Annotated in this window: 40 protein-coding genes and 1 pseudogene; 17 read left to right on the top strand and 24 right to left on the bottom strand. The window is 67.1% G+C overall.

The window, feature by feature from the left end; genetic code table 11:
* Positions 1 to 178: 178 nt before the first annotated feature.
* From C7402_RS44500 to C7402_RS44415, 18 genes and pseudogenes are all read right to left on the bottom strand, one after another.
* Positions 179 to 1,108 carry an electron transfer flavoprotein subunit alpha/FixB family protein gene (locus C7402_RS44500; RefSeq protein WP_116615081.1) on the bottom strand — a complete coding sequence of 310 codons (930 nt, stop codon included), beginning with the start codon at positions 1,106 to 1,108 and terminating at the stop codon, positions 179 to 181.
* The gene (locus tag C7402_RS44495) at positions 1,109 to 1,858 is read right to left on the bottom strand and encodes an electron transfer flavoprotein subunit beta/FixA family protein (RefSeq protein WP_116615080.1); all 750 of its coding nucleotides are present in this window, start codon (positions 1,856 to 1,858) and stop codon (positions 1,109 to 1,111) included.
* An 81-nt stretch (positions 1,859 to 1,939) separates the two neighbouring features.
* Positions 1,940 to 2,338, bottom strand: a pseudogene (locus tag C7402_RS44490) (NAD(P)/FAD-dependent oxidoreductase); the annotation flags it as partial.
* Positions 2,339 to 2,460: 122 nt separating this feature from the next.
* Entirely contained in the window at positions 2,461 to 3,936 is a 1,476-nt protein-coding gene (locus C7402_RS44485) for a TolC family protein (RefSeq protein ID WP_208949100.1), read from the bottom strand.
* 6 nt (positions 3,937 to 3,942) lie between these two features.
* Complete coding sequence (locus C7402_RS44480) at positions 3,943 to 5,070, bottom strand: ABC transporter permease (protein WP_116615078.1); 1,128 nt, start codon at positions 5,068 to 5,070, stop codon at positions 3,943 to 3,945.
* Positions 5,071 to 5,073: 3 nt separating this feature from the next.
* On the bottom strand, positions 5,074 to 7,872 hold the full coding sequence (gene rbbA, locus C7402_RS44475) for a ribosome-associated ATPase/putative transporter RbbA (RefSeq protein ID WP_116615077.1): 2,799 nt from the start codon (positions 7,870 to 7,872) through the stop codon (positions 5,074 to 5,076).
* Positions 7,873 to 7,875: 3 nt separating this feature from the next.
* Positions 7,876 to 8,856: an HlyD family secretion protein gene (locus tag C7402_RS44470; RefSeq protein WP_116615076.1), complete on the bottom strand. Its 981-nt coding sequence runs from the start codon at positions 8,854 to 8,856 to the stop codon at positions 7,876 to 7,878.
* A 172-nt stretch (positions 8,857 to 9,028) separates the two neighbouring features.
* Entirely contained in the window at positions 9,029 to 9,796 is a 768-nt protein-coding gene (locus C7402_RS44465; protein ID WP_112178063.1) for a Crp/Fnr family transcriptional regulator, read from the bottom strand.
* Between the two features lie 28 nt (positions 9,797 to 9,824).
* Complete coding sequence (locus C7402_RS44460; RefSeq protein ID WP_112178064.1) at positions 9,825 to 10,778, bottom strand: carbamate kinase; 954 nt, start codon at positions 10,776 to 10,778, stop codon at positions 9,825 to 9,827.
* A gap of 10 nt (positions 10,779 to 10,788) precedes the next feature.
* Positions 10,789 to 11,790 carry an ornithine carbamoyltransferase gene (locus C7402_RS44455; protein WP_112178065.1) on the bottom strand — a complete coding sequence of 334 codons (1,002 nt, stop codon included), beginning with the start codon at positions 11,788 to 11,790 and terminating at the stop codon, positions 10,789 to 10,791.
* A 31-nt stretch (positions 11,791 to 11,821) separates the two neighbouring features.
* On the bottom strand, positions 11,822 to 13,045 hold the full coding sequence (locus C7402_RS44450; RefSeq protein WP_208949099.1) for an arginine deiminase: 1,224 nt from the start codon (positions 13,043 to 13,045) through the stop codon (positions 11,822 to 11,824).
* Positions 13,046 to 13,066: 21 nt separating this feature from the next.
* Positions 13,067 to 15,427: an Orn/Lys/Arg family decarboxylase gene (locus C7402_RS44445; RefSeq protein ID WP_116615074.1), complete on the bottom strand. Its 2,361-nt coding sequence runs from the start codon at positions 15,425 to 15,427 to the stop codon at positions 13,067 to 13,069.
* Between the two features lie 30 nt (positions 15,428 to 15,457).
* Positions 15,458 to 16,960 carry a basic amino acid/polyamine antiporter gene (locus tag C7402_RS44440; RefSeq protein ID WP_116615073.1) on the bottom strand — a complete coding sequence of 501 codons (1,503 nt, stop codon included), beginning with the start codon at positions 16,958 to 16,960 and terminating at the stop codon, positions 15,458 to 15,460.
* A 104-nt stretch (positions 16,961 to 17,064) separates the two neighbouring features.
* Positions 17,065 to 19,380, bottom strand: coding sequence for an Orn/Lys/Arg family decarboxylase (locus C7402_RS44435; RefSeq protein WP_224038725.1), 2,316 nt, complete (start codon positions 19,378 to 19,380; stop codon positions 17,065 to 17,067).
* Positions 19,381 to 20,228: 848 nt separating this feature from the next.
* Complete coding sequence (locus C7402_RS44430; RefSeq protein WP_224038726.1) at positions 20,229 to 21,662, bottom strand: MFS transporter; 1,434 nt, start codon at positions 21,660 to 21,662, stop codon at positions 20,229 to 20,231.
* A gap of 114 nt (positions 21,663 to 21,776) precedes the next feature.
* Positions 21,777 to 22,592: a shikimate dehydrogenase gene (gene aroE / locus C7402_RS44425; protein ID WP_116615072.1), complete on the bottom strand. Its 816-nt coding sequence runs from the start codon at positions 22,590 to 22,592 to the stop codon at positions 21,777 to 21,779.
* Between the two features lie 48 nt (positions 22,593 to 22,640).
* Positions 22,641 to 23,831 (bottom strand): YncE family protein, encoded by a 1,191-nt coding sequence (locus C7402_RS44420; protein ID WP_116615071.1) that lies wholly within the window; start codon positions 23,829 to 23,831, stop codon positions 22,641 to 22,643.
* Between the two features lie 73 nt (positions 23,832 to 23,904).
* Positions 23,905 to 24,678 carry a glucose 1-dehydrogenase gene (locus C7402_RS44415; protein ID WP_116615070.1) on the bottom strand — a complete coding sequence of 258 codons (774 nt, stop codon included), beginning with the start codon at positions 24,676 to 24,678 and terminating at the stop codon, positions 23,905 to 23,907.
* A gap of 171 nt (positions 24,679 to 24,849) precedes the next feature.
* Here C7402_RS44415 and C7402_RS44410 point away from each other — a divergent pair, with 171 nt between their 5' ends.
* The 8 genes from C7402_RS44410 to C7402_RS44375 all read left to right on the top strand — a co-directional run bounded on the left by C7402_RS44410 (position 24,850) and on the right by C7402_RS44375 (position 38,711).
* Positions 24,850 to 25,743 (top strand): LysR family transcriptional regulator, encoded by an 894-nt coding sequence (locus C7402_RS44410; RefSeq protein WP_112178073.1) that lies wholly within the window; start codon positions 24,850 to 24,852, stop codon positions 25,741 to 25,743.
* A gap of 248 nt (positions 25,744 to 25,991) precedes the next feature.
* The gene (gene bcsD / locus C7402_RS44405; RefSeq protein WP_112178074.1) at positions 25,992 to 26,447 is read left to right on the top strand and encodes a cellulose biosynthesis protein BcsD; all 456 of its coding nucleotides are present in this window, start codon (positions 25,992 to 25,994) and stop codon (positions 26,445 to 26,447) included.
* A 78-nt stretch (positions 26,448 to 26,525) separates the two neighbouring features.
* Entirely contained in the window at positions 26,526 to 27,359 is an 834-nt protein-coding gene (gene bcsP, locus C7402_RS44400; RefSeq protein ID WP_133254670.1) for a cellulose biosynthesis protein BcsP, read from the top strand.
* Positions 27,356 to 28,144 carry a cellulose biosynthesis protein BcsQ gene (bcsQ, locus tag C7402_RS44395; RefSeq protein WP_116615068.1) on the top strand — a complete coding sequence of 263 codons (789 nt, stop codon included), beginning with the start codon at positions 27,356 to 27,358 and terminating at the stop codon, positions 28,142 to 28,144. Before bcsP ends, bcsQ begins: the two co-directional genes overlap by 4 nt.
* A complete protein-coding gene (gene bcsA, locus C7402_RS44390; protein WP_116615067.1) occupies positions 28,141 to 30,366 on the top strand; it encodes a UDP-forming cellulose synthase catalytic subunit in 2,226 nt (741 codons plus the stop codon). The genes bcsQ and bcsA overlap by 4 nt, the downstream gene beginning before the upstream one ends.
* Positions 30,367 to 30,371: 5 nt before the next feature.
* Positions 30,372 to 32,894: a cellulose biosynthesis cyclic di-GMP-binding regulatory protein BcsB gene (gene bcsB, locus C7402_RS44385; RefSeq protein WP_244315099.1), complete on the top strand. Its 2,523-nt coding sequence runs from the start codon at positions 30,372 to 30,374 to the stop codon at positions 32,892 to 32,894.
* 1 nt (position 32,895) lies between these two features.
* The gene (gene bcsZ, locus C7402_RS44380) at positions 32,896 to 34,092 is read left to right on the top strand and encodes a cellulose synthase complex periplasmic endoglucanase BcsZ (RefSeq protein WP_116615065.1); all 1,197 of its coding nucleotides are present in this window, start codon (positions 32,896 to 32,898) and stop codon (positions 34,090 to 34,092) included.
* Positions 34,083 to 38,711: a cellulose synthase subunit BcsC-related outer membrane protein gene (locus tag C7402_RS44375; protein ID WP_116615064.1), complete on the top strand. Its 4,629-nt coding sequence runs from the start codon at positions 34,083 to 34,085 to the stop codon at positions 38,709 to 38,711. Before bcsZ ends, C7402_RS44375 begins: the two co-directional genes overlap by 10 nt.
* A 7-nt stretch (positions 38,712 to 38,718) precedes the next feature.
* On the opposite strand, the gene C7402_RS44370 is transcribed toward C7402_RS44375, so the two are convergent.
* The gene (locus tag C7402_RS44370; protein WP_112178081.1) at positions 38,719 to 39,288 is read right to left on the bottom strand and encodes a DUF1003 domain-containing protein; all 570 of its coding nucleotides are present in this window, start codon (positions 39,286 to 39,288) and stop codon (positions 38,719 to 38,721) included.
* 325 nt (positions 39,289 to 39,613) lie between these two features.
* Here C7402_RS44370 and C7402_RS44365 point away from each other — a divergent pair, with 325 nt between their 5' ends.
* The 5 genes from C7402_RS44365 to C7402_RS44345 all read left to right on the top strand — a co-directional run bounded on the left by C7402_RS44365 (position 39,614) and on the right by C7402_RS44345 (position 45,363).
* A complete protein-coding gene (locus C7402_RS44365) occupies positions 39,614 to 40,054 on the top strand; it encodes a PRC-barrel domain-containing protein (RefSeq protein WP_112178094.1) in 441 nt (146 codons plus the stop codon).
* Positions 40,055 to 40,449: 395 nt separating this feature from the next.
* On the top strand, positions 40,450 to 41,634 hold the full coding sequence (locus tag C7402_RS44360; RefSeq protein ID WP_116615063.1) for an FUSC family protein: 1,185 nt from the start codon (positions 40,450 to 40,452) through the stop codon (positions 41,632 to 41,634).
* A 281-nt stretch (positions 41,635 to 41,915) separates the two neighbouring features.
* Complete coding sequence (locus C7402_RS44355; RefSeq protein ID WP_116615062.1) at positions 41,916 to 43,235, top strand: NAD(P)/FAD-dependent oxidoreductase; 1,320 nt, start codon at positions 41,916 to 41,918, stop codon at positions 43,233 to 43,235.
* Positions 43,236 to 43,244: 9 nt separating this feature from the next.
* Complete coding sequence (locus tag C7402_RS44350; protein WP_116615061.1) at positions 43,245 to 44,084, top strand: VOC family protein; 840 nt, start codon at positions 43,245 to 43,247, stop codon at positions 44,082 to 44,084.
* Positions 44,085 to 44,211: 127 nt separating this feature from the next.
* Positions 44,212 to 45,363 (top strand): branched-chain amino acid ABC transporter substrate-binding protein, encoded by a 1,152-nt coding sequence (locus C7402_RS44345; RefSeq protein ID WP_116615060.1) that lies wholly within the window; start codon positions 44,212 to 44,214, stop codon positions 45,361 to 45,363.
* 178 nt (positions 45,364 to 45,541) lie between these two features.
* On the opposite strand, the gene C7402_RS44340 is transcribed toward C7402_RS44345, so the two are convergent.
* Complete coding sequence (locus C7402_RS44340) at positions 45,542 to 45,853, bottom strand: DUF4148 domain-containing protein (protein WP_112178086.1); 312 nt, start codon at positions 45,851 to 45,853, stop codon at positions 45,542 to 45,544.
* A 184-nt stretch (positions 45,854 to 46,037) separates the two neighbouring features.
* A complete protein-coding gene (locus C7402_RS44335) occupies positions 46,038 to 46,742 on the bottom strand; it encodes an SDR family NAD(P)-dependent oxidoreductase (RefSeq protein WP_112178087.1) in 705 nt (234 codons plus the stop codon).
* Between the two features lie 181 nt (positions 46,743 to 46,923).
* Here C7402_RS44335 and C7402_RS44330 point away from each other — a divergent pair, with 181 nt between their 5' ends.
* Positions 46,924 to 47,853 (top strand): LysR family transcriptional regulator, encoded by a 930-nt coding sequence (locus C7402_RS44330; RefSeq protein ID WP_116615059.1) that lies wholly within the window; start codon positions 46,924 to 46,926, stop codon positions 47,851 to 47,853.
* A gap of 52 nt (positions 47,854 to 47,905) precedes the next feature.
* Here the strand turns inward: C7402_RS44330 and C7402_RS44325 are convergent, their stop codons facing one another.
* Positions 47,906 to 48,868 (bottom strand): LysR family transcriptional regulator, encoded by a 963-nt coding sequence (locus tag C7402_RS44325; RefSeq protein ID WP_116615058.1) that lies wholly within the window; start codon positions 48,866 to 48,868, stop codon positions 47,906 to 47,908.
* A gap of 206 nt (positions 48,869 to 49,074) precedes the next feature.
* Here C7402_RS44325 and C7402_RS44320 point away from each other — a divergent pair, with 206 nt between their 5' ends.
* The 3 genes from C7402_RS44320 to C7402_RS44310 all read left to right on the top strand — a co-directional run bounded on the left by C7402_RS44320 (position 49,075) and on the right by C7402_RS44310 (position 52,524).
* Positions 49,075 to 51,288, top strand: a complete 2,214-nt coding sequence (locus C7402_RS44320; protein ID WP_116615082.1) for an FUSC family protein — start codon at positions 49,075 to 49,077, stop codon at positions 51,286 to 51,288.
* A gap of 130 nt (positions 51,289 to 51,418) precedes the next feature.
* Positions 51,419 to 51,640, top strand: coding sequence for a hypothetical protein (locus C7402_RS44315; protein WP_112178090.1), 222 nt, complete (start codon positions 51,419 to 51,421; stop codon positions 51,638 to 51,640).
* A gap of 410 nt (positions 51,641 to 52,050) precedes the next feature.
* Entirely contained in the window at positions 52,051 to 52,524 is a 474-nt protein-coding gene (locus C7402_RS44310) for a hypothetical protein (RefSeq protein ID WP_116615057.1), read from the top strand.
* A 181-nt stretch (positions 52,525 to 52,705) separates the two neighbouring features.
* On the opposite strand, the gene C7402_RS44305 is transcribed toward C7402_RS44310, so the two are convergent.
* Positions 52,706 to 53,407, bottom strand: a complete 702-nt coding sequence (locus tag C7402_RS44305) for a succinate dehydrogenase iron-sulfur subunit (protein WP_112178092.1) — start codon at positions 53,405 to 53,407, stop codon at positions 52,706 to 52,708.
* 28 nt (positions 53,408 to 53,435) lie between these two features.
* Positions 53,436 to 54,411 (bottom strand): FAD-binding protein (locus C7402_RS44300; protein ID WP_116615056.1); only part of this gene is annotated, 976 nt, incomplete at its 5' end.

Raw genomic sequence — 54,411 nt, 5'->3', positions numbered from 1 at the left:
CGTTCGATCGCGCGGTGCGGCTTGCGGCGCGCACGTGGCTTGATATTCCGCGTGCGCCGCTCACATTGCGCCGCCGTCGCAAGCGCGCGGTGAAGGCGGCAGTGGCGTTGTTTCCGCAGATTATTTAGTACGTCTGCGACGGCTTGATCCGTCACGCCGCGGCACTCTGCGCCAGCGCTTACAGCGCCTTCACAAGTTCCGGCACCGCCTCGAACAGATCGCCCACGAGGCCATAATCAGCCACGCCGAAGATCGGTGCATCGGCATCCTTATTAATGGTAACGATGACCTTCGAGTCCTTCATGCCCGCAAGGTGCTGAATCGCGCCGGAGATGCCCACGGCCACATAAAGTTCGGGCGCAACGATCTTGCCGGTCTGACCGACCTGCAAATCGTTGGCAGCGAAGCCGGAATCGACGGCCGCACGCGAAGCGCCGATCGCCGCGCCGAGCTTTTCCGCGAGCGGGTCGAGCAGCGTGAAGTTGTCCGCGCTGCCGAGCCCGCGTCCACCGGACACCACCACGCGCGCGGCGGTCAGATCGGGGCGATGGTTCGGCGCGATCTCGCGGCGAATGAACTTCGAGAGACCCGTATCGGCAACGGCGGGCGCGGACACGATCTCGCCGCTGCCACCCGTTGCCGCCGCGGCGTCGAACGCGGTGGTGCGCACGGTTGCGACTATGATGGCATCGGCGCTTTGCACGGTGGCGATCGCGTTGCCCGCGTAGATCGGGCGCTGGAACGTGTCGGCGCTGTCGATCGCGACGATGTCCGAGATCTGCGCCGAGTCGAGTTTCGCGGCCACGCGCGGCGCGGCATTCTTGCCGGCGGCGGTCGCGGGGAACAGCACGTGTGAATAGTCGCGCGCGAGCGCCACGACTTGAGCGGAGACGTTTTCCGCGAGCGCGTCGGCGAGGTGCGCGGCGTCCACATGAATCACCTTGTCCACTCCCGCGACCTTGCTCGCGGCTTGTGCAACCGCCTGCGCGCCGTTGCCCGCGACCAGCACGTGCACGCCGTTGGCGAGTTGTCGGGCCGCGCCGATCGTGTGCAGCGTGCTGATCTTCAGTTGGACGTTGTCGTGTTCGGCAATAACGAGAGTCGTCATTCAAATCACCTTCGCTTCGTTCTTGAGTTTGTCGACGAGCGCCGCTACGTCCGGCACGATCACACCGGACTTGCGCGCGGCGGGCTCGACCACCTTGAGCGTCTTGAGCCGTGGTGCCGGGTCCACGCCCAGCGCGTCGGGCGTGACGGTGTCGATGGGTTTCTTCTTTGCCTTCATGATGTTCGGCAGCGTGACGTAGCGCGGCTCGTTCAGGCGCAGATCGGTCGTGACGATGGCGGGCAGTGAGAGCTCGATCACTTCGAGGCCGCCGTCCACTTCGCGCGTAACGGTGGCTGTCGAACCCTCGATCTCGATGTGGCTCGCGAACGTGGCCTGGGGCCAGTCGAGCAGGGCGGCGAGCAACTGGCCGGTCTGGCCTGCGTCGTCGTCGATGGCCTGCTTGCCGAGAATCACGAGTTGCGGCTGTTCCTTTTCGACGACGGCCTTGAGCAGCTTCGCGACGGCAAGCGGCTGGAGTTCGGCGTCGGTCTCGACCAGAATGCCTCGGTCCGCACCGATGGCGAGCGCGGTGCGCAGGGTTTCCTGGCTTTGCGCGACGCCGCACGAAACGGCCACGACCTCGGTGGCCTTGCCCGCTTCTTTCAGGCGCGTGGCGGCTTCGGTAGCGATTTCGTCGAACGGATTCATCGACATCTTCACATTGCCGATATCGACGCCCGACTGATCGGATTTCACGCGCACCTTCACGTTGTAATCGACGACACGCTTGACGGCGGTAATCACTTTCATTTAATCAGTTCCTCTAATTCAAACATTCGGTTGCGCACTTGCGGTGCTCACGGGCTCGGTCGGCCGGTCGGAGTCGCGTCCTCAGGACACCGCGCCGAGACCATATTTGCCGGTCAGCAATGCGCCGGTTTCGAAGCGCTCGATCGAATAGGGCTTGAGCGAGACGTCCGTGGGCAGGCCGGGCGCCGCTTGCGCGAGCACGCGCCCCACCGTCGGCGAGAGCTTGAAGCCGTGGCCCGAGAAGCCGTAGCCGACCACGAGTCCTTCGATGCCCGGCGAGGTGCCGAGCACGGGGTTCCAGTCGGGCGTGACGTCGTACACGCCGGTCCATGACGAAGCGATGCCCGCGGTTTCGTATGCGGGGAAACGCTCGGCGACCTGCGCGCCGACTTCGACGACATAATCCATCGGAATATCGCCTTGCTCGGTCTCGGCGGTAGAGAGCTTTTCGCCGACAATGCCTTCGCTCACGAGCATCTGGAACGTGTATTTGGCCGCGTTGCCTTCCTTCGTTGAACAAGTCGTGAACACAGTCTGAACGCTACATCGATCGCGCTGCGCAATATAAGCAAGAGCGATGATTAGCAAAAGCGGATCTGCGATCAATCAGCCACATTGGCCCCGCCCGTCGCGGTGGCGGTGGCATCGTCGCCTGCCTTCCAGCCGCCGCCCAGCGCGAGATACAGCTTCACCGTGGCGAGCGCAGCGTCCGTTTGCGCCTGCGCCAGCGCGTCCTCGCGCTGCAACGCGTCGATACGCGCATTGAGCACGTCGTCGAGCGTGCGCTGTCCGCCTTCGTACAACTGCCGCGCGCTCTGCGCATTGCGCCGCGCGAGGTCGAGCGACGCGTCGAGCCGCGCGCTGCGCGCGTCGAAGCCGTGGCGCAGCCCGTACGCGTCATCCACTTCTTCGAGCGTTTGAAGCAGCGCCTTGTCATGCTGCGCGAGCGCCGCCTGCAAGCGCGCATCGTTCGCGGCGACGTTGGCGCGCAGGCGTCCCGCATTGAAGATCGGCAGATCCGCGCCCACGCCGATGAGTCCCCCGGCGCCCGACAAGCCCGGCAGGCCGTCGAGATGGATATGGCCGTCGAGCCCGATGAACGTGAGGTAGAAGCGCGGAAAGAGATCGGCCTTCGCGCTGCCGAGCCGCGCCGCCTGCGCGCGCACGAGCGCCGCGCTCGCCCGCACGTCGGGACGGCGTTCGAGCACGGAAGACGGCACCTCGCCCGCGGGCACGGGCGGGACTTCCAGCGCACCGGGCGTGCCGAGCGGCGTGGCGTCCTGCGCGGCGCGTCCCGTGAGCACCGCAAGACGCCGTTCGCGCACGGCGATCTCGCTCACGAGGAGCGGCCGCTGTGCCTCCTGGCGGGCGATCTGGTCGTCCACGCGGCCCAGGTCGTAGCGCGTCGCCTGCCCGGCCGCGAAGCGCGCACCGGCGTAGTTTCGCAATGCGCGCAGCGTGTCGAGACTGCGATCGAGCACCGCGAGCCGCCGTTGCAGCCCGCGCGCGGCGAGATAATTTTGCGCGACTTCCCCGGCGATCGCGATGCGCGCCCCGCGCAACTGCTCCTGCGCCGCGTCGGCCATCGCTAAAGCGGCTTCGGCGTCGCTCGCACGGCGGCCGAACACGTCCACCTCCCAGATCGCGCTCACGCCGCCCGCCCAGGCATCGAGGTCCGGCGTATCGTCGGGAGCGCTGGACGGATCGCGCAGATTGCCGAATCCGTGCGCGGCCCCCGCCTGCGCGGCGAGCGACGGGTAGCGCGCCGAATCGGCCATCGCCGCGATCGCGCGCGCCTCGCGCACACGCGCCTGCGCCGTGCGCAGGTCGTCGTTCGCGTGCAGGGCGGCTTCGACATACGCGCTCAACTCGGGGTCTTGCCACGTTCGCCACCAGCTCGTGAGATCGGCGCAGGCGTCATGCGCGGCAGGCACTTGCGTGAAAGCGGCGGGAACGTCGCGCTGCGGCGGCACGTCTACCTTGACGAGCGAGGTGCAGCCCGCAAGCGCGGCCGCGAGGCACAGGGCGCCGGCGCGCAGCGTCATGGAAGGGGGCGAGGGATAACGTGGACGGATCATCGCGGGTCAGCCTTGTTGCGCGAGCATGGAGCGAAAGCGCGCGAGCGCGAGCAGCAGAAAAAGGGCGCCCGCAGCGCTCACGCCCGCGAGCTGCGGCCACACGATGTCGAGGCCCGCGCCCCGAAACAGGATGGCCTGGGTCAACGACACGAACTGGGTGGTCGGCAGCAGCTTCACGAACGGTTGCATCGCGACCGGCATGCTTTGCACCGGCGTGGCCGCGCCCGAGAGCAGATACGCGACCGCGTAGGTCGGCACCGCGAGCAGGCCGAACTGGGGCATGGCGGGCGCGAGCGTGGCGAGCCACATGCCGAGCGCCGTGACGGAAAAGAGGTAGAGCGCGGTGCTGAGCGCGAACAGCCCGAGCGAGCCCTGTAGCGGCACGCGCAGCCACAGATTGACGACGAGCACGAGCGAGAGCAGCGACACGACAAAAATGACGAGTCCATTCGCGAGAATCTTCGCCACTGCAATTTCGCTCGCGCGCACGGGCATCACGAGCAGATGCTCGATCGTGCCGTGCTCGCGCTCGCGGATCACGGCCGCGCCCACGAGAATGATCGAGAGCACCGTGATGTTCACGACGATCTGCATGCTGGAGGTGAACCAGTACGATTCGGTGTTCGGGTTGAACAGCACATGCACCACCGCGTGCGCGGGCAATTGCGCCTGCGCGTTGCGCGCGCGCAGGAACGCGAGCGTTTCGGCGACGAAGATCTGCTGGAGATACGCGGTGCCGAGCCCCGCCTGGGTCATCGCCGTGGCGTCGACGAGCACCTGCACGCTCGGCGCGCGGCCCGCGAGCACGTCGGCTTCGAAGCGCGGCGGAATCTCGATCGCGAAGATATAGGTGCCGCGATCGAGTGCCGCGTCGATGTCGCGCCGCTCGACGTCCACGGGGGGCTTGAAGTAGGGCGGCTGGATCGCTGCGCGCAGTTGCCGCGAAAGCTCCGAATGGTCGGCATCGACAATGGCCACCGACGCGTTCGAGACTTCGGCCTTGATGCCTTTGGCCACCGAGTACACGGCGAACGTGAAGGCGAACACGATCAACGCCATCAGCGTGGCGTCGCCGAACAGGCTGAAGATTTCCTTGTGCGCGAGCCGGGCGACGTTTCTGAACCATTGCAGCATCGCCTATGCCTCCTGCTTCGGCAGCAGGCACCACGCGCCGAACAGGTAGGCGAGCGCGAAGCCGAGCAGCGCGACATACATCGTGCCGAAGCTCGCCATGCCCAGCCCTTTCGTGAAGCTGCCGAGGCTCACGAGCTGGAACCACGACGAGGGAAAGCCAACGCCGGCCCAGTAGCTGGTGCCGGTGAGCGTGGATACCGGGTAGAGCAGACCCGAGAAGTTCACGGACGGAATGAGGCAGAGAATCGCCGTGCCGAAGATCGCCGCGACCTGCGAGCGCACGAACGTCGAAACGAGCAGGCCGAGCCCCGTGGCCGCCAGAACGAACAGCAGCGCGCCGATGGACAGCGCGACGAAGGAGCCCTTGAGCGGCACGCGCAGCACCGTCACGGTCAGCGCGACGAGCAGCAGATAGCTCAGCATCGCGAGCGCCGCATACGGTATTTGCTTGCCGAGCAGATACTCCCCTACGCTCGCAGGCGAAGCATAGAGGTTCGTGATCGAGCCCATTTCCTTTTCCCGCACGACGCCGAGCGCGGTCAGCATGGTGGGAATCAGGATCAGCGCGAGCATGATGATGCCCGGCGTGATGGCGTAGATGCTGCGGAACGTTTCGTTGTAGACGAAACGGGTTTCCACGCTCATCGGCAGCGCGGGCTGCGCGACGGGCGCGCGCGCCATCTGCGTGCTCACGTAGCGCAGCAGCACGGCGTTCACATAAGTGTCGATCGTCGCGCCCGGAAACGGGCTCGATCCGTCCACGTAGAAGGCGAGTTCCGGGCGGCGGCCGGCCAGCAGGTCGCGGCCGAAACCAGGTGGAATTTCCACCACCAGTTGCGCGTCGGCGGCTTGCAAGAGTCGTCTCGCGTCGTCGTCGCTGCGCGCCTCGCCGGACGGCACGAAATAGTGCGAGCCCGCGAACTGCTCGATCAGTTCGCGGCTCGCCACGGTGCGGTCGCGGTCTAGCGTGGCGAAGCGCACGTTGTCCACGTCGAACGAGACGCTCCATGCGGCGGCGAGCAGCAGCACGATCGGGCCGAGCAGCGCGAACGCGAGCCGCAGCCGGTCGCGCGCGAGTTCGAGCGTTTCGCGGCGCGCGAATGCCCAGATGCGCGCGAGCGGCGGCACGGCGGCAAGCGCGCCGGCCATCCTGGACGCGCGGCGGGGCGCTTTGGCCGCCTTCACTGCATCGGGAGCTGCCGCAGCGGCGCCCTTCGCCGTGCCGGCGGATTGCGCCTCATCGCGCTGCGCGTCTTCGAGCCAGGCGACGAACGCGTCTTCCAGCGTCGCCGCGTGGCGCGCTTCGCGCAGCGCCTCGGGCGTGCCGACCGCGAGCACGCGCCCGCGATGCATGAACGAGATGCGGTCGCAGCGCGCGGCTTCGTTCATGAAGTGCGTGGAGATGAAAATGGTCACGTGCGCGTCGCGCGACAGCCTGGCCAGATGCCGCCAGAACATGTCGCGCGCGCCGGGATCGACGCCCGAAGTGGGCTCGTCGAGAATCAGCACTTCCGGCCCGTGCAGGCAGGCGGCGGCCAGTTGCAGCCGCTGGCGGATGCCGAGCGAAAGGCTGGCCGGCCGGTCGTCCGCATACGGCGCGAGTTCGAAATCCTCAAGCGAGCGTGCAACCGCGCTGCTCGCGCGCTCGCCCTCCATGCGGTAGAGCTTCGCGTGCAGTTCGAGGTTCTGGCGCACGCTCAATTCCTCGTACAGCGAGAACGACTGCGACATGTAGCCCACTTTCATGCGCGTGCTCATGTCGGTGGCCTTCACGGGCTTGCCGAGCAAGGTGGCCGTGCCTTCGGTCGCGTCCAGCAGGCCGGTCAGCATTTTCATCGTGGTCGTCTTGCCGCAGCCATTCGAGCCGAGAAAGCCGAAGATTTCGGCGCGCTCGATGCGAAAGCTCACGTGATCGACGGCGACGAACGAGCCGAAGCGCCGCGTGAGCCCGACGGCCTCGATCGCGGGCGGCCCCGCGACCGGCTCGCGCGGCGCAATCACCAGCTTGCCCGCGTCCCCGCGTTTTTGTTCCGGCAGGAGCGCGACATAGGCGGCTTCGAGGTTCGGCGTCCCCGCGCGGCGCAGCACCGCTTCGGTGCTGTCGCTCACCAGCACACGGCCGTCGTCCATGGCGACCAGATGCTCGAAGCGCTGGGCCTCTTCCATATAGGCCGTCGCCACGATCACGCTCATGCCCGCGTGCTCGCGCCGCAGGTCGTCGACGAGGGTCCAGAACTGCCGGCGCGACAGCGGGTCGACGCCCGTGGTCGGTTCGTCGAGAATCAGCAGGTCGGGGTTGTGCACGAGCGCGCAGCACAGCCCCAGCTTCTGCTTCATGCCGCCGGACAGCTTGCCCGCGGGCCGGTCGGGGAAGGGCGCGAGGCCCGTCGCGTCGAGCAGCCGGGCGATGCGCCGGGCGCGTTCGGCCTCGGCGAGTCCGAACAGCCGCGCGAAGAAGTCGACGTTTTCGTAGACCGACAACGTTGGATAGAGATTGCGCCCGAGCCCCTGCGGCATGAACGCAATGCGCGGCAGCACGCGCTCGCGCGCATCGCGCACGCGCAGGTCCGCGCCGAGCACGCTCACTTCGCCGTGCTGCACGCGCTTGACTCCGGCGATGAGACCGAGCAGCGTCGATTTGCCCACGCCGTCCGGGCCGATCAGGCCGATCGTCGTGCGCGCGGGCAGGACCAGCGAGACGCCGTCGAGCGCGCGCGTCGCACCGTACTGGTGCGAGACGCCGGCAATGCGAATCGCTTCGCCATCCTTACGAAGCCCCGTGGCTTCGTCCGCAAGCGCCATCGCCTAGCTCCCGCGTACGGCGAGCGCCTCGGGCCACGGGCGCGACGGATCGACGCGCACGTAGCCTTCGCCCGTCATGCCGCCTTTCAGGCGCGAGGCCAGCTTGCGCGCGACGTCGAGCGGCAACTGGAGCTTCACGCGGTACATGAGCTTCGCTCGCTCACTATCGGTCTCGACATACTTGGGCGTGAACTGCGCGTCGTCCGACACATAGCCGATGCGCGCGGCAATGGGCTCGCGAGGGAACGCGTCGAGCACGATGCGGGCGTCCGCGCCGATGGCGAGCTTGCCCGCCTGCGGGCCGGGCAGAAAAATCGTGAAGTAGATGTCGTCGGGGTTGAGCATCGACACCACGCGGCCGCCGGCCGGGAGCACCGTGCCGACCTCGACCACGCGATATTCGACGCGCCCCGCGAGCGGCGCGCGCACGGTCGTGTCGTTGAGCACGGCTTGCAGCCGCGCGATCTGGGCATCGGCTTCCGCAATGGCCGACTGCGCTTCGGCGCGCGCCGCGCGCGCGGCGCTTTCGCCCGCCTGCGCGCCTTCCAGCGCGAGGCGGCGTCGATCGCGTTCGACCGGCGAAATCTGCGCGGCGTCGAACAGTTTGCTTGCCTGCGAAGATTCGAGCTGCGCGAGGCGCACCTGCGCGCCGCTTGCGTCGAGCTGGGCGGCGGCGCGGGTGGCCGCGCCCGCCGCGCGTTCGCGGGCGGCCTTCGCCGCGTCGAGCTGGGCGCGCAACTCGTCGTTGTCCTGACGAGCGACGACGTCACCCGCTGCGAGCATATCGCCCTCGTGCACCGGCAGATCGACGATACGGCCGCCGTACTTCACCGCCACATCGACGCGCGCGAGTTCGAGCCGACCGTTTGCGTGCGCAACGTTATCCGGAAGACCCCGCCCCTGGTTGCGCTGCCAGACGACGGCCGCGCCGATCGCCGCAACGATCGCGACTGCCGCGAGCGTCCAGCCAAGCTTCTTGTTCATCAACTACCCTGCGTAGCGTGTTGAATGTGCCCCATGACATTCGCGCCATGAATATACGCTGGCCACCGATTTGATGGCGCGCGAATGGCCGGCGAGAGGGCACAGAAGGGCACAAGAGGGCGCGAGAGGCATGGCCGGCCATTCGGTGTGCGGTCGATCGCCCGCCGCCTTGCTAAACCAGCCCCGCCGCCTCGCGCAGCTTGCCGCCGTCGAGGAGTTCGATGGCGCGCGGACCTCTGCGCAGAATCGCGCCTTCGGCTTCGAGCGCGTTGAGCGCACGGCTCACCGTTTCGATGGTCAACCCGAGATAGTCGGCCATGTCGCGACGGCCCATCGGCAGCGTGAATTCGCTCGTGCCGCCGCCGGATTGCGCGCTCACGTGCTCGACCCACAACAGGAAGCCCGCGAGCCGCGCGCTGGCATGCTGCTTCGAGACGGTGATGGCATGACTCTGCGACGAGCGCAGCTCATGACATAGTTTGCACAACAAGCCGATGTTCAGGCGCGGATCGCGTTCGAGTATCGCCTCTAATGCCTTGACGGGAATCTGGTACGCAAGCAGGGGCGTGAGCGCCTGCGCGGTCGCGACATACTGGCCGTCGACGCTGAGCCCGAGCAGATCGCGCGGAAACAGAAACGCCGTGACGTGGCGGTCGCCGTTCGGCTGCAACTGAAACGTCTTGGCGACGCCGCTGATCACGTTGTAGACGAACTTTGCCTCGCCGCCCTCGGCGTACAGCATCGCGTTGCGGCGCACGCTCACGAGTTGCGAAATGGCCATCAGCGCGTCCTGGTCCGCGGCGGAGAGCAACTCGACCGCCGCGCCGTCCCCGCCCTTCTGGAACGGCGCCGCATAAATGGACGGCCGGTAGCGAGACGGGGGCGCCACCGGCGTCTGGGCATCGTTTTGCTCCGCGATTTTCTTGTCGAACACATTCATGACCTGCCTCTTTCTCTTTTCCTTGTTCTCATCCGGCGCGCGGCACGCCGGTTGCGTCGTCCACGATACCAGGCTCGCCTGTCTGCACCGATGTTCCCGCCGTGCCCGCGGCGAGGCGTGCGATGTCCGCAAGCGCGCCGATCGACGCGCGCCGGCCGGTGCTGCGCGCGAAATCGCTGGCGGCTTCGACCTTCGGTCCCATGGACCCGGCCGCGAAGTCGTACGCCGCGAGCGCGTCCGGATGCGCGCGGCGCACGCGGCGCACGTGCGGCGTGCCCCAGTCCAGATAAACGCCGTCCACGTCCGTCGCGATCACGAACAGATCCGCTTCGATCGCGCGGGCCAGCAGCGCCGCGCTGCGATCCTTGTCGACGACGGCTTCCACGCCATCATATTGTCCGCCCGGCGCGCGGACCACGGGCACCCCGCCGCCGCCCGCGCAGATCACGATCGAACCTTGCGCGAGCAACGCCCGCACCGCATCGAGCTGGAGAAACCGCTGCGGCGCGGGGCTCGGCACCACGCGCCGAAAGCCGTTGCCGTCCGCGGCGACGCTCCAGCCGTGCGCCTGTGCGGCGGCGCTCGCCTCGTCACGCGTGAGTATCGCGCCAACGGGCTTGTCCGGCCGCGCGAACGCGGCGTCGGCGCGGTCCACTTCGACCATCGTCAGCAGGGTCGCGCACGCGCGCGACTCGTGCATCTGGTTGCGCAGTTCGAGTTCGATCAGATAGCCGATCATGCCTTCGGTCTGCGCGTCGAGCACGTCGAGCGAAAACCGCTGCGCCGGCGGCGCGCTTGCGCCGAGCGCGGCCAGCAGCCCGACCTGCGGGCCGTTGCCGTGCACGATCACGAGTTCGTTGCCCGGCGCGACGCGAGCGAGCTGCGCCGCCGCGTCGCGCACGTTGCGGCGCTGCGTCTGCGGCGTCATCGCCTCGCCGCGCCTGAGCAGCGCATTGCCCCCGAGGGCGACCACGATGCGCATGCCGTTCCCCTCAGAGCGCAAGCGTCGCGACCAGCACGGCCTTGATCGTATGCAGACGGTTCTCGGCCTGTTCGAACACGATCGATGCCTCCGACTCGAACACCTCGTCGGTCACTTCCACGCCATCATGCAGTCCGTAGCGCTCGGCGAGTTCTTTGCCGACTTCGGTATGCGAGTCGTGAAACGCGGGCAGGCAGTGCATGAACTTCGTGCGCGGATTGCCGGTTTTCGCGAGCAGCGCGGCGTTCACCTGGTAAGGCAGCAGCGCGTCGATGCGCTCGCCCCACTTTTCCGGCGGCTCGCCCATCGACACCCACACGTCGGTATAGACGAAGTCCGCGCCCTTGACCGCCTCGCCGGGCTCGTCGGTGAGCGTCAGGCGCGCGCCCGTTTTCGCGGCGATCTCGCGGCATTGTGCGATCAGGTCGTCGCGCGGCCAGAGGTTGCGCGGCGCGCACAGCCGCACGTCCATGCCGAGCTTCGCGCCCACGGTCAGCAGCGAATTGCCCGTGTTGTTGCGCGCGTCGCCGATATAGCAGTACGCGATGTCGTGGAGCGGCTTGTCGCTGTGCTCGCTCATCGTCAGCATGTCGGCGAGCATTTGCGTCGGGTGGAACTCGTCGGTGAGGCCGTTGTAGACGGGCACGCCCGCATACTTTGCCAGTTCCTCGACGACTTCCTGAGCGTAGCCGCGATACTCGATCGCGTCGTACATGCGGCCCAGCACGCGCGCGGTGTCCTTCATCGACTCCTTGTGGCCGATCTGCGAGCCGGTCGGGTCGATGTAGGTGACGTGCGCGCCCTGGTCGTGTGCCGCCACTTCGAAGGCGCAACGCGTGCGCGTCGAGGTCTTTTCGAAGATCAGCGCGATGTTCTTGCCCGTGAGGCGCGGCGTTTCGGTGCCCGCATAGCGGGCGCGCTTGAGGTCGCGGGAGAGATCGAGCAGATAGCGGATCTGGCGCGGCGTGTAGTCGATGAGCGTCAGGTAGCTGCGATTGTGTACGTTGAACATGGTGACGGTTTTTCGTGAAGGAGTGCGCGGCTCAGAGGGCGATGGGGTCGCGCTCGATCGGGCAGCTGAGGCAATGGCTGCCGCCGCGCCCGCGCCCGAGTTCGCCGCCCGGGATCTCGATGACTTCGATGCCGGCCTGGCGCATCTTGCGGTTTGTCCACGTGTTGCGGTCGTAGGCGAGCACCACGCGGCGATCGAGCGCCAGCACGTTGTTGCCGTCGTCCCATTGCTCGCGCTCGCTTTCATAGCTGTCGCCGCCCGTGGTCAGCACGCGCAGCGAACCCACGCCGAGCGCATTCGCCACGACTTCGAGGAACTTGCCGTCGTGGCGCTCGTAGCGGATCTGGCCGAGCGCGTCGCCGGCGTAGAGGCTCGTGCAGCGGATTTCGTCGGCAATGCCCGGATAGATGCTCACGAAATCGGCGTCGAGGAACGAGAACACCGTGTCGAGATGCATGTTCGCCCGCGCCTTGGGCATCTGGCAGGCGATCACGCGCTTCGCGCCATGGCCCGCGAACAGTGCGCGCGCGACCTGGGTGACCGCCTGCGGGCTGGAGCGCTCGCCCATGCCGATCAGCACGACGCCGTTGCCGATCGGCATGACGTCGCCGCCTTCGAGCGTTTGCGCGCCGTGATCGCGCTCGGGGTCGCCCCACCACGTGCGCACCTTGCCCGCGAAGCGCGGATGGAACCCGTAGACCGCCGCGAGCAGCAGCGTTTCCTTGCGGCGCGCGGGCCAGAACATCGGGTTCAGCGTGACGCCGCCGTAGATCCACGCGCTCGTGTCGCGCTGGAAGATCAGGTTGACGAGCGGCGGGATCACGAAGTCGGAGCGTTCGAGATAGCCGCCGAACAGCCCCCGCGCGTCGAACGGCAGCTCGGATTTCGCCACGCCGCCGATCAGCGCGTCGGCAAGACGTTGTGCGGGCAACGACTCCAGCCAGAGCCGCAGTTCGCGCAGCATGCCCGTGCCGACTTCCTCCTCGGTGATGCGGCGGTCGAGAATCCAGTCGCGCGCGTTCGGGTCGAGGCAGACCTCGGCGAGCAGATGATGGAATTCGAGCACTTCGACGTCGCGTTCGCGCAGTACGCGCACGAACGCATGATGATCTTCGATGGCCCGGTCGACCCAGATCACGTCGTCGAACAGCAGCGCGCCGCAGTTGCCGGGCGTGAGCCGGCGATGCGCGAGGCCGGGCGCGCACACCATCACGGTGCGCAGCTTGCCGGCTTCCGAATGAACGCCGAAAGGCATGATCAGTTCTCCTGTGCGAGGTTATTCGATGACGACATAGGTATGGAGGCGCGTGCGCCCGTCGTTGCCGGTTTGACGGTAGATGCCCTGGATTTCGTTCTCGAAGCCCGGAAAGCGGTTGCCGCCTTCCTCGAACACGCGGAAATAGTCGAGCATCGGCTGGGCGCGCGCGTCGTAGCGCTCGCCGGGCACGACCACGCCAATGCCGGGCGGGTAGACGAGCGCGAGCGTCGCCGCGATGCGCCCGCCAATGCGCTCGATGGGCAGCAGTTCAACGTCGTTGCGCACGAGCGCGTGCATGGCATCCTGCGGCGACATGGCGGGCTGCGGAAAATGCTCGGCGCGAAATTGCTCGCGCTGGAGCGCGCTCACGTTGCATTCGCGATAGAACGCATGCATCTGCGCGCACAGGTCGCGCAGGCCGACACCCGCATAGCGCTCGCGATGCGCGGCCACGAACGCGGGCATCGCCACGTCGAGCGGTGCGTTGTCGTCGTGGAGCTGTTTGAAGCGCACGAGCGCCGAGAGCAGCGTGCCCGCTTTCGACGATTCGAGGCCGGGCGTGAGCAGAAAGAGGATGCTGTTCAGATCGTTCTTCTCGGGCACGATGCGCTGGCCGCGCAGGAACTCGGCCAGAACTGGCGCGGGAATGCCGTGCTCCGCGTATTGCCCGCTCGCGCGGTCGAAGCCGGGCGTGAGCAGGGTCAGCTTGTTGGGATCGGTCATCGCGTAGCCGGGCGCGAGCGGGCCGAAGCCGTGCCACGCGGCGTGCGGCGCGAGCTCCCAGCAGCGCGGGTTCGAGGCCAGTTCGTCGGTCGGCAGGTCCTCCCAGCGGCGCGGCGCGTCGCTTGCGTTCACGGCGTCCGGCGAGCACCCCGGCACGAATTCGGGCACGAACGGATCGAAAAACCAGCGCCGCGCCGGGTCGGTTTCCGTGGCCGCGTACTCGTCGCGCAGCGCGCGAATCTTCTTGCGCAGTTCGATGCCGAGCCGGATCGTGTCGTCCCACAGCACTTCGCCGGAACGCCCGCGCATCATCTGTGCGCCCACGTCGAGCGAAGCAAAGAGCGGATAGAACGGCGACGTCGACGAATGCTGCATGAACATTTCGTTGAAGCGCCAGTGATTGACCTGGCGGCGCTGGCCGTTCAGGTGCGAATCCTTGATGTGGATTTGCGAGGCTTGCGAGAAACCGGCGAGCTGCTTGTGCGTCGATTGCGTCGCGATGATGCCGGGCGCGTTCCCGTCGAGCCCTTCCACGCCCATCGCGAAGCGGCCGCGAAAGAGCGGATGAAATTTCATGAAGCCCGCCCACGCTTCGTCGAACACGATGTAGTCGCAAAGCGGCCCAAGCTTTTCGACGATCAGGCGCGCGTCGTAGATCGTGCCGTCGTACGTGCATTGCTCGATCACGGCGACGCGGAAGGGTCGCGCCCGCGAGGCTGCCTGCGTGTCGCTCACGAGCGGATGGCGGCGGATCGACTCGCGAATCGCGGCTTCGTCGAGCGCGGCGAAGTCGATCGGTCCGATCAGGCCGTGCGCGTTGCGCGTGGTCGGCAGATAAACGGGAATGCCGCCGGCTAGCAGCAGCGCGCCGTGGTGCGCGGCCTTGTGGTTGTTGCGATCGAACAGCACGAGGTCGCCAGGCGCGACGAGGGCGCTCAACGCGATCTTGTTCGAAGTGGATGTGCCGTTGAGCACGAAGTAGGTGCGCTCGGCGCCGAAGATGCGTGCGGCCGCCTTCTGCGCGGCGAGCGCCGGGCCCTCGTGCACGAGCAGGTCGCCGAGACCCACCACGGAGTTGTCCAGGTCGTTGCGGAACACGGCTTCGCCCAGATGCTTGACGAACGCGCGGCCGATCGGACTCTTCTGGTAGAACACACCGCCGTTGTGGCCGGGGCAGGTCCACATCTGGTTGGCCTCGCCCGCGTAGTCGACCATCGCGCCGAAAAACGGCGTTTTGAGCGACTGGGCATAGTTGTGCAGATGCCCCACGAGATTGCGCGCGACGAACTCGGGCGTGTCCTCCTCGACGAACACGTAGCCGCTCACGAGGCTGAGCACGCGCACCGGAATCTCTTCGAGCCGATGGCGCTCGGCGAGGATGAACACCGGCACGTCCAGGCCGCGCTCGCGCACGAACTGCACGAACGCCTCGACCTCGTTTTCGGGCTCGGCTACCGACCATTCGATGACGATGCAACCGATCGCCGCGTCGCCGCGCACGGCGCCGCGGGCGTCGGCCGTCGTCGCCATCTGCGCGACCTCGTAGCCTTGCCGCGTCAGTTCGGCAACGATGCGGCCGATGCGCGACTGCGCAAACGTATTGGGCTGCGGCGCGGCGCAGCAGAACAGGAAGCCGAATAATCTATCGTACGACATGAAGATACCTCGTCAGGATGCCGATCGAATTCAGCCGATGGAAACGATGCCTTTGGCAAACAGCACGAACGCGACGATCGCCGCGACGACCAGCACGACCACGGCCACGCGCTCGCGCGCGGTGAACACGGGCGCGTGCGGGTCCTTTTCGCGCTGCGCATACCAGAACACGGGAATGCCGATCACGAAGAAGATCGTCGACATCAGCAGATAGGTGGGGCCGGCGGCATACAGGAGCCAGGCGGAATACGCCGTGCCGAGCACGCCGGTCCATAGCGACGCGCGCTTGCCTTCGCCTGCGTGAATCTGGAAGTTCTTTTGCGTCGCGCATTTCCAGAGGAAGCCGGTGCTCGCGAGATAGGGCGGCAGGATCATCACGCCCGCGACGCTGATGAGCCACATCCACGCGTCGTGCGCGAACAGCACAACGAACATCATCGCCTGCATGACGGCGCTGGAGAGCCACAACGACGGCGCGGCCGCGTGATGGCGGTTCTCATGCGAGAGCACGCGCGGGAAGATGTTGTCCTTCGCGGCCGCGAACGGCAGCTCCGCGACGAGCACGGTCCACGCGAGCCAGCAGCTCAGCACCGAGAACAGCAGCGCGACGACCACGAAAATCGCACCCCAGTGCCCGACCAGTTGTTGCAGCACGTACGCCGACGAAGGGTTCTGCAATCCGGCGAGCGTTTTCTGCGGCATGACGCTGAAGGGCAGCGCCGAAAGCAGGAAATACAGCGTCGTGCACACCGCAAGGCCGATGAAGGTCGCCGTGCCCACCTGATGCTGATTACGCGCGCGATCCGAAACGACCACGGCGCCCTCGATGCCGATGAACACCCACAGCGTGACCATCATCGTGCTCTTGACCTGCGCGAGCGTGCCGCCCAGGTGCTGCTGCTGGCCCCACACGTCGAACGTAAACTGGCCTTTCTGGAAGAACAGCGCGATCACGACGATCGCCACCGAAAGCGTGACGATGTTCACCACGCTCGCCATCGAATTGAGAATGGCGGTGCGCTTCACGCCCGAGAGCACCATGAAGTGCATGGCCCAGATCAGCAGGGAGCCGCCCAGTATCGACTGCCAGTTCTTGCCGTCGAGCGAGGGGAAAAAATAGCCGAGCGTCTGCATGATGAGCACCGCGAACGCGACGTTGCCGAACGCGGAACTCAGCCAGTAGCCCCATGCCATTTCGAAGCCCGCGAACTTGCCGAAGCCTTCGCGCGCATACGAATAGATGCCGGCGGTCAGGTCCGGCCGTTGGTCGGCGAGCGTGCGAAACGAGTTCGCGAGGAAGAACATGCCGACGAGCGTGATGATCCACGCGATGGCGATCGCGCCGAGGCCCGCGCCCGCCGCCATGTTCTGCGGCAGATTGAAGGCGCCGCCGCCGATCATCGAGCCCACAACGATGCCGCTGAGCAGCACGACGCCGAGCTTGCGCGAGTCCGGGCCGCCGCCCCCGGCGGCGGGGCCGGGCGGTTGCGAGGGCGTGGTCAGGCCAGTTTTTTCCGCGATGGGTTGGTTCATTATCGTTCTCCGGGAAAGGGGGCCGGCGGCTTGGCGCCGGCGGCCGGCTACAACGCGTGCGAGAAGGGTGCGGGAAACGGATGAGAAGGGCGCGTTCCGTCGAATCAGTTGCGGTTGGGCGAAGCGCCGGACGTCACGACGCTCAACCGGTACGCGCCGTTTTCGACTTCGACGCCGTGAATGTCGTGCGTGAAGCCCGGAAAGGCGCGATCGAACGCTTCGAGCGCCTTGAGGTACGCAAGCGCGGAGCCGTTGTCCGCACCCGCGTTCTCGCCCGGCATGAGCAGCGGAATGCCGGGCGGATAGGGCACCACGCCCGTGGCGAGCGTGCGGCCCGCGAGCGCGTCGAGCGCGACGGTTTCGATGCAGCCCTTGACCAGTTGCTCATACGCCTCGGCCGGGCTCATGTCGGGCACGGGCAAATCCGAGAATGCCTGCGCGAGCCGGTCCGTCGAGCGCAGATCGCGCATCGTTTCGAACATCGAGGCGGCGAGATCGCGCAGGCCGAGCCCGGCGTAACGCGCGGGATGCTCGCGTACGAGCGCGGGCAATGCTTGTTCGAGCGGCGCGTTGCTTGCGTAGTCGCGGTGGAATTCGAGCAGGGCATTGACGAGCGTGCCCCACTTGCCCTTGGTCACGCCAATCGAGAACAGGAACAGGATCGTGAAGTCGGTCGTCTTTTCGACGACGATGCCGCGCGCGTCCAGATAGCTCGTGACGATGGACGCGGGAATGCCGGTTTCGGCCGGCGCGCCGCACGCCTGCACGCCCGGCGTGACGATCGACACCTTGATCGGATCGAGCATGCAATAGCCGGGTTCGAGCCCGTCGAAGCCGTGCCACGCGTCGCCCGGCTCCAGCGTCCAGCACGACGCGTCGGCGGCGAGCCGCTCCGGGTCCGCCAGATGAAACGGCACGCTGCCGCCTTCGGCATCCCTGATCGCTTCGGGCTGCCAGGCATCGAAGAACCAGTCGCCGCGCGCGGTGAATTCCGCGTGCAGGCGCGACATCATCTGCCGGAATGCGATCGCCTCGTGAATCGACTCCGAGGTCAATGCGTGGCCGCCGGGGCCGTCCATCATCGCGGCGCTCACGTCGTTCGAGGCGATGATCGCGTACTGCGGCGAGGTCGAGGCGTGCATCATGAACGCCTCGTTAAAGCGCGCATGCTCGATCGGGCGGCGGCCGTCGCGCACGTGGATCATTGAAGCCTGCGAGAGCGCGGCGAGCAGCTTGTGCGTCGATTGCGTCGAGAACACCGTGGGGCGCGACGCGTCGTGAGCGCCCGGCTCGCCGTGCATCGCGAAGCGGCGCGCGTAGATCGGGTTGAAGCGCGCGTAGCCGTACCACGCCTCGTCGAAGTGCAGCCGGTCCACCCGCTCGCCGAGCAGCGCCTCGACGCGGGCGACGTCGTAACACAGGCCGTCGTAGGTGGAATTGGTGACGATCGCGTGCACGGGCGTCGGGTCGACACCGTCACGCACGAGCGGATTGGCCGCGATGGCCGCTTCGAGCGCGGCCGCCGCGAGCCACGCGGGCGGGATCGGCCCGATGATGCCGTAGCGGTTGCGCGTGGGCAGCAGCCAGGTCGGTATCGCGCCGGAAAGCGTCATCGCATGTTCGACCGACTTGTGGCAATTGCGGTCGCACAGCGCGACCTGGCCGCGCGTGACGCTCGCCATGAGGATCACGCGATTGGACGTGGAGGAGCCGTTGGTCACGTAGTAGGTGCGATGCGCGCCGAACACGCGCGCCGCGTAGCGCTCGCCTTCGCCTATCGGGCCGGAGTGATCCAGCAGCGAACCAAGTTCGCCCACCGAGATCGACAGGTCCGAGCGAAACAGTTCCTCGCCGAAAAAGCTGAAGAACGCGCGGCCGACCGGCGACTTGAGGAACGCGGTGCCGCCCGTGTGGCCGGGCGTGTGCCAGGAGTATTCGTAGACCTGGGAGAACGCGACGAGCGCGCGGAACATGGGCGGGAGCACGCGCTCGCGGTAGCGGTGGATCGCCGCGAGAATGCGCCCGCCGATGAAATCGGGCGAATCCTCGTGCAGCCAGATGAAATCGTCGACTTTCTCCATCGCTTCGGCCGGGATGGCGGAGGCCGCCTGACGGCTCGCGAGCAGGAAAACCGGCAAGTGCGCGTTGCGTTGGCGCGCTTCACTAAGCACGCTCATCGCTCCGGCGTGCGCGGGGTCGTCGTGCAGATCCCAGTCGAGCAGCAGGCACTGGATCGAAGCGTCGGCGGCGAGCGTCGCGCGGGCGTCCTCGGCGCTGCGCGAGCGGACGACGTCGATCTGGCGGCTGGCGAGATCCTCGTCGAGCATGCGCTCGGCGCGGCCCGCGGCGGTGGACTCGGCGAATTCGTCGCTGACGAACAGCGCGCGCATGGGGAAGCGGTCGGTGATCGTGCGGATCATGGGCGGGTCCCGGAAGACGGGTGGTCGAACGACGGGCATCGCGCGGACTGCCGCGCGCGGGCGGCGCGGCGGGGCGCGAAGGCAGGCGTGGATGAAGAGAGCCCGGTGCGAGACCGGACGATTAGCGAGGCGATCGCCGCGGTAGTGCGTGAACCCATGTACGAAGCGCTCCCCATCTTTTTGTGCGCGCGGCAGGAACGCGCAGACACACGATGCCGGCTTGCGCTGGCGAATCGTGGGTCTGACATGGCGAGTCACGACGCGGCGAAATGCTTGATTTGGTCGATCGGAGGTTCGATCGGATCGCATGCGCGGTGCAGCCTCCGGCCAGGTCGTGAAACGACCGGCCGTCCGGCGGTATGGCGACTGCTGCACCGGTGGGAGAACTGACTGCGCAAAGGCACCGGAATCTTAGTCCCCGGGGGCGTCTGCGAGCATTGATTGGAATCAAAAGTAGCCGACAGGCATGTAGGGGGTATTCGCGGTCGGTGTAGGTGGTCGGCCGCCCAGTGCCTGCTGCTTATTGCTGATTGGCTGGCGGCGATAGCGGAGGCGGGCAAACGCGCTATGAGACGGCGAACGTCGGAATTCGCCGTGTGGCGCGGTCGGGATCAAGGCAGCGCTGGCACACGACTGTCTTTGCACCCCCGCCACAATCCGATGCAGCCGCCGGGTTCATTGCGCCGGAGCGACATGTCGAGAAGATCGGCGACGGCAACGATATCGCGATTTGTTATGGGCGCCTGGTGGACGTGTCGCTCATTGCGAGGGAACTGTCCGGGACACGAATTCGTGTTCGCCCAGGCGTGCTGTTATTAAATTGTAATCAGATTGTTGGCGAGGCCCCGCTAAAATCGCCGCGGCTCATACGCCTTGCCCACCACCGCCGTTTCATCCGACGCGTCGCGCAGATCGTCGAGATCACGGCCGCGCGTCTCCGGCGTGTAAAACGTCGTCACCACACCGATCACGCTGAGGATCGCCACATACGCCGCCAGCGGAATCCACGCGAGAACGGTGCCTTGCGCGCCGCCCCAGCGCAGGGTCGCCCACGCGATGATGGACGCGCCGATGAGCGGCGCGACGCCCCCCGCGATAACGGCCGACACTTCGCGCCCCACGGCGACACCGGCGTAGCGATGCTGTGCGCCGAACAACTCGGGCAGCAGCGCGCCCTGAGTGGCGAACATGCCCCAGACCCCGGCCAGCGTGACGCAAAGCATCGCGATGCTCGCGCTCGCGTTGCCGAGACTCAGCACCCACCAGGTCGGAAAGGCCAGCACGAGTTGATACAGGGCGAAGGCGCGATAGACGGGAACGCGACCGTAGCGGTCGCTCAACATGCCCGCGAGCGGAATGACGACGGCGCCCGATACGCCCGCGAGCAGCAGCGCGACCGGCCCGATCGGCCCTTTGAGGCCGGTGGCCGTCGCCATGTAGCTGATGGCGAGCGACTGGTAGATCGACGATCCGCCGTTCTCGGCCATGCGCAGGCCGATGACCTTGAAGAGCGTCGGCTTCGCATGCGTGACGAGATGCTTCAACGGGCTGTCGTTGACCTGCTTGCGCGCTTCGAGCCGCGCGAACGACGGCGACTCCTTGAGCTTCAGGCGTATCCAGACCGCCACCGCGATGATGACGGCGCTGAGCAGGAAGGGCACGCGCCAGAGCCAGCTTTGCGAAATGTCCTCCACGCGCACCAGCGCGAAGTAGATCGCGGCCGCCATCACCGTGCCGAGCAGCACGCCCATGAACGGCAGCGCAGCGAAGTATCCGCGGCGTTTCGCGGGCGCGTATTCGGCCATCAGCACGGCGGCCCCGGCTTGCTCCGCACCCGCGCCGAGCCCTTGCAACAGGCGGCAGCCCACCAGCAGGACGGGCGCCCAGACCCCGGCGCTCGCATACGTGGGCAGCAGGCCGATCAGCGTGCTTGCCACGCCCATGAGCAGGATCGTCGCCATCAGGACGAACTTGCGGCCGTAGCGGTCGCCGAGCGTGCCGAAGACGATGCCGCCCACAGGGCGGATCGCAAAGCCGAGGAAGTAGGCGCCGAAGCTCGCGATCAGACCCATGGCGGGATCGCTCGACGGGAAGAACAGCGGCCCGAAGATCAGCGCCGACGCCAGGTTGTACAGCGCGAAGTCGTAGTATTCGAGCGCGCTGCCAAGCGACGCCGCCCACGCTGCGCGGTACAGGTCGGCGGTGGCGACCGCGTGCCGGGCCGAGCCCGTGTTGCCGGGGCCGGCGCTCGGCGCGGCGGCGGTGGGGTGGGGGTGTTTCATCTCGTCTCCTCCAGATGGGGTACCGCTGCGGGCCGGCATTGCGATGCGCCCTTGTCTTGATGCAAGGTGCGCAATCTCCGGCCCGTTTTCCGGCTTCGTTGCGGTGCGCGCCGGTTAGCCGACGCGGGCAATTTCGTCGAGCAGGGCCGTGCTCATGGCGTCGAGGGGCGCCGCCTTGCCCGTGTACAGCTCGACCTGTCCGCAGAACTGATGCAGCAGCATGCGCGTGCCGTCGACCACCCGGCAGCCGAGGGCGGCGGCGTCGCGTATGAGCTTCGTGCGCACGGGAATGAAGGCGGCATCCATCACGAACAGATGCGGCGCAAGCTGTTGCGCGCGCAACGGATTGACGTCCGGGGCGCGAAAGCCCGCCGCCGTCGCGTTGACCACGCCGTCGAAGGCGGCCGGATCGAACGCGCCCAGGTCGCCGCCGAATGCGAGGCCGAAGTCGTCGGCCAATGCCTGTCCGCGCGACTCGGTGCGATTGAATACGCTCACCCGCGCGCCCGCGCGTTGCATGCCCCAGGCGATCGCGCGCGCGGCGCCGCCCGCGCCGAGCAGCGCAATGCGGCGGCCATCGAGCGGCGTGGCCTCTTCGAGCGCGCGCACCGCGCCCACGCAGTCGGTGTTGTAGCCGGTGAGGCGGCCGTCGCGATTGTCGATCGTGTTGACCGCGCCAATCGCGCGCGCGGTTTCGTCGAGCGCGTCGAGATATGGAATGACGGCCTGTTTGTGCGGCATCGTGACGTTCAGTCCGCGAATGCCGAGCGTACGCATGGCATTGACCGCACCGGCGATGTCCTCCACGCCGAAGCTCACGAACGTATAGTCCACGCCGAGCACGCGGTACGCGGCGTTGTGCACCTTGACGTTGAACGTGAACGGCTGGCCGGCGAGCGAGCCGCAAAGGGTGGGAATCGAGTGAGGCATGATCGTTGGATGTTGACGATAAAAACGAATGTGCGGCAGGTGGTGATGTCAGCGCGGCATCGTGCGTAGCGACGACGGGCCGCCGCTCAACGCGATCCGCTCGCCGGTGTCGCGCAGATGCCCGCCGTTGACAGCGAAGAGGGCAAGCTGCTTTTCGACGTTGAACTGCACGATCAGGTACCGGCTGTCCGCCGTGAAGACGATGCCCTGCGCGGCTTCTCCGCCCGGCGCCTCGGCAACCTGCACGGCCTGACCGTTGCGAATGGCGAACAGGACGACTTTGCCGCGCGCATGGCGTCCGGGGTTGTCGGGTGTCAGGTTCGAACCGTCCATGGCCTGCACGCCGATCCATTTGCCGTCGGGCGAGATCGCCACGCCCTCGGGCAGCGACGGCACGGTGAGGTGCTGGACCGCGCGAAACGGCTCATGCGAAACGTCGATGAGCGTCACGGTGTCGGCGTCGCCCGCGAGCTTGCCCGCGTAGGCGGGCAGGCCGGCCAGGCCGACGTCGCTCACCACGGCCCATTTGCCGTCGCTCGATACGTCGATGGTGTAGGGCGCCACGCCGCTCGACAGACGCTGGCCGCTGTCGCTCACGTGGCCGTCGGCGACATTCAGGACGGCCACGCCGCCTTCGTCGCGCAACGACACCAGCGCGTGGCGGCCGTCGTGCGTGAAGCTGATGCCGGCAAGGCGCTTCTGCGCGATCTTCAATGTGTCCACCAGCGTCACGCGGTTTCCCTCGATGCCGAGCACCGTCACGCTGCCGTCGAGGCCCGCGACGAGCGCGAGGCGGCCGCTGCGGTCGATGGCGATGCCTTGGGGATGGCTGCCGAGATCGAGGCGCGTGACGGTGGGCGGCGACGCCTGGAGATCGACCACTTGCAGGAACGAATCCATCAGGAGCTTCTGGGCCGCGTGGTCGTAGCGCGTCGGCGCGCCGACCAGGGCGACGTGCGCATCCGGCGTGAGCGCGACGGCCTGCGGCGGCCCCTGGATGCCGTTCTCCACCTCGACCTGCACTTTGACCTGGGGCGGGAAGCGGCTCGCGTCGAGCAGCGTCAGCGTGTCGGGCCTCGCGTTGTCGGGGTAGGTGTCGCGGCCTTCTACGCGTTGATATTTCGCGTCGTTGCCGGAAACGATCCAGTCGGCGCCATGCGATGCGCAGGCCGCGAACGCGAGGGTCAGCCCGGCCAGCGCCTGGGCGCAGCGCGTGCGGTTCGCTTTGGGTGTGTGCATTTCGGTGTCTCCTTGACGGTGTTTTGTCTTGTGTTCGTTCTTGTTGGGTGGTGGATCGGCGTGCGAGGTGAACTCACACCACGCTGGTCAGGCCGCCGTCCACGAAGAGCGTTTGCCCGTTGACGAAGTCCGATGCCGACGACGCCAGAAACACCGCGGCCCCGCACAGTTCCTCCACGCGGCCCCAGCGCCCCGCCGGTGTGCGCCTGCAAATCCAGCTTGAGAACTCGGGATCGTCGACGAGCGCGCGGTTCAGATCGGTTGCGAAGTAGCCGGGCGCAAGCGCGTTGGCCTGAATGCCGCGAGCGGCCCAATCCGCGCACATGCCCTTGGTGAGCATGCGGATCGCGCCTTTGGAGGCCGCATAGGGCGCAATGCCTGGCCGCGCGAGTTCGCCTTGCACCGAGCAGATGTTGATGATCTTGCCGCGCCCGCGCGCGAGCATGTGCCGCGCGAGCGCCTGCGACACATGGAACGCGCCGTCGAGATTCACGCGCAACAGCGCGTTCCAGTCGTCGGCTTCGAACGTTTCGAGCGGCGCCCGGCGCTGGACGCCGGCGTTGTTCACGAGAATATCGATGGCGCCGAGGCGCGCCTCGGCCGCGTCGATCGCGGCGTTGACCTCGTCGCGCTTCGTCACATCAAAAACCGCGATATCCGCTTCGAAGCCTGCCTCGCGCAGTTGCGCGGCGACGGCGGTGGCCTTGTGCTCGTTGCGGTCGTTGATGACGACCGCCGCGCCGGCGCTCGCCAGTCCGCGTGCGAGCGCGAGCCCGATGCCGCGCCCGGAGCCGGTGATCAGGGCGCGCCGTCCGCTCAGGCTGAAGAGTTGCAATGCGTTGTTCATGGTTCCCGGCGCTCGCCATGCGCGCCTGTGTTGTCTCCGTTACGCGTAGTTCACTCGAAGCGCCGCCATCGCGCCAATGGTCTTTCGTGACACTGTTATCATGATTCGTGATAACCAATCTCGGGAACGATTCGTGCCAGCGATTCGTGGCACAAGCCCGCAGGAGTGAACATGGAACTGAAGCATCTGCGGGCCTTCGTCGTGCTCGCCGAGGAACTGCATTTCGGCCGGGCCGCGCAGCGGCTGTGCATCGTGCAGTCCGCGCTGAGCATGCAGATCAAGGCGCTGGAAGACGAGCTCGACGTGCGGCTGCTGGAGCGCGACCGGCACAAGGTCGCGTTGAGCGAAACGGGCAGGCTCTTTCTGCCGGAAGCCCGTGCCACGCTGCATCAGGCCCAGCGCGCCGAGCAGACCGCGCGGCTTTCGGCGCGCGGGGAAATCGGCACGCTGCGGATCGCCTTCGTCTCGTCGGTCTTGCCCAAGCTCTTGCCCACCCTCATTCGCACCATGCACGAGCGCTACCCGCTCGTGACGCTCGAACTGAAGGACATGCCCACGCCGGACCAGATCGCCGCCCTGCACGACAACAAGCTCGACTTCGGGCTGATACGCCTGCCCGTGGCGAGTGCCGGGCTTGAGATCCGCACGGTGCTTGAGGAGCCCTTCGTCGTGGCGTTGCCGGAGGCGCACCCGCTTGCCGCGCAAGCGCTGATCCGGCCGGCGGATCTGCGAGGCTGTCCCGCGTTCGTGCTGGCGCGCAGGTACGCGCCCGGTTTTCATGATGAATTGCTCGTCGCGCTCAAGCGCGGGGGCGTCGATCTCGAGATCGCCCAGGAGCTGGGCGAATTCACGACCATGCTCGCGTTGGTCGCGGCGGGCATGGGCATCGGCATGATTCCGTCCGAGGCCGCCTCGGCCTTGCCGCCCAAAGTCGTGGCCCGCGCGCTCGATCTGCGCGATCACCGCGCCGGCATCGGGCTCGCGTACACCGGCCTCGACAATCCCGCGAAGCGCGCGTTGCTCGGCGTGATGGAGGCATGCTTCGGCGGCGCAGCGGGGAAATAGCCAGCGGCGCCAGGGCGCCGGCACGAATGGCGAAATCAGACCAAGGTTTGGCGAATTACGCGGTTTCGAACCCTTTCAGGCAACCGCTATAGTGGGGCCCAGTCGTGCACGAGGCGGATGCCGTCGAGCCCCGCCTGCCAGGTCGCAGGCATCGAGCATTCACCGATCGGCGCAAGAACAAGCCGCCCTCATGGGCTTTTTTGAACGGTTCTAAGGTGTCCTTCAGACCAAACCGGACCAGCGTGCCCATGCCGACTGTCGTCGACGTCCTGCTCGAACAACATCTTTCTCTTCAATGGCGCGGTCTGTTGCGCGCCCTGGCCGCCGAGTTCGAATCGCAGTTGAGCCGCGACGAGTTGCGCGAGCTGATGTTTCGCATCGGTGCGCGCTTCGCCGCGGCACACCCGCTGCCGCCCTGCGAGTCGACGGCGGGTCTCGCCGTTGCGATCAATGCCCGCTGGAGTGCGATTCAATGGGGTTGCGTCGAACTCGCGGACGCGGGCGACTCCTTGCGCATCACCCACTATGGCGCGCCGCTCGCCGCGTTCGGCGGCGACGCGCTCGCCTGGAGCCCGGCCTTCCTGCAAGGCGCCTATCAGACATGGCTCGACGCGATGGGCGCCGCCGATCTCGCCGTCGTTCAGACCGGCGCGCCGGAAGACGGCTTCGTCGTGGCGTTCCAGTTGGCGCGCGCGCTGGCGTGAGGCGAGCCGTCATCGCGTCCGGCGCCACGGCGTCCGGTCCTGGCTCTCGTCCTTGCTCTCTTCTCGGCGGTGAATCTTATGAGTCCCTCGCGTGACGTCCAGGCGCTCTTCGACCGGTTCGGCGGGGACGCAGCCAGTTATCGGGAAATCGGAATGGAAAACGAGGCGCACGAGGCGCGCGGCCGCTGGCCGCTGCTTGGCATGATCGATCCGCGTCAGGTCGAACTTCCGGCGGCGGACGCGGATCGCGACGCCACGCCCGCGCGCGACGACACGCCTGCGCGAGAGCCTGTGGCGAGAGAGGACTCGCAAGCCGTGATGCGCCGCTCCGCGCCCCTCTTCACGCGCTCGCCGCGCCGCGACGTGCCGCCCGTGCTGGTGAGGGAAACGCCCGCCGCGCCCGAGAGCGCCGAGTTTCGCTTTTTGCCCGTGCCGGGCGCGGGGGACGAAGCGGCGCAAGCCGACGATCGCGGTGCCTTGCTTGCATCTGCGCGCGCGCCTGCGCCCGTGCAGACCGTGCGCTTCAATCCGGCAGTGAGCGTGGGGTTCGCACAGCCCGGCGCGGCCATGTCCGATACGCCGGAGATGCCCAGACCAATGCCTTTGTCGTCGCGTATTGCTCAGCCGGGCGCAACGCCAGCGAACGCGCCGCTGAAAAGGCTTTTCGGCGATACGCGTGCGGGCGCGGGCGGCCAGCCTGCGGCGTTGCCTGCGCGTGCGCCCCAGGACCCGGAGCGCCTCGACGATCTGTTCGCGCGGCTGCGCGGCAGCGCGCTCAAGCAGACGCAAGCCGAAGCTCGGTCAGAAACGCGGTCAGAATCGCGGACCGAAACGCAAGCACAGGACCACGCCGGTTCGTCACCCCGACCGTGGTTTCTCAGGGAAGCAGGCAAGGGAGTGAGCGGGCCATGAGAGTCGTGAGTGTGGTGTCGGCCAAGGGCGGCGTTGGCAAGACGACCGTCGCCGCCAACCTCGCCGCGGTGCTCGCGGCGCAGGGCCGCCGCGTGGCGGCGGTCGATCTCGATCCGCAGAACTCGCTGCGCCTTTATTTCGGCGGCGCGCTCGACAGCGTCGACGGTCTCTCGCGCGCGGCGTTCACGGGCGCATCCTGGCGCAGCGCGATGTTCGAAGGCAGCGACGGCGTGGCTGTGCTGCCGTTCGGCGCGCTGATCGAGGAGGAGCAGCACCTGTTCGAGCGCCATCTCGACGAGACGCCGCACTGGCTCGCCCAAGGCCTCGCGACGTTGCGCCTCGGCGAAGCGGACATCGTCATCGTCGACACGCCGCCGGGTTCGTCCGCGTACACGCGCGCCGCGCTCGGCGCCGCGCATTTCGCGATCAACGTCGTGCTGGCGGACGCCGCCTCCTACGCGGCGATCCCGCAGATGCAGCGCATGATCGACATCTACGCCGCGTCGCGGCCCGAGTTTCTCGGCGAGGGCTACGTGGTCAATCAGGTCGACCAGTCGCGCCAGCTCAACAAGGACGTGCTGCGCGTGTTGCGCGGCATGCTGGGCCCGCACATGTTTCCCGGCGTCGTCCACGACGACGAAGGCGTGAGCGAGTCGCTCGCCTGTAATACGACCGTGGTGCACTACGACACGATGTGCCAGGCCGCCGCCGACCTGCGCGAGCTGGGACGGTGGCTGCTGGGCGCGCTCGAAGCGCCGGTCCTCGCGCGCAGGAGCCACGCATGAGCAGCGTGCGCAAGGACGCTCGCGCGCCGGACTGTGCGCCGGAGTTCGCGCCGCGCAAGGCCGCTTCGCGCCTCGAACGTTTCGCCGACGCGCGCTTCTGGGGCAACAAGCCGGTCGCCGTCGTGCTGACGATTTTCTCGCTCGGCGCGATGTTCTTCGTGTTCACGGTGCCGCTCGCGAACAGCCAGCAACTCGCGTTCGCCCTCTGCTGCTTCATTTGCGCGCTGCTGTTTCGCCGCGTCGAAGGCAGCTACGCGACGCTCGTGATGATCATGCTTTCGGTGCTGGCGTCGGGGCGCTACATGTACTGGCGTCTTACCGAGACCACCTACTGGTCGCGCCCGCTCGACGCGCTGTGGGGCCTGCTGCTGGTGTCGGCGGAACTCTATGCGGCGCTCGTGCTGCTGCTCGGCTACTTCCAGACCGCGTGGCCGCTCAGGCGCAAGCCCGTGCCGCTGCCCGCCTCGCGCGCGGACTGGCCGACCGTCGACATCTTCATCCCGACCTACAACGAGCCGCTCGGCGTGGTGAAGCCGACGATCTACGCGTCGCTCGCGCTCGACTACCCGGCGGACAAGCTCTCGATCCACGTGCTCGACGACGGCCGCCGCCCCGAGTTCAAGGCGTTCTGCGAGGAAGTGGGCGTCAACTGGACGATCCGCTCGCACAACCGCCACGCCAAGGCGGGCAACATCAACGAGGCGCTCAAGATCACCAATGGCGAATACCTGGCGATCTTCGACTGCGACCACATTCCGACGCGCTCCTTTCTTCAGGTCTGCCTTGGCTGGTTCCTGCGCGACAAGAAGCTGTCGATGCTGCAAACGCCGCACCATTTTTTCTCCGCGGACCCGTTCGAGCGCAACCTCGGCACGTTCCGCAAGGTGCCGAACGAGGGCGAGCTGTTCTACGGTCTCGTGCAGGACGGCAACGATCTGTGGAACGCCACGTTCTTCTGCGGCTCGTGCGCGCTCCTGCGCCGCTCGATGGTCGAGGAGATCGGCGGCATCGCCGTGGAGACGGTGACCGAGGACGCGCATACGGCGCTCAAGCTGCACCGTCTCGGCTACACCACGGCCTATCTGGCGATACCGCAGGCCGCGGGACTCGCGACCGAGAGCCTTTCGGGGCATATCGGTCAGCGCATTCGCTGGGCGCGCGGCATGACGCAGATCTTTCGCGTCGACAATCCGCTGCTGGGCAAGGGGCTCTCGTTCGGCCAGCGCCTGTGCTACCTCAACGCGATGATGCACTTCTTCTATGGCGTGCCGCGTCTCGTCTTCCTCACGGCGCCATTGTCGTTCCTGTTCTTCGGGGCGCACGTGATCCAGGCGTCGGCGGCGACCATCGCGCTGTTCGCGTTGCCGCACATGTTCCATGCGAACGTGACCAACTCGCGCATGCAGGGCGCGTTCCGGCATTCGTTCTGGGCCGAGGTCTACGAGTCGGTGCTCGCTTCGTACATCACCGCGCCCACGCTGCTCGCGCTCATCAACCCGAGGCTCGGCAAGTTCAACGTGACGGCCAAGGGCGGCAAGATCGCCGAGAACTACTTCGACTGGGCGATTTCCCGCCCTTACCTCGTGTTGCTGCTGCTCAACCTGCTCGGCTTCGGGTTCGGCATCTGGCATATCCACGCGTACTGGCACGTCACGAGCGAGGTCAACACGACGATCCTCAATCTCGCATGGACCGCCTATAACTCGCTGATTCTCGGCGCGAGCATGGCCGCCGCCAACGAGCGCAAGCAGGTGCGCTCCGTGCACCGCGTCGCGATGACGATGCCCGTGATGCTGCGCTTCGGTACCGGGCGCACGCTCGCCTGCGAGACGCTCGACTACTCCGAGGGCGGCGTGGGCGTGAAGCTGCCGCAGAACATCTCGGTGCCGCTGCACGAGCCGGTCACGGTGTCGCTCTTTCGCGGCGACGAGGAGTACGCGTTCCGGGCGACCGTGAGCTTCACGGAGCCGGGGCGCGCGGGGCTCCAGTTCGTCGAGATGTCGAAGGACCAGGAATTCAACTTCGTGAATGCGACGTTCTCGCGCGCCGACGCCTGGAGCGGCTGGGCGCAGGGCCGTGAGCCCGACAGGCCGCTGCGCGCGCTCGCGCAGGTGTGGCTCGCGGGGGCGCACGGCATCGGCGGATTCTTCGGACACCTCTACGGCGACTTCCGCGCATGGGCCACGCGCGGCGCAAAACGAACCGCACAAAAAGACAGCTAAGGCAGATGAAGAAAGGGAGAGGATTTTCACCCTCGCGAGCGCGCCTCGCGAGCGTGTTCGCGTGTGGCCTGGCGCTTGGTCTGTGCGGCCTGCCGTTCGCCGTGGCGGCGGACGGCAAGCCTGGCGCATCCGTCGCGGCCCATACGGCCCAGACGGCCCATACCGCTGCTACGGCCGATACCGTGCCGTTGCCGTCCGCCGCTCGCGCGGCCGATGGCGCGACCTCGGTCGGCGCCGTGCCGCCGCCGGGCGCGGCCACTGTGTTCGACGCCCAGGCGGGCGCACAGCCCGCTCTCGGCCTGCCAACGCCGCCGCTCACGCCGGGGCAGCAAAAGCTGCTCGGCGTGCGCGCACCCACCACGGCGAACCCGGGCACGCTCGTGCCGGGCGGCCGCCGGCAGACCCTGACCTTCGCCGACCTCGGCGCGATCGATCCGTTGCAGTTGCGCGGCGTCGACGGGCAGAACGGCGTGCCGTTCTCGGTGCGCAACGACGAAGTGGTGACGGCCGCGACGCTGCATCTCGTCTATAGCTACTCGCCCGCGCTGCTGCCGGACCTCTCGCAGCTCAAGGTGCTGATCAACGGCGAAGTGGCCGCCACGCTGCCGGTGCCGCAAGCGCAGGCGGGCACGACGATCGCGCGCGACATCGCGCTCGATCCGCGCTTCATCACCGAGTTCAATCGCCTGAATGTCCAGTTGATCGGCCATTACACGCGCCGCTGCGAAGATCCCGCCAACTCCACGCTGTGGGCGACGCTCAGCAACGCGAGTTCGCTCGATCTCACCTACGCCTCGCTGCCGGAAAAGCCGAACCTGGGCGCGCTGCCGCAGCCGTTCTTCGACCGCCGCGACGTGCGCCGGCTGGAGCTGCCGTTCGTGTTCGCCGACAAGCCCGACGCGGGCACGCTGGAGGCGGCCGGCACGCTCGCATCGTGGTTCGGCGCGCTCGCGGGCTATCGCGGCGCGCTCTTTCCCGCGCAGGTCGGCAGCGCGCCGCTTTCGGGCAACGCCGTGGTGTTCGCGCTCGCCGACTCGCATCCGGACGGCCTGACGCTGCCGCCCGTGAGCGGCCCGACGCTCGCCGTGGTGGAGCGCGCCGCGCCCGCGCGCGGCCAGTTGCTGCTCGTGCTCGGGCGCAACAGCGAGGAGCTGAAGACGGCCGCGAGCGCGCTCGCGCTCGGCCAGAACACGCTCTCGGGCACGAGCGTGACGATCGGCCAGCTCACCACGCTCAAGCCGCGCGTGCCCTACGACGCCCCGAACTGGCTGCCCTCCGACCGCCCGGTGCGCTTTGGCGAACTCGCCGACGAACGCGCGCTCACGGTGACGGGCTACGACGCCGGTCCGATCTCGATCAATCTGCACGTGCCGCCGGATGTCTTCACCTGGAACACGAAGGGCGCGCCGATCGACCTGTTCTACCGCTACACCGTGCGGCCGCGGCCCGATCGCTCGTCGCTGAACATAAGCGTCAACAACACCTTCGTGCAGGCGTTGCAGATTCCGGCCGAAAATCCGTCACGCTTCAGCATCAACCGCTTCCTCGGCCGCTTCGGCGCGGTGGCTTACTCGACGGGCGCGGCGCGCCGCATCGTCCATGTTCCGCCCTTGCTGCTCACGCCGCGCGCGCAACTGCGCCTGCATTACTTCTACGACATCCCCGACACGGGCGAATGCTCGGGGCGTTTGCTGCGCGATGTCGAAGGCACGATCGACCCCGACTCGACCATCGACCTCTCGTCGTTCCCGCACTACATGGCGCTGCCGGACCTCGCGGCGTTCGCCAACAGCGGTTTCCCGTTCACGCGCATGGCCGACCTTTCCGAGACGGCCGTGATCCTGCCGGACGAGCCGACCGGCGGCGACTACAGCCTGTTCCTGCTGGCCATGGGCCGCATGGGCGAGTCGACGGGCTACCCGGTGACGGGCGCGACGGTGGCAAGCGCGGCCGACGTCGACACGCTCGCCGACAAGGACCTGATCGTGCTCGGTGGCCCCGGCCGTCAGCCGCTGCTCTCGCGCTGGGCGAAGTCGATGCCGTTTTCGAGCGACGGCGGCACGAGCCGCTTCACGCTCACTGACGCCGTGTACCAGTTCCAGGACTGGTGGCACGGCCCGCACGGCGTCGAGCGCACCACGGCGCGCGCCGATCTCTCGCTCGTGAGCAACGGCGGCAGCGCGCTGATGGCGGGCTTCGAGTCGCCGCTGAAGCCGGGCCGCAGCGTGGTCGCGCTGATCACCTCGCCCGGCGCGCCGGAAGCCGACATGGCCTCGGCGCTGCTCGACGCCGACGTGCTGCCGCAGGTGCAGGGCGCGATGGCCGTGATTCACGGCCGCTCGGTCACGGTGACCTCGAACGGCAACTTCTATTACGTCGGCAAGCTCACGCCGCTCGAATACGTGCGCTGGGTGCTTTCCTCACACCCCATGCTGTTGCTGCTCGGCGGCGTGATCGCCGCGCTCGTGATCGCCGCGCTGTTTTACCGGATGCTGCGCAGCGTGGCTGCGCGCCGGCTCAAGGAATGACATGACGCCTCGCATCCCTCGCTCATCGAAGCGCTTCGGTGAGCGCGCGCGCTTATCCGTGCGCTTATCCGCGCTATTTCCCGCGCTCGCGCTGTTCGGCGCGGCGCTCACGCCCGCCGTGGCGCACGCCAGCGCCGCGCGCTGCGGCGACTGGAGCGCCTGGCGAGCCTTCGTCGCGCACGCGATGCAGGCCGACGGCCGTGTGTTCGACGCCTCGACGCCCGTGCAGCAATCCACCTCCGAAGGTCAGTCGTACGGCATGTTCTTCGCGCTGGTCGCCAACGACCGCGCGAATTTCGACAGGATGCTGGGCTGGACGCGCACCAATCTGGCGGGCGGCAACTTCGACGACAAGAGCGTGCGGCTGCCCGCGTGGCAGTGGGGCAGGCGGCCCGACGGCTCGTGGGGCGTGCTCGATGCGAACGCCGCCTCCGACGCGGATCTCTGGATGGCCTATGACCTGTTGCAGGCGGGGCGGCTGTGGCGCGCGCCCGAATACACGGCGCTCGGCGCCGCGCTCGCCGACGAGATCGCGAGGCGCGAGGTCGCCGATCTCGCGGGCCTGGGCCCCATGCTGGTGCCGGGGCCGCAAGGCTTCGCGACCGGCGACGTCACACGCCTGAACCCGAGCTATTTGCCGTTGCCGGTGCTGCGCGGCCTCGCGCACGAGTTGCGCGGCGGTCCCTGGAACGCGCTCGCGCGCAACGCGCAGACGATGATCGCGGCCACCTCGCCGCACGGCTTCGCGCCCGACTGGGCCGCATGGCGCGCGGGCCAGTTCGTCGTCGATCGCAACAGCGGCGACACCGGCAGCTACGACGCCATCCGTGTGTATCTGTGGGCGGGTCTCGCGAATGCCGCCGATCCGCTGGCCAGGCCCTGGCTCGACTCGGTGCGCGGCATGGCGGCGCGCGTTGCGCAAACCGGCGCGCCGCCGGAACGGGTTGCGGTCACGAGCGGGGTGGGCACGGGCGAGGCGCCGCCCGGCTACTGGGGGGCGCTTGCGCCGTACTTCGCGGCGCTAGGCGACCAGACGGGACTCGCGCTCGCGCGTGCGCGCCTTGCCGCGCCCGGCGACGACACGCTCGTGTACTACGACCGCGTGCTCGGGCTCTTTGGCGGCGGCGCGGTGGAAGGCCGCTACCGCTTCGAGGCGAACGGCCAGTTGACGCCGTCGTGGAGGGGCGCATGCGAATGACGCGCATCACGGCGCTGCTCGCGCTCGCGGGCCTCATGAGCGCCTCCCACGCGCCGTACGCGCGCGCCGCGGACGACGCGCTCAAGGCGCTCATCGATCAGGGCAAGTACTGGCAGGCGCACGGTCGCGGCGACCTCGCGGAACAGGCCTGGCAGAAAGTGCTGCGCATCGACGCGAAGCAGGCCGACGCGCTGTTCGGCATGGGCATGGTGATGGCCGACCGCAAGGACGGCGGCAAGGCCGAAGGCTATCTCGATCAATTGCGCGCGGTCGCGCCGAACTATCCCGACATCGACGAACTGGGCAGGCGTCTGGGCCAGACGAGCCCGCGCGACCAGGCCGTCGACGACGCGCGGCGGCTCGCGCAGACGGGCAAGAGCGCTCAGGCGGTCGAGCAGTATCAGAAGGCGCTGAAGGGCGCGCCGGCCGCGCCGGGGCTGCGGCTCGAATATTACCAGGCGCTCGCGGCCACGCCCGACGGCTGGGACGAGGCGCGCCGCGGCCTCGAACAGCTCGCGCGCGAGAATCCCGACGATCCGCGCTATCAACTGGCCTACGCGCAGCACCTCACGTATCGCGACACCACGCGGCGCGACGGCATCGCGCGGCTGGCGACGCTCGTGAGCGACGGCAAGTACGGGCGCGAGGCGCGCCAGAGCTGGCGTCAGGCGCTGCTCTGGCTGGCGGCGCGGCCGTCGGACCAGGCGCTTTTCGACGGCTATCTCAAGCTCGCCCCCGACGACCCCGCCGTGAAGGCGCGCTACGACAGCATGGTCGCGCAGGACCGCGCCACGCGCGAGCGCGGCGGCGAGGCGGCGGCGAACGACGCGCGCGGGCGCGCGGTGGGCGAAGGCTTTGCCGCGCTCGACCGCAACGACCTCGCGACGGCGCGCGCGCGCTTCGCGGCCGTGCTCGCGAACGCGCCCAACGATCCCGACGCGCTGGGCGGCATGGGGATCGTCGAACTCAAGCAGGAGCATTTCGAAGCGGCGCGCAACGACCTGGAACGGGCTTCGCGCGCGGGCGACGCCGCGCGCTGGCGCGAGGCGCTCAGGAGCGCGACCTACTGGAGCTACACGAGCGCGGCGCTCGGCGCGCAAAGCAACGGCGAAACCGCGAAAGCGAAGTCGCTGTTCGAGCGCGCGATCGCGCTCAATCCGTCGGATGTCACGGCGCAGGTGATGCTGGGCGAACTGCTGCTCGCCAACCGCGATCCCCAGGGCGCCGAGCAGGCGTACCGCATGGCGCTGCGCCGTCAGGCCGACAACCCGGACGCGATTCGCGGGCTGGTCGGCGCACTCGCCGCGCAGGGGCGCGGCGACGAGGCGCTCGCCTTCGCCACGCAATTGACCGCCGCGCAGCAGGACAAGGCGGGCGGCCTCGACCGCTTGCGCAGCACCGCCGAGGCGGCGCAGGCGCGCGCGGCCGAAGCGCAGGGCGATCTGGGCCGCGCGCGCAGCCTGTTCGAAAGCGCGCTCGCGGGCAATCCCGACGATCCGTGGCTGCGCCTGGACCTCGCGCGCATCTACGTGCGCCAGGGCGCATCGGGCACCGCGCGTAGCATGATGGACAGCCTGCTGGCCGCGCATCCCGACATGGTGGACGCGCTGTATGCGAGCGCGCTGTTGTCGGAGGAGGCGCACGACTACGCGAACGGCTTGCAGACGCTCGAACGCATTCCCGTGGACAAGCGCACGAGCGCGATGACCGGGCTTCAGCATCGCCTGTGGGTTGGCCAGCAGGTCGATCTCGCCGGGCAACTGGCGAAGCGCGGCCAGAACCCGCAGGCGCTCGCGCTTTTGCGTGGTGTCGAGCCGGTCGCGCGCGGCGACGCCGCGCTGATCGGCGTGCTGGCGGGCGGCTACGTGAGCGCGGGCGATCCGGCCCGCGCGCTCGCGCTCGTGCAAGGCGCGATGGCGGCCGCGCCCGGCGACGCCGCTTTGCAGCTCCAATACGCGGGCATCCTGCTCGCGAGCCATCAGGACGCGCTGCTCGGCGAAGTCATGCGGCGCTTGCAGACGATGCCGCTCACGCCCGAGCAACGCACCGATTTCGACAACCTCAATCTCTCGATCGTCGTGCGCCAGGCCGACGCCGTGCGCACGAGCGGCGATCTCGCGAGCGCCTACGCCGTGATCGCGCCGTGGCTCGCGGCCATGCCCGAGAACCCCGACCTCCAGGCAGCGCTCGCCCGGCTTTACACGTCGGCGGGCGACCCGGCCAACGCGCTCAAGTGCTACCGCGTGGCGCTCGCGCGCCGCCCGGACGACCGCGGTTTGCAACTGGCCGCGCTCTATGCCGCCACCAGCGCGCGCGACTGGCGCTATGCCGAGCAACTGGCCAACGCCGCGCTGAACGGCGCGCAGGATTCCCCCGAAGTGCTCGCCGCCGTGGGGCGCATGTATCGCGCGCAGGGCAAGCTCTCGCTCGCGGCGACTTACCTGAAGAAGTCGCTCGTGGCCAGCACGACGCCGGTTGGTGCGCGCGTCGCCACCGCTGCCGCCACTGCCGGATCAGCCGCCCTCGTGCCGCGCGGCTGGGAAGCGCTCAGCCGGCCAATTGGCGCGAATCCGCTGCCGGGCACCAATCCGTTCGAAGGCAAGACCGCCGTCGACGCCGCCGGCGCGAACGCGAACGGCGCCGCCACGCCGTCGCCGAGCTCTCCTTCGTGGTCCAAACTTTTGCATCCCGTATCGACCGTGCCTACCCCATTGCCGCCCCCGCAGCAGCCCGCGCCGTACGTGGCGCCCTATTCGGCGCCCAGCGCGGGCGTGACGGGTTACCAGGCGCCGGTCGCGCCGGTGGATTCCAGCGGCTACGGTCAGGACATCTCCGGCTCCAGCGCCTCGGGCGGTCCTGCTTCCGCGCCGCCGCGCGAGCCGTATGCACAATATGCGCCGTATCCGCAGCAGCAGGCCTATGCGCCCGCGGCTTATGCGCAGGCTCCGCAGCCGTATGCGCAAGGCGGCTACCCGCAGGCAGGCGCTGTGCAGCAGCCGTATGTCGCGTCGCCCTGGCCGATGTCACCGGCCGCGCAAGCGGCCCAGGCGGGCTATGCGCAGCCCGCAACGGGAAAAAGCGCCGCCGCGCGCAAGCAGAGCGCCAGGCGCAGGACGAATGCGCCGGTCTATGCGCAGCAGGGCGCTTATCCGCAGGGGGCTTACCCACAGCAAGGCTATCCGCAGCAGGGCTATCCCCAACAAGGTTATCCGCAGCAAGGCTACGCGCAGCAGGGTTATGCCCAGCAAGGCTACGCCCAGCCTTACACGCCGCAACCGCCGTATCCGCAACAGGGCTATAACGCGCCGGCCTATATTCCGCAGCCGCCCGCAGGCTACGCGCAGGCCTACGCCGCGCCCGCCGCGGGCGTGAACGGCGCGGCCAGCGCGCAGCGGCCGGTGGCGAATTCGCAGGCGTCCGATGTCGCCGACGAACTCGCGCAGGTGAATCGCGAGCAGTCGAGCACGGTGTCGGGTGGCGTGGTGTTCCGCAATCGCGCGGGTGAAGACGGCTTGTCGAATCTCAGCGACATCGAAGCGCCCATCGAAGGCCGCATCAAGGCGGGCAACGGCCACGTGGTCGTCACGGCCACGCCCGTCATGCTCGACGCGGGCACGGCGCAGACCGACCTGCCGACGCTCGCGCGCTTCGGGGCGGGCCTGTCACAAAGCGCGACCGGCAGCAGCAGCTTCGGCTCGCAGACGGCAAGCGGCGTGGGGCTCTCCATCGGCTACGAGAGCAAGTCGGTCAAGGCCGATATCGGCAGCACGCCGGTTGGCTTTCGCTATCAGGACGTGGTGGGCGGGCTGGAGTACAACGCCAACGCAACCGACAAGGTCGCCTACTCGCTCGCGGTCACGCGGCGCGCCGTCACGGACAGTCTGTTGTCCTATGCAGGCGCTCGCGACGCGGCAGCGGGCCTCGAATGGGGCGGCGTGACGAAGTCGGGCACGCGCGCGGCGCTTGGCTGGGACGACGGCACGAACGGGCTCTACGCGAACGGCGAAGTGTCCTACTACGACGGCCACCACGTGCAGGGCAACTTCGCCGCGAAGCTGGGCGGCGGCTTCTATACGCGCGTCTACAAGGATACGGACGAGACGTTGACCGTCGGCGTGAACACCACCTGGATGATGTTCAACAAGAACCAGTCGTACTACACGTATGGCCAGGGCGGGTACTTCAGTCCGCAACAATATGTGATCCTGAATATTCCGGTGGAGTATGCGGGGCGCAGCGGGCCGTTCACGTTCGACCTGAAGGGCTCGATTGGCGTGCAGCACTACCGCGAAGACGCCGTGTCGTATTTCCCGCTCGACGCCGCCTTGCAGGCGAGCGCCGCAAGCAACATGAACAGCACGACGACGACCACGCTCGATTCGAACGCCATCTATCCGGGGCAAAGCAAGACGAGCTTCGCCTACTCGCTCCATGCGAGCGGCGAGTATCAGCTTGGGCCACAACTGGCGGTGGGCGCTTTGGCGTCGCTTGGCAATGCGTATCAATATCGCGAATGGCTCGCGGCCGTGTATTTGCGGTACAGCTTCTCCGAGCAGTCGGGCGCGCAACCGTTCCCGCCGCGCGCGCCGAGCTCGCCGTATCTCGGGAGTTCGCAGTGACGCCGGCCTAAAGGTCGAATGTGTCGGCGGACCTGGCCGGCCCGGATTTCGCGTGCTTGTCGCGCGTGATCTTTTCATGCACGTCGTTGGTGAGCCGCGCGATCTGCTCGGTCAGGTCGCGCGTCAACGTCGTCAGTTCGGTATTTTTCTGAAGCAGCGCGTTGAGTTGCCCGGTCTGGTGCGCCAGCGCCTTGTCGCGCTGTTCAGCCGCGAGGGCGAGGGCTTCGCGGTGGCGCGCGTCGGCGTCGGCATGCGCCTTGTCCCGGTCGGCCTGGCGGGTTTGCGCGAGCAGGATCAGCGGCGCGGCATAGGCCGATTGCAGGCTGAAAGCGAGATTGAGCAGGACAAAAGGATAGGCGTCGAAATGCGTGACGCCGCTCACGTTCAACGCGATCCAGATCGCGACGACGAGGGTTTGCACGAGCAGAAACGAGGGGGTTCCGAAAAACCGCGCGAACGCTTCGGCCTTGAGGGCGATCCAGTCGTTGCCGAATACCGGGGAAAGATGGGCATAAGGCAACTGGAACCGCAAATGATGAAGCTGGGCGGGAAGGGGGCGGTCGTCATCGATATTCATGGCCGATGGAGTCGATAGAGTCGATTCAGGAGGTCAGTGGGGCGCATGCGCGGAGAACGCACCAATCTAGCCGACTCCCGGCCCGCTTTCTTTTGCAAATGCACGCGCGAATGCGGGGGCGCTGCCGAAAGAATCGCGATGGCGCGGCGCTCGCGCGCGGCGCCCTCACGTTAGCGTGCGAATACGAAAACAACGGGTTGCGATCACGGGCACAGTGGTATCGCGTGCAGGGCTCCGGTTCGACCGCCAGAGCGAGCGGACCGGGAGCCCCGCGCGATTTTCCATACGAAGCGTGACAAGCTCAATTGATACCCGGGAGTGAATGATGAACGTTGCAAAACTGGCTGTTGCAGCCCTCGCCGCTGCCTCGCTTGGCCTGCTGGCACCGCTTGCCCAGGCGCAGGTGGCGGGCGCCCAGACCATCGGCGTAAGCGTGGAGCAGGCGTCGCTGATCGTGAATGGCTGGAGCGCGAAGCAAAGCCTCCTCGGCAAGCCCGTCTATAACGATCAGGGCGAGAAGGTCGGCGTGCTGCACGACATCATCGTCGCGCCGAACGACGCCGTTTCCTTTGCGATCGTCGCCGCGCATCAGTTCCTCGGGGTGTCGCAACATGACGTTGCCGTGCCGATCACGCAAATCGATATCGCCAACGGCAAGCTGGTCTGGGCGGGCGCGACGCGCGCCGCGGTCAAGGCGATACCGGCGTTCCAGTACGCGAAGGTCCACGCGACGCCCATCGCGCGCAGCGAATACCTGCATCACTAACAGGGCGGCCGGCAAGGCGGCCGTCTGCCCGACAGCATGGGTGGCCGCCTTTGCCGCGAAGCGCATGAACGACGAAGGTTGATAAGGATTCCTGTGGTATTGCGGGGGAATCCGTCGCGGCGACCGCGATAGTAGCCCGCGCGATTTTTTGTCGATTGCGGCATCGACATTATTTTGATCGGCTATCATCCGGGAAAACCCGTATCGTGTGCCGGGCGTCGCACCCTCGACGCCGCCTGCGCGCGGCCGGGAAGCACGCCTCGCCGGGCGCACGCCAGGCCGGAGATCCCGGCACGAGTGCGCCTTGGGGCGTCCACTCAACGCCGGGCTGTTGCGCCCGGATATCGGCACGCGGCCACAAGCCGGCTTGCCGACATGCACGGATATCGTCGACCATGATCGCCGCCGCCTGCTCACGCGCGTTCAATCGCGCCCAGGTCCACGACCCCGAATTCGCGCGCCTGCGCGCCGCCGCGCGCTCCACGCTCGCTTGCCTGCTGACGGCGGGCCTTGGCGTGGCGTGGGCGCTCCAGCATCACGGCACGCCGACGCTCGCCGTCCCCGGCGCGTTGTTCGCGATGATCGCGCCGCTGTTTCTGCGCGAAGCGCGTGTGTCGGGCTGGCTCGTTTCGCTGCTCATTCTCTACTTCTGCGCTTTCGCATCGTTTGCGGGCGCCGCTGAAGTCGCCTCGCAACCCGCGCTGCGCATGACCGGCTCGCTGCTGGTCGTGTTCGTGGGCATGCTGTGCCAGACGCTCGGTGCGCGCGCGGTAGGCGCGGCGCTGATCACGCTGGTGTGCTTTTACCTCGGCCTCTATCTGCATCCTTCCCACGCGCGGCTGATGGAAATGCTGATCGTAATGACGATCGCGCCGCTCGTCGTGGTGTTCGTCGGGCGCGTCGTCATTGCCGTGGAGCGCGGCGGCGCGCCGTTGCCGTCGTTCATGCAGGCGTTGCCCCACAGCGTTGCGGCGGCGAAGGCATGGACCGGCGCGGCGATGCGTTATCTCGCGGACCTGATCGTGAGCGGGCGGCCGACCGGGCAACTGACCTGGCAACCACTTACGGCCATGCTCGCACACCGGTTTCACCGGCTCGCGTGGCGGCCTGCGCTGGTGGCCACGCTCGCCGCGCTGCTCGCCATGCTGGCCGGCGGCGCGTTGTCGGAGGACCGGTCGATGTGGGCCGTCATCACCACGTTCGTCGTTTTTCTCGGGACCACGTCGCATCAGGGCACGCGCACGCGCGTCATGAAGCGGATTGCGGGCACGTTGACCGGCGCGGCGGCCAGCGTGCTGGTCGTGACCGTATGCGGGCAAGAGCCCTGGGTGCTCGTGGCCGCGATGGCCTTGTCGGTTTTCGGCTGGGCCTATTACATCCTTCACGCGTATGCGCGCGGCGTGTTCTTTATCACGATGCTCGTTGGCCTCGTTTATGGTCAGCTCGGTTTCGCCATCATGCCGCTCGCGAAACTGCGTATCGAGGAAGTCTTTGCCGGATGCCTGATTTCGCTCGCGGTGGCCGTGTTGCTGATGCCGTCCGCGACGGCACGCGCGGTGGCCGTGCTGGACCGCGAGTGACACGCGGCACTGCGTGAATCGGCCCGGCATGCGTGCAAGGCGGCCCGCACGACCGTTCGCCAACAAGCGCCAAGCGGGTTTTTACATCGCGAGTTTTCACAACTCAGGGAAAATAAAACTGGCTTCAACCTGATCGCTAGATACGGATTCCGGAAATTCGCAGCGTAGAAGGGAATTAAGAAATTGGCTTCTCCCGAGGGGTCGATAAGATTTCCGGGTGCCGACACATGAACCACGATTCGCGTGGCGGCCCTCGACATCCTTCATTCCCGACTCTCGCGATGGCTGACCCGAATCTCGATTCCGACCGTTTTCCCCCGTCGCTGTGGGCGGCCACGACCGCTGCGGCGGTATCGACCGCGCCGCTGCCGCCCGGCACGTACTTCGCGGACCTGCTCGTCATCGGCGCGGGTTTCACCGGCCTGAGCGCCGCGTTGCGCGCGGCGGAGCGCGGCAGCCGCGTGGTCGTGCTCGAAGCCGCCGAAATTGGCTGGGGCGCTTCCGGGCGCAACAACGGGCAGGTGATTCCCGCCATGACGCGAGCCGATCCCGATGCGATCGTCGCGGAATATGGCGCGGAGAAGGGCGAGGCGCTCGTCTCGCTGATCGGCGAATCCGCCAATACCGTGTTCGATCTGGCGCGGCGGCACCGCATGGATTGCGGCGCGGTGCAGGCCGGCTGGATCCAGCCCGCTCACCGGGCAAGCCGTCTTGGTCTTGCGCGCTCGCGCGTCGAACAATGGCGGCGGTGCGGCGTCGAGGCGGAACTGCTCGACCGGGACCGCACCGCCGAACTGACCGGCTCGTCGTTCTGGCACGGCGGCTGGCAGAACATGACCGGCGGCCACCTGAACCCGCTTGCCTTCGTGCGGGGGCTCGCGCGCGCCGCACAGGATGCGGGCGCCTGCATCCACACGCGCACGCCGGTCTCCTCGCTCACGCGCGAGAGCGCGCACTGGGTGGCGGCGCACGGCGACGCGCGCGTGCAGGCCCGCCGGGTGCTGATCGCGACGCATAGCTACACGGGGCGCCCGGCGCGCGCGCCGTGGCCCGGCATCGCGGACGCGCTGCTGCCGATGCGCTCCTACCAGATGGCGACGCAACCGTTGCCGGCGCACCTGCGCGCCTCGATCCTTCCGCACGACCACGCGATGTCCGACACGCAGTCCGATCTTCACTTCGCGCGCTTCGACCGCGAAGGGCGGCTCGTGACGGGCGGCGCGCTCGTCGTGCCGTTCGGCTATGAGGACCGGTTGCGTCGACGCATAGACGCGCGCGTGCGGCGCATGTTCCCGCAACTGGACGGCCTGCCGCTGCGTTTCGAGTATTTGTGGCATGGCGATTTCGCGGTGACGCCCGATCGCATGCCCCGCTTTGCGAAGCTCGACGACGGGCTCTACACCTGGTACGGCTGCAATGGGCGTGGCGTCGCGCTTTCGACGGCCGTGGGCGCCGAGCTGGCGGACGTCGCGCTGAGCGGCGACGAGCGCGGCTCGCGGCTGCCGTTTTCCACGCTTCGGCCCATTGCGGCCCACGCGATCGTCGAGCGGCTCGCGATCGGCGCGATGCTTTATTACCGCTGGAAAGACCAGCGCGACTAGGAGCTTTCAATGGCACGGCATTTATCTGGAATCGACCATGTCGTCATCGCGGTGCGCGACCTCGACGCCGCCCGCGACGACTTCACGCGAATGGGTTTTGCGCTCACGCCTCGCGGCTTTCACACGATGGGCTCCGAGAACCATTGCGCGATGTTCGGCGGCGACTATCTCGAACTGCTCACGGTGCGCCGCCCGCACCCCGTGACGGCGTTCTTCTCCGGCTTTCTCGAACACGGCGACGGCGCCGCCGCCATGGTGGTCGCGACCGACGATGCGCAGGCGCTGCATCGCGACTGGCACGCCGCCGGCATTCCGGTCGAGGCGCCCGCGAGCTTTTCGCGGCCCGTGCAGACCGCGCAGGGCAGTGCGGACGCAAGCTTTCGCATCACGCAGGTCGACGTGGCGTACACGCCTGGCGGCCGCGTGTTCGCGTGCGAACACCTCACGCCCGAACTCGTCTACGAGCCTGGGCGGGCGGCGCATCCGAACGGCGTGACGGGGCTTGTGGGCGTGACGATTTCGATTCCTCCCGCGCTGATGGAGATGGCCACGGACCGCTACGAGCGCGTGCTCGCGGCGAGCGCGACCGGACTTGGCGAGACGAGCCGCCTGATCCGTTGCGGCAAGGTCGACGTGCGGCTGGACAGCGCCACGCCCGCTGCTGTTTCCCGCGCGCTGCCATGCTTTTCCGCGCTCACGTTCACGGTCGAATCGCTCGACGCCCTCGCGGACGTGCTGCACCGTGGCGGCGTCGCGGCGCAACGAAGCGCGCAGGCCGTGTGCGTCGAAGGCGCGCCCGCGCACGGCGTAACGTTACGTTTTGTCGAGGGAACACGCCCCGCGGGCTGATGAACGCCGCCTGAACCATCGCTCGACCCGCCACGTATCGAGTGACGCGACCTCATGATAAGGCGGTCGCGTGAGCAACGATTCGATGTACTAACTACGTATTCAACCCGCTACGGAGTATTGACCCATGTGTACTGAACGAAAAATCCGCTTGCTGCCTTCCCTGTGTACCTGCGTCGTCCTTGGCTTGTCGGGCGGCCTCGCGCACGCGGCGGCCCTTACCGTGAAGGTCGGCGTGGTCGGGCCGCTGACGGGGCAGGACGCCGGCTATGGCAAGGACATCCTGAACGGCGTGACCATGGCGGTGGACGAAGCGAACGGGCAGCACCCGCGCATCGGCGCTGACGACGTGCGCTTCGAGATCGTTTCGCAGGACGACCAGAGCGACCCCCGCACCGCCGTGCAGGTGGCGCAAAAGCTCGTGGACGGCGGCGTGGCTGTCGTGATCGGTCACTTCAACTCGGGCACGACGCTGCCGTCGTCCACGCTCTACGACCGTGCGGGCATTCCGATGATCACGCCATCGGCGACGAATCCCTCGATCACGGCGCGCGGCTATGCGAACGTGTTCCGCATCATCGCCACCGACGCGCAGAATGCCGGCAACGCAGGCGCTTACGCGGTGAAGGTCACGAAAGCGACGCGCATCGCGGTGCTCGACGACCGGACCGCATTCGGTCAGGGCGAAGCGGACGAATTCGTGCGCGCGGTGAACGCCGCGGGCGGCACGATAGTCGATCGCGAGTACACGAACGACAAGGCGGTGGATTTCAGCGCACAGCTCACGCACATCAAGTCGCTCAACGCGGATCTGCTGTTCTTCGGCGGCCTCGATACGCAAAGCGCGCTGATCGTGAAACGGATGAAGCAGCTTGGGATGAAGGCGCAGTTCCTGGCCGGCGGCGGCGTTGCCGACGTCAATTTCCTGAAGCTGGCCGGACCGGCGGCCGAAGGCGCGATGGCCTGGGAAAACGGGCCGTCGCTGCAAAGCCTGCCTGGCGGCAACGGTTTCGCGAACCAGTACAAGGCGCGCTTCGGCGGCGATCCGCTGCCGTATTCGCCGTTTGCCTACGACAGCACGCGCATGGCGATTGCGGCGATGCAGGCCGCGAAATCGGCCGCGCCCGGCGATATTTCCCGCGCGCTCAAGGGGCTCGAATTCAACGGCGTGACGGGCGCGATTTCGTTCGCGCAGAACGGCGACCGCAATCATGCCATCTGTACGCTGTATCAGGTGAGCGACGGCGCGTGGAAGCCGGTGACAAGCTCCGCGCGCTGAGCGTCATGCGCCTGGGTCGCGTCAAGCCGTGCGGGGACGAACGGCACGGCGGCGAAAAAGACCCGGACCTTGGCGGTCCGGGCAAGACCGGAGCGCGGGGCGCGCGCTGCGGCCGGAGGTTCCGCCAGGAACGGGCGCTTCACGCGCGCTCGACCTGGACTTGCGGGCCGCGCGGCAATTACTGGCCGAAGTAGACCGGCTTCATCCCGTCATCCGAGGGGCGCAAGACGGCGGGCGCACCCGATGCCGACGAACCCGCCGGGGCGCCGCCCACGGCGCTGTTCTGCGCGGCGACCTTGGCTTCGGCGGCCTGGATCGCTTCCGGATAGTGAGCGTTGTCGCCGTCGCCGGGGCGATAGCCGGCGTTTTCGAGCTGGATGAGTTCGGCGCGCACCTGGGCGCGGGTCAGCGGCGCGTTCGACTGGGCGAACGAAGCAACCGGGACGATAAGGGCAGCGGCTACGGCAACAGCCTGAATAAGCGACTTCATGATTACGACCTCCAGTTTGGTTGGTATTGGGTGCGGTATTTGCCGCAACCCATGACCAGAAGTGTAGAAGTCGTATGACTTGGGGTTAACCCCTAATTTCCAAAGGCACTGTTCCGGCTGGCGGAAGGATCGGCGCGATCCATCTTTCGCACGTTCGTGCGAAAATCGCTCAAGGCCACGCGGATCACCACGGAACGGTGCGCCCGAGATAGTCGACGTAATGCAAGCCCGCGCGGCCCGCGTGAGCGTCGATCGTGTTCACCAGATTCGGAATGCTGTCCTCGATGCCGAGCCTCGCTTGCGGCCCGCCCATGTCGGTTCGCACCCAGCCGGGCGCCATGAGCAGCAGGGTGCGCGGGTCGCTCGCGTGGCGCGCCGCGAAGCTGCGCATGAACATGTTGAGCGCCGCCTTGCTGCCTCGGTACACCTCGTAATTGCCGTTCACGTTGTTCGTGACGCTGCCTTGCCCCGAGGACATCACGCCAATCGTGCCGCCGGGTTGGACGAGATCCTCAAACGCCTCGACCACGCGCATCGGGCTCAGCGAGTTCGTCACCATCACGCGCACGAATGCTTCCGTCGAGACATCCGCGATCGTTTCGCCGTCGTCGTTCTTGACGCCGGCATTGACGAACAGGAGATCCAGCCGCCGTCTTGCGAGCCGCTCGTGCAAGGCGGCGACCTGGTCCGGCACGGTGATGTCGACCGTTTCGACTTCCAGCGCGCCCGCCGCGCTTTGCGCGCGCTGGCGCAGCTTCGCCGTGGAGTGTTCTCTGCCCGTGGCGATCACGCGCCAGCCGCGTTTGAGATATTCCTCGACCATGGCGAATCCCAGGCCGCGAGACGCGCCGATGATCAGGGCGGTTTTTTGAATGGTGGCGTCCGGCATGGGCGTGTTTCCTGTGAACGAGAATGGAGGGAGCGCATCAAGCGTCTATCGAGCGCATATCAAGCGCGCATCAAGCGGTACAGGCAATATATCGGCGGCCGCATCGCGGCGGAACGCGCGCGCGCTGCATTGATACCGTGCACCGGACGCCATGACCCGATACTCCCTGCCAGGACGTAACATGCCGGAACCCGATCTGAATCTGCTCGTCGCGCTCGATGCCTTGCTCGTTGATGGCAGCGTGGTTGGCGCGGCGCGGCGGCTGGGGTTGAGCGCCTCGGCAATGAGCCGCACCTTGACCCGGCTTCGCGAGGCCACGGGAGATCCGCTGCTGGTTCGCGCGGGCCGGCGCATGGTGTTGACCCCTTATGCCGAGGAAATGGGCGGACGCACGCGCGCGGCGCTCGACGAGGCGCGCGCCGTTCTGCTTCCCGCGAGGACCGAACTCGATCTTCAAACGTTGCGGCGGACCTTTTCCATTCGCGCCAACGAAGGCTTTGTCGAAGCCTTCGGGCCGGCGCTGATCGCGGCGGCCATGTCGGTCGCGCCGCACGTGCGTTTGCGTTTCGCGCCGAAACCGGAAAAGACCGCGACGCCCCTGCGCGACGGCTCGGCCGATCTGGAAATCGGCGTGCTGGGCGAAATGGGTCCGGAGGTGCGCTTGCAGGCGCTGTTTCGCGATCGCTTTGTGGGCGTCGTCAGAAAAGGCCATCCGCTGGAAGCCGACGCCCAGGTGAGCGCCGAACGGTACGTGGCGTTCGACCACGTCGTCGCGTCGCGGCGAGGCGTGGCGAACGGGCCCGTGGATGACGCGTTGGCCGCGTTGGGACTGGAGCGAACGATCGTCGCCGTGGTGCCGGGCTTTCCTGCCGCGCTGGCCGTGGCGCGCGATTCGAATCTCGTTGCGCTCCTGCCCGCCTCGTTCCTGAGCAGCCGGACCGATGGCGGGCAGGGACTCGCTTGCGATGATGTCTACGCGTTCGAGCTTCCGGTCGCCACGGGAAAGATCACCGTGTCGCAGATGTGGCATCCCCGTTCGGAAGCGGACCCCGCGCATCGCTGGCTCAGGCAGCAGGTGCTTTCGGTTTGTCGCCGGAAGTTTGCGCATTGACCGGTTCGCATGACGTTCGGATTACGAATTGAAAGGCTGAAAACGAAACCGGCTACGCCACGGCGGCCGCACCGGCGAGCGATTGCTGCGTGAGTTCTTCGAGCAAGGTCATGTCGCGGGCGATGACTTGCGAAAGATGCACGCGCAGGAATTCCACCCACGTTTTCGTTTTCGCATCCACGAACTTGCGCGACGGATAGAGCGCGTGAATGCTGTTCTTCTGGAGCACGTGGCGCGGCAGCACGCGCACGAGCGTGCCGTCGCGCAAGCCCTCTATCGCCGTATACACCGGCAGCATGCCGATGCCCAGGCCCTCGCGTATCGCCACCGCGAGCGACTCCGCGATATTCACCTGAACCGGACCGCTCACGTGCATCTTGACGCTGCCTTCGGGTCCTTCCAGCGTCCATTCGTGAGCGGGCACGCCGGGCGTCCTGAGGATCAGGCAGTCATGACGCGTGAGATCCGCCGGGGTGCGCGGCGCGCCGTGCTTGCGCACATAGTCGGGCGATGCGCACAGGATGCTGCACGAGTTGCCCAGTGGATGGGAGATGAGATCGGAGTTCGGCAGCGAGGCGGCGGTGATCACCGACACGTCGCTGCTGCCCTCGAACAGATCGGGTAGCGACTGCGAAAGGGTGAGTTCGACCGTCACTTCGGGGTGCATCATGCGATAGCGCGAGATGGCGGGCAGGATGTACTGCTGCCCGATGCTCGCGAAGCTGTGCATGCGCAGCGCGCCTGCGGGGCGTTCGTGCGCGCCGCCCGCTTCGTCTTCCGCGCGCGCGACGTCGGCGAGTATCTGTTTGCAGCGCTTCAGATAAACCTCGCCCGCGGGCGTGAGCGCGAGCCGGCGCGTCGAGCGGTTAAGCAGACGGGTGCGAATACGGGCTTCCAGTTCCGAGACCGCGCGTGACACCGCGCTTGTGGGTGAGTTGAGCGACTGGGCCGCCGCCGTGAAACTGCCGGCTTCGACAACGCGGACCAGCACCCGCATGTTTTGTAGGGTATCCATCAGACCTGCCAGACTTCCTTGTGAATATTTTTGTTCGCTGTAAAAGCGATATTGTCGCTGGTTGTGATTCGCCATTGTTGAGCGATCTGGAAGGGAGGTTCTTTTTGAGTCCCATTAATTCGCCCGATTGAGCCCCATACAATCGGCGCCCGAGCTCGCCATGCGCAGCGGCTCTCTTCATAACAAACCGGGTGTCGTGCTTTTTCATGAATCGCGAGCGAGCAGTCAATCGAGCGATAAACCTGCCTCATCGCGCCCGGGTCATCTGGCGCGCGGTGCGGCTCGGCCTGCGTGACTGGCGGGCCAGTCACGGCACGATCTGGCTTCACCTGCTCAAGACGGTCACGGCCGCGTTGCTCGCGATGGGCATTGCGATGCTGCTCGACTTGCCGCAGCCGCGTATCGCGATGACGACGGTGTTCGTGCTGATGCAGCCGTTGTCCGGCATGGTCTTCGCAAAGAGCGTGTATCGCATCGTGGGCACCGCGGTGGGCATGATCGCGGCGGTGGTGCTGGGCGCGGTGTTTATCCAGCAGCCCGAGCTATACATCATGGGCATCACGGCCTGGGTCGCCGCCTGCACTGCGGCGGCCATGCGCAACCGGCACTTCCGCTGGTACGCCTTCGTGCTGGCGGGCTATACCGCCGCGCTGATCGGCATTCCGCTCGTGATGCAGCCCAACGGTCTCTTTCTCGCCGCGCTTGGGCGCGGGGCCGAAGTGGCCGTGGGCATTCTGTGCTCCGGCGTGGTCAGCGCCGTGATCTTGCCCCGGCAGACGGTCTCGCTGCTGGAGAGCACGCTGCGCACACGCTATCTGGACTTCACCTCGTTCGCGGCGCTCGTGTTGTCGAGCGGGATCGAAAGAGGCGCGTTCGAAGGGCGATTCGCGAAACTCGTTGATGAGATCGTGGGCTTCGAGGCCACGCGCGCATTCTCTTTTTTCGAAGACCCGATCATGCGCGCGCGCAGCCAGTTGCTGGCGCGGCTGAACGGCGAGTTCATGGACGTGTGCGCGCGCCTGCACGCGTTGCGGCAACTGAAAAAGCGCCTGCGCTGGAGCGAGGAAGCCATCGCGCCGCTCGCGCCGTATTTCAGCGAGCTTGCCGCGCTGCTCGCGCAGCGCCCGCGCCAGGGCGAAGCGGATCGCGCGTACGCGCTGCGCATCGCGCGAGGGCTGGAGACGTTCATGCGTACGCTGCCGCGCCACGTACGCGAGACCCGCCGGCCGCTGGAAACCACCGCGCCCGATGCGTTGCAGGAATTCGATACATCGGCCGAACTGATCTATCGCTTCACGGCCGAGATCGTCCGCTACAGCCGCACCTGGGCGTCGCTCAGGCAGGCGGGCCTGCCCACGGAGCGCCGCATCACGCGTTATGTGCCGCGCACGAGCTGGTACGTGGTGGCGTTCACCTTCATGCGCACGGCCGTGGTGGTCGCCACGCTCGGCTGGTTCTGGGTGGAAACCGACTGGCCGAGCGGCGGCCTCGCGATGATCGCGGGCGCGCTGACCTGCGCGCTCACGTCGTCCGCGCCGCGCGCCACGCGCATGGCCTTCCAGATGGCCGCGGGCGCGGGCTGCGCGGCCGTGGTGGGCTATCTGCTCCTGTGCTACGCGTATCCGAACATCGACGGTTTTCCGCTGCTTTGCGCCGTGCTCGCGCCGTTCTTCGCGCTCGGCGCGTTCCTCGCGACGCGCCCGCGCATCGCGGGCTTCGGGGTGGGCTTTTCCGTGTTCCTGTGTCTGCTCGCGGGCCCCGACAACGTCATCGCCTATACGCCGGATCTGCTGATCAACAACGGCATCGCGGTCGTCGCGGCGATGATCCTGGCCGCGCTCGCGTTCGCGGTGGTGTTCCCGCCTCACATGACCTGGCTTGTCGAGCGCATGCGCGTGGCGTTGCGCGCTCAGGTCGTGCTTGCGTGCCACGGCGAACTGGATGGCCTCAATCAGCAGTTTCAGTCGGGCACGCACGATCTGATGCACCAGTTGCGGCTTCTGCTTAGCGGGCGTGCGCAGGCGCACCGCCGCGCACTGCGCTGGATGCTGATCACGCTGGAAGTGGGGCACGCCGTCATCGACCTGCGCCACGAGGCGCACACCGCCGCGTGGTTAGGCGCCGCCGACAGCCGGTGGAACGCATGCCTCGAACAGGTGAAAAGCGATATTGCGCGGCTTTTCGAGCATCCCGGCGCGGAGCAGCTCGAACGCGCGCTGATGGCGGTGAGCGCGGCCACCTGGATCGCCCAGCAAGCGCTGCCCGCGGTCCGCCACGACCGCGAGCGCCGCCACGACGTGCAGCGGCTCCTGAGCCACCTGCATTTCATCCGCAGCGCGCTCATCGACCGCGACACGCCGCTCGGCGCGATTGCGCGCCAGGCCTCGTTTCACCGTCCGCTGCGCACGCGCGCCGCTTGAAGCAGAGGGCCCGCGCGATCTTGCTGCGGTCTGCAAAGATGCGATCCACGCCGCGTCCTTAATCATTTCGACTCCAGGTCATATAGTCACATCACTGCTTACGCAGTACCCGTTAGCACTGGAGATGAAAATGAAGTCCCTGAAGATCGCTGTTGTTGCCTGTTCGCTGTTTGCCGCCGCCGCTGCGTATGCGCAGAGCGAGGCACCGGCAGCGGGTGTTCCCCAACAAGTCGTGCAATCCGCCGCCCCGCAGGCAGCGCAAGCCCCTGCCCGTAGCGAGAGCGCGAAGCCCGCAAAGAAGGACGAATGCGTCGGTCCGGTCAGCTTCTGCAATATCTATTTCGGTAGCTGAGATCGCGCGCCGCGCGCGTTAAGAAGACGCTTCGCCCTGGCCACGGCGTCGGCCGCTTCGCGAGGTATGCGAGGAGTGCGAGAAGTTTTGTTGCAAGCGGGATGGCGCACCGCGGGGCCGAACCAGGATTCGTTGACCCCCAACGCGCTGGGATTACTGCGTGAGTGCCCGTGTTGCCTACCCAACCCGCAGAGCCTGCGGCTCACATGGAGGAGCGTGGCAGGCACTCATTCCCTTTCCGCCTTGCCGGCCCCGTCCGGTGTTATTTCCCCTCGAAGCAGACGTCATCCACGTCACTCCCCGAATGTCTCGTTGCGCCATAGCGCCCTGGCCAACGCTACCGGGACATCGCACCCTGCGCCGCGAGCGCTTCGCTCCGGCCGTTCAGTGAGCCATCAGGATACGCATTCATGGGCCGCCCCAAATTCAGGAAAACGGGTTACAAACACGTGACCCGCAACACACTCTTGCCGCTCGCCGCGTCAATGGTTCGCGCGACCTCGTTGCAGAACCATCTGGCGCTAGAGGCGCTGCGCAGCCGCTACGGCGCGAGCCTGCATGTCACGCTGCTCTTTCGCACTGTCTATCTGACCTACCTCTTGCGCGACACCATCGAGCAGGGCTGCGAGCTGGACGTGTTCCAGGACGCGGAATCCGCGCTGTATCAATGCAGCCTGCGCGCCGACGAGGATGGGTCATGGCAGCTTGCCGAAGCCGATATCGACGCGCTCAAGATCGTGCTGACCGTGCACGACTGGCAGCTTCAACTGGTTCCGGCGCATGTGTACGAGTCTGCATGTGCGCACCTGCTTGATTACTTGATTAGCGGCGAGAAGACGGTCATTCCCGCGTCATCGGGCGATGGGGTGGACCGGAAGGTCTGATTCGCCCGGCTGAGAGCATCGGCATGCCGAAAGATTATTTCGGCATGCTGATGGTTTGAGCGTGGTGATGGGCGTGGTTGCGACGGAAGTCGCGATGAGGTCTACGTCAACGCCTCGCGCACCTGGTGGGCGCGCGAGGCCAGGGATCAGACTGGCGTGACCCCGTTACTGGCCTGCCGCATCAAACCGCGCGGCGGACCATCAGTTCCTTGATCTTGCCGATCGCCTTGGTCGGGTTCAGACCCTTCGGGCAAACGTCGACGCAGTTCATGATCGTGTGGCAACGGAACAGCCGGTACGGGTCTTCCAGGTTGTCCAGACGGTCGCCCGTGGCTTCGTCGCGGCTGTCCGCGATAAAGCGGTAAGCCTGCAACAGGCCTGCCGGACCGACGAACTTGTCCGGGTTCCACCAGAAGCTCGGGCACGAAGTCGAGCAGCTTGCGCACAGAATGCACTCGTACAGGCCGTCGAGTTCGTCACGCTGCTCAGGCGACTGCAAACGTTCCTTTTCGGGCGGCGGCGTGTCGTTGATCAGGTACGGCTTGATCGAGTGATACTGGTTGAAGAACTGCGTGAAGTCGCAGATCAGGTCGCGCACGACGGGCAGGCCCGGTAGCGGGCGCAGCACGATCTTCGCCGGCAGGTCGTTCAGGTTGGTCAAGCAGGCGAGACCGTTCTTGCCGTTGATGTTCATGGCGTCCGAACCGCACACGCCTTCACGGCACGAACGGCGGAACGACAGTGTTTCGTCCACTGCCTTGAGCTTGACCAGTGCGTCGAGCAGCATGCGCTCGTGCGTGAGTTCCAGCTCGTATGTCTGCATGCGCGGCGCTGCATCCTTGTCCGGATCGTAGCGGTAGACTTCAAAAATACGTTTGGCCATTTCCGATTCCTTGTGACTGGCTTGTGCCTTAGAACGTACGCGGCTTGGGCGGCACGGGCGCGACGGTCAGCGGCGTCATGTGAACCGGCTTGTATTCAAGGCGGTTGTCTTCGCTGTACCAGAGCGTGTGGCGCAGCCAGTTTTCGTCGTCGCGTTCCTTGTGCTCGCTCGGCGCGTGCGCACCGCGGCTTTCCTTGCGCGCTTCAGCGGACACCATCGTGGCGCGGGCCACCTCGATCATGTTGGTCAGTTCCAGCGCTTCCACGCGCGCCGTGTTGAACACCTTCGACTTGTCTTTCAGGTGCACATGTTTGACGCGCTCGGCCACTTCCTCGATGTTGCTGACGCCTTCGGCCATCAGCTTCTCCGTGCGAAACACGCCCGCATGCTTTTGCATCGTCGAGCGAATGTCGCCGGCGACCGCTTGCGTGTACTCGCCCGACGAGGACTTTTCCAGCTTCGCGAGGCGCGAGAGCGCGAAGTCGGCGGCGTCGGCCGGCAGCGGCTTGTGATCGCGCAGCTCCTTCACGTGCTTGATGATGTGGTTGCCGGCCGCACGGCCGAACACCACGAGGTCGAGCAGCGAGTTCGTGCCGAGGCGGTTCGCGCCGTGCACCGAGACGCACGAGCATTCGCCCACGGCATAGAAGCCGTTCACGACTTCCTTGTGACCCTTCGGGGTGCCAATGACCTGACCGTTGATGTTCGTCGGAATGCCGCCCATCTGGTAGTGGATGGTCGGCACGACCGGGATCGGCTCCCTGATCGGATCGACGTTGGCGAACCGGATGGCGATCTCGCGAATCGACGGCAGGCGCTTCGTGATGGTATCGGTGCCGATATGCGAGAGGTCGAGCAGGATGTGATCCTTGTGCGGACCCACGCCGCGCCCCTCGATGATTTCCTGACCCATCGAACGCGAAACGAAGTCGCGCGGCGCCAGGTCCTTCAGCGTCGGCGCGTAGCGCTCCATGAAGCGCTCGCCGTTCGAGTTGCGCAGAATG

This window comes from Paraburkholderia unamae (assembly GCF_003096875.1).
Lineage (GTDB): Bacteria > Pseudomonadota > Gammaproteobacteria > Burkholderiales > Burkholderiaceae > Paraburkholderia > Paraburkholderia unamae.
Note: the sequence above shows the minus strand (reverse complement) of the source record. Positions and strands in the feature narration are given on the sequence as shown.

What these genes read in the sequence shown, in the direction of transcription:
- C7402_RS44355 (WP_116615062.1), top strand. Translation starts at nt 41,916, where the DNA reads ATGGCTGACCCGAATCTCGATTCCGACCGTTTTCCCCCGTCGCTGTGG.
- C7402_RS44460 (WP_112178064.1), bottom strand. Translation starts at nt 10,778, where the DNA reads ATGCGCATCGTGGTCGCCCTCGGGGGCAATGCGCTGCTCAGGCGCGGC.
- bcsA (WP_116615067.1), top strand. Translation starts at nt 28,141, where the DNA reads ATGAGCAGCGTGCGCAAGGACGCTCGCGCGCCGGACTGTGCGCCGGAG.
- C7402_RS44450 (WP_208949099.1), bottom strand. Translation starts at nt 13,045, where the DNA reads ATGCCTTTCGGCGTTCATTCGGAAGCCGGCAAGCTGCGCACCGTGATG.
- C7402_RS44415 (WP_116615070.1), bottom strand. Translation starts at nt 24,678, where the DNA reads ATGAACAACGCATTGCAACTCTTCAGCCTGAGCGGACGGCGCGCCCTG.
- C7402_RS44370 (WP_112178081.1), bottom strand. Translation starts at nt 39,288, where the DNA reads ATGAATATCGATGACGACCGCCCCCTTCCCGCCCAGCTTCATCATTTG.
- C7402_RS44500 (WP_116615081.1), bottom strand. Translation starts at nt 1,108, where the DNA reads ATGACGACTCTCGTTATTGCCGAACACGACAACGTCCAACTGAAGATC.
- C7402_RS44465 (WP_112178063.1), bottom strand. Translation starts at nt 9,796, where the DNA reads ATGAATGTGTTCGACAAGAAAATCGCGGAGCAAAACGATGCCCAGACG.
- C7402_RS44435 (WP_224038725.1), bottom strand. Translation starts at nt 19,380, where the DNA reads ATGATCCGCACGATCACCGACCGCTTCCCCATGCGCGCGCTGTTCGTC.
- bcsB (WP_244315099.1), top strand. Translation starts at nt 30,372, where the DNA reads ATGAAGAAAGGGAGAGGATTTTCACCCTCGCGAGCGCGCCTCGCGAGC.
- C7402_RS44345 (WP_116615060.1), top strand. Translation starts at nt 44,212, where the DNA reads ATGTGTACTGAACGAAAAATCCGCTTGCTGCCTTCCCTGTGTACCTGC.
- C7402_RS44305 (WP_112178092.1), bottom strand. Translation starts at nt 53,407, where the DNA reads ATGGCCAAACGTATTTTTGAAGTCTACCGCTACGATCCGGACAAGGAT.
- bcsD (WP_112178074.1), top strand. Translation starts at nt 25,992, where the DNA reads ATGCCGACTGTCGTCGACGTCCTGCTCGAACAACATCTTTCTCTTCAA.
- C7402_RS44470 (WP_116615076.1), bottom strand. Translation starts at nt 8,856, where the DNA reads ATGAACAAGAAGCTTGGCTGGACGCTCGCGGCAGTCGCGATCGTTGCG.
- C7402_RS44480 (WP_116615078.1), bottom strand. Translation starts at nt 5,070, where the DNA reads ATGCTGCAATGGTTCAGAAACGTCGCCCGGCTCGCGCACAAGGAAATC.
- C7402_RS44455 (WP_112178065.1), bottom strand. Translation starts at nt 11,790, where the DNA reads ATGTTCAACGTACACAATCGCAGCTACCTGACGCTCATCGACTACACG.
- C7402_RS44495 (WP_116615080.1), bottom strand. Translation starts at nt 1,858, where the DNA reads ATGAAAGTGATTACCGCCGTCAAGCGTGTCGTCGATTACAACGTGAAG.
- C7402_RS44440 (WP_116615073.1), bottom strand. Translation starts at nt 16,960, where the DNA reads ATGAACCAACCCATCGCGGAAAAAACTGGCCTGACCACGCCCTCGCAA.
- bcsZ (WP_116615065.1), top strand. Translation starts at nt 32,896, where the DNA reads ATGACGCCTCGCATCCCTCGCTCATCGAAGCGCTTCGGTGAGCGCGCG.
- C7402_RS44350 (WP_116615061.1), top strand. Translation starts at nt 43,245, where the DNA reads ATGGCACGGCATTTATCTGGAATCGACCATGTCGTCATCGCGGTGCGC.
- C7402_RS44485 (WP_208949100.1), bottom strand. Translation starts at nt 3,936, where the DNA reads ATGATCCGTCCACGTTATCCCTCGCCCCCTTCCATGACGCTGCGCGCC.
- bcsP (WP_133254670.1), top strand. Translation starts at nt 26,526, where the DNA reads ATGAGTCCCTCGCGTGACGTCCAGGCGCTCTTCGACCGGTTCGGCGGG.
- C7402_RS44325 (WP_116615058.1), bottom strand. Translation starts at nt 48,868, where the DNA reads ATGGATACCCTACAAAACATGCGGGTGCTGGTCCGCGTTGTCGAAGCC.
- C7402_RS44340 (WP_112178086.1), bottom strand. Translation starts at nt 45,853, where the DNA reads ATGAAGTCGCTTATTCAGGCTGTTGCCGTAGCCGCTGCCCTTATCGTC.
- C7402_RS44360 (WP_116615063.1), top strand. Translation starts at nt 40,450, where the DNA reads ATGATCGCCGCCGCCTGCTCACGCGCGTTCAATCGCGCCCAGGTCCAC.
- bcsQ (WP_116615068.1), top strand. Translation starts at nt 27,356, where the DNA reads ATGAGAGTCGTGAGTGTGGTGTCGGCCAAGGGCGGCGTTGGCAAGACG.
- C7402_RS44365 (WP_112178094.1), top strand. Translation starts at nt 39,614, where the DNA reads ATGAACGTTGCAAAACTGGCTGTTGCAGCCCTCGCCGCTGCCTCGCTT.
- C7402_RS44375 (WP_116615064.1), top strand. Translation starts at nt 34,083, where the DNA reads ATGCGAATGACGCGCATCACGGCGCTGCTCGCGCTCGCGGGCCTCATG.
- C7402_RS44420 (WP_116615071.1), bottom strand. Translation starts at nt 23,831, where the DNA reads ATGCACACACCCAAAGCGAACCGCACGCGCTGCGCCCAGGCGCTGGCC.
- C7402_RS44315 (WP_112178090.1), top strand. Translation starts at nt 51,419, where the DNA reads ATGAAGTCCCTGAAGATCGCTGTTGTTGCCTGTTCGCTGTTTGCCGCC.
- C7402_RS44310 (WP_116615057.1), top strand. Translation starts at nt 52,051, where the DNA reads ATGGGCCGCCCCAAATTCAGGAAAACGGGTTACAAACACGTGACCCGC.
- C7402_RS44335 (WP_112178087.1), bottom strand. Translation starts at nt 46,742, where the DNA reads ATGCCGGACGCCACCATTCAAAAAACCGCCCTGATCATCGGCGCGTCT.
- aroE (WP_116615072.1), bottom strand. Translation starts at nt 22,592, where the DNA reads ATGCCTCACTCGATTCCCACCCTTTGCGGCTCGCTCGCCGGCCAGCCG.
- C7402_RS44445 (WP_116615074.1), bottom strand. Translation starts at nt 15,427, where the DNA reads ATGTCGTACGATAGATTATTCGGCTTCCTGTTCTGCTGCGCCGCGCCG.
- C7402_RS44430 (WP_224038726.1), bottom strand. Translation starts at nt 21,662, where the DNA reads ATGAAACACCCCCACCCCACCGCCGCCGCGCCGAGCGCCGGCCCCGGC.
- C7402_RS44320 (WP_116615082.1), top strand. Translation starts at nt 49,075, where the DNA reads ATGAATCGCGAGCGAGCAGTCAATCGAGCGATAAACCTGCCTCATCGC.
- C7402_RS44330 (WP_116615059.1), top strand. Translation starts at nt 46,924, where the DNA reads ATGCCGGAACCCGATCTGAATCTGCTCGTCGCGCTCGATGCCTTGCTC.
- rbbA (WP_116615077.1), bottom strand. Translation starts at nt 7,872, where the DNA reads ATGGCGCTTGCGGACGAAGCCACGGGGCTTCGTAAGGATGGCGAAGCG.
- C7402_RS44410 (WP_112178073.1), top strand. Translation starts at nt 24,850, where the DNA reads ATGGAACTGAAGCATCTGCGGGCCTTCGTCGTGCTCGCCGAGGAACTG.